Annotated in this window: 54 protein-coding genes and 1 tRNA gene (1 of these 55 only partly in view); 33 read left to right on the top strand and 22 right to left on the bottom strand. The window is 71.7% G+C overall.

Features of this window, described 5'->3' with window-relative positions:
- On the top strand, positions 1–3,057 hold the 3' portion of the coding sequence (gene hrpA, locus ACFVYI_RS12520; protein WP_387884065.1) for an ATP-dependent RNA helicase HrpA. It extends 936 nt beyond the left edge of the window; only the last 3,057 of its 3,993 coding nucleotides appear in the window; the start codon falls outside the window, past its left edge; its stop codon occupies positions 3,055–3,057.
- A gap of 105 nt (positions 3,058–3,162) precedes the next feature.
- Positions 3,163–3,236 (top strand) — tRNA-Asp (locus ACFVYI_RS12515).
- Positions 3,237–3,592: 356 nt separating this feature from the next.
- On the opposite strand, the gene bldC is transcribed toward ACFVYI_RS12515, so the two are convergent.
- Both bldC and ACFVYI_RS12505 read right to left on the bottom strand, forming a co-directional pair.
- Positions 3,593–3,799: a developmental transcriptional regulator BldC gene (gene bldC, locus ACFVYI_RS12510; protein ID WP_014137253.1), complete on the bottom strand. Its 207-nt coding sequence runs from the start codon at positions 3,797–3,799 to the stop codon at positions 3,593–3,595.
- A 576-nt stretch (positions 3,800–4,375) separates the two neighbouring features.
- Positions 4,376–5,338: a hypothetical protein gene (locus ACFVYI_RS12505; protein WP_387884062.1), complete on the bottom strand. Its 963-nt coding sequence runs from the start codon at positions 5,336–5,338 to the stop codon at positions 4,376–4,378.
- A gap of 207 nt (positions 5,339–5,545) precedes the next feature.
- Between ACFVYI_RS12505 and ACFVYI_RS12500 the strand changes: the two genes are divergently transcribed.
- A complete protein-coding gene (locus ACFVYI_RS12500) occupies positions 5,546–6,709 on the top strand; it encodes a Glu/Leu/Phe/Val dehydrogenase dimerization domain-containing protein (protein WP_387884059.1) in 1,164 nt (387 codons plus the stop codon).
- Between the two features lie 472 nt (positions 6,710–7,181).
- Positions 7,182–7,439 carry a DUF3073 domain-containing protein gene (locus ACFVYI_RS12495; protein WP_329489015.1) on the top strand — a complete coding sequence of 86 codons (258 nt, stop codon included), beginning with the start codon at positions 7,182–7,184 and terminating at the stop codon, positions 7,437–7,439.
- Between the two features lie 212 nt (positions 7,440–7,651).
- Here ACFVYI_RS12495 and purM read toward each other — a convergent pair whose 3' ends face one another.
- From purM to ACFVYI_RS12480, 3 genes are all read right to left on the bottom strand, one after another.
- Entirely contained in the window at positions 7,652–8,737 is a 1,086-nt protein-coding gene (gene purM, locus ACFVYI_RS12490; RefSeq protein WP_360633547.1) for a phosphoribosylformylglycinamidine cyclo-ligase, read from the bottom strand.
- A gap of 78 nt (positions 8,738–8,815) precedes the next feature.
- A complete protein-coding gene (gene purF, locus ACFVYI_RS12485; protein WP_360633550.1) occupies positions 8,816–10,399 on the bottom strand; it encodes an amidophosphoribosyltransferase in 1,584 nt (527 codons plus the stop codon).
- Between the two features lie 390 nt (positions 10,400–10,789).
- Positions 10,790–11,641: a diacylglycerol kinase gene (locus ACFVYI_RS12480; protein WP_387884056.1), complete on the bottom strand. Its 852-nt coding sequence runs from the start codon at positions 11,639–11,641 to the stop codon at positions 10,790–10,792.
- Positions 11,642–11,767: 126 nt separating this feature from the next.
- Here ACFVYI_RS12480 and ACFVYI_RS12475 point away from each other — a divergent pair, with 126 nt between their 5' ends.
- Both ACFVYI_RS12475 and ACFVYI_RS12470 read left to right on the top strand, forming a co-directional pair.
- The gene (locus ACFVYI_RS12475; protein WP_387884054.1) at positions 11,768–13,051 is read left to right on the top strand and encodes an adenylosuccinate synthase; all 1,284 of its coding nucleotides are present in this window, start codon (positions 11,768–11,770) and stop codon (positions 13,049–13,051) included.
- Between the two features lie 122 nt (positions 13,052–13,173).
- The gene (locus ACFVYI_RS12470) at positions 13,174–13,776 is read left to right on the top strand and encodes a GNAT family N-acetyltransferase (protein WP_387884052.1); all 603 of its coding nucleotides are present in this window, start codon (positions 13,174–13,176) and stop codon (positions 13,774–13,776) included.
- Between the two features lie 76 nt (positions 13,777–13,852).
- On the opposite strand, the gene ACFVYI_RS12465 is transcribed toward ACFVYI_RS12470, so the two are convergent.
- A complete protein-coding gene (locus ACFVYI_RS12465) occupies positions 13,853–14,269 on the bottom strand; it encodes an ATP-binding protein (RefSeq protein ID WP_387884049.1) in 417 nt (138 codons plus the stop codon).
- Positions 14,270–14,586: 317 nt separating this feature from the next.
- Between ACFVYI_RS12465 and ACFVYI_RS12460 the strand changes: the two genes are divergently transcribed.
- From ACFVYI_RS12460 to ACFVYI_RS12410, 11 genes are all read left to right on the top strand, one after another.
- On the top strand, positions 14,587–15,435 hold the full coding sequence (locus tag ACFVYI_RS12460) for a helix-turn-helix domain-containing protein (protein ID WP_387884046.1): 849 nt from the start codon (positions 14,587–14,589) through the stop codon (positions 15,433–15,435).
- Positions 15,436–15,441: 6 nt separating this feature from the next.
- Positions 15,442–15,630, top strand: coding sequence for a DUF397 domain-containing protein (locus ACFVYI_RS12455; protein ID WP_387884044.1), 189 nt, complete (start codon positions 15,442–15,444; stop codon positions 15,628–15,630).
- 72 nt (positions 15,631–15,702) lie between these two features.
- Positions 15,703–15,903, top strand: coding sequence for a DUF397 domain-containing protein (locus tag ACFVYI_RS12450; RefSeq protein WP_387884042.1), 201 nt, complete (start codon positions 15,703–15,705; stop codon positions 15,901–15,903).
- Between the two features lie 78 nt (positions 15,904–15,981).
- Positions 15,982–16,170, top strand: coding sequence for a DUF397 domain-containing protein (locus tag ACFVYI_RS12445; RefSeq protein ID WP_387884039.1), 189 nt, complete (start codon positions 15,982–15,984; stop codon positions 16,168–16,170).
- Between the two features lie 206 nt (positions 16,171–16,376).
- Entirely contained in the window at positions 16,377–16,616 is a 240-nt protein-coding gene (locus tag ACFVYI_RS12440) for a hypothetical protein (protein WP_387884036.1), read from the top strand.
- Entirely contained in the window at positions 16,591–17,109 is a 519-nt protein-coding gene (locus ACFVYI_RS12435) for a DUF6879 family protein (RefSeq protein WP_387884033.1), read from the top strand. The genes ACFVYI_RS12440 and ACFVYI_RS12435 overlap by 26 nt, the downstream gene beginning before the upstream one ends.
- Before the next feature lie 42 nt (positions 17,110–17,151).
- Complete coding sequence (locus ACFVYI_RS12430) at positions 17,152–18,000, top strand: helix-turn-helix domain-containing protein (RefSeq protein ID WP_387884030.1); 849 nt, start codon at positions 17,152–17,154, stop codon at positions 17,998–18,000.
- A gap of 134 nt (positions 18,001–18,134) precedes the next feature.
- Positions 18,135–18,557, top strand: a complete 423-nt coding sequence (locus tag ACFVYI_RS12425; RefSeq protein WP_387884027.1) for a hypothetical protein — start codon at positions 18,135–18,137, stop codon at positions 18,555–18,557.
- An 89-nt stretch (positions 18,558–18,646) separates the two neighbouring features.
- Positions 18,647–19,210: a hypothetical protein gene (locus tag ACFVYI_RS12420; protein WP_387884024.1), complete on the top strand. Its 564-nt coding sequence runs from the start codon at positions 18,647–18,649 to the stop codon at positions 19,208–19,210.
- Positions 19,174–20,019: a hypothetical protein gene (locus ACFVYI_RS12415; RefSeq protein WP_387884021.1), complete on the top strand. Its 846-nt coding sequence runs from the start codon at positions 19,174–19,176 to the stop codon at positions 20,017–20,019. The genes ACFVYI_RS12420 and ACFVYI_RS12415 overlap by 37 nt, the downstream gene beginning before the upstream one ends.
- Positions 20,016–20,480, top strand: a complete 465-nt coding sequence (locus tag ACFVYI_RS12410; RefSeq protein WP_387884018.1) for a GNAT family N-acetyltransferase — start codon at positions 20,016–20,018, stop codon at positions 20,478–20,480. The genes ACFVYI_RS12415 and ACFVYI_RS12410 overlap by 4 nt, the downstream gene beginning before the upstream one ends.
- Positions 20,481–20,727: 247 nt before the next feature.
- Here the strand turns inward: ACFVYI_RS12410 and argS are convergent, their stop codons facing one another.
- Positions 20,728–22,494 carry an arginine--tRNA ligase gene (argS, locus tag ACFVYI_RS12405; protein WP_387884015.1) on the bottom strand — a complete coding sequence of 589 codons (1,767 nt, stop codon included), beginning with the start codon at positions 22,492–22,494 and terminating at the stop codon, positions 20,728–20,730.
- 226 nt (positions 22,495–22,720) lie between these two features.
- On the opposite strand from argS, the gene ACFVYI_RS12400 reads away from it, so the two are divergent.
- The 3 genes from ACFVYI_RS12400 to metG all read left to right on the top strand — a co-directional run bounded on the left by ACFVYI_RS12400 (position 22,721) and on the right by metG (position 26,811).
- Entirely contained in the window at positions 22,721–23,671 is a 951-nt protein-coding gene (locus ACFVYI_RS12400) for a hypothetical protein (RefSeq protein ID WP_387884013.1), read from the top strand.
- A gap of 24 nt (positions 23,672–23,695) precedes the next feature.
- Positions 23,696–24,871 carry a damage-control phosphatase ARMT1 family protein gene (locus tag ACFVYI_RS12395; protein WP_387884010.1) on the top strand — a complete coding sequence of 392 codons (1,176 nt, stop codon included), beginning with the start codon at positions 23,696–23,698 and terminating at the stop codon, positions 24,869–24,871.
- A 209-nt stretch (positions 24,872–25,080) separates the two neighbouring features.
- Positions 25,081–26,811, top strand: a complete 1,731-nt coding sequence (metG, locus tag ACFVYI_RS12390) for a methionine--tRNA ligase (RefSeq protein WP_387884007.1) — start codon at positions 25,081–25,083, stop codon at positions 26,809–26,811.
- A 125-nt stretch (positions 26,812–26,936) separates the two neighbouring features.
- On the opposite strand, the gene cutA is transcribed toward metG, so the two are convergent.
- Together cutA and ACFVYI_RS12380 are read right to left on the bottom strand one after the other, a co-directional pair.
- Complete coding sequence (gene cutA, locus ACFVYI_RS12385) at positions 26,937–27,284, bottom strand: divalent-cation tolerance protein CutA (RefSeq protein WP_387884004.1); 348 nt, start codon at positions 27,282–27,284, stop codon at positions 26,937–26,939.
- Between the two features lie 114 nt (positions 27,285–27,398).
- On the bottom strand, positions 27,399–27,851 hold the full coding sequence (locus tag ACFVYI_RS12380; protein ID WP_387884001.1) for a MarR family winged helix-turn-helix transcriptional regulator: 453 nt from the start codon (positions 27,849–27,851) through the stop codon (positions 27,399–27,401).
- A gap of 116 nt (positions 27,852–27,967) precedes the next feature.
- Here ACFVYI_RS12380 and ACFVYI_RS12375 point away from each other — a divergent pair, with 116 nt between their 5' ends.
- From ACFVYI_RS12375 to ACFVYI_RS12365, 3 genes are all read left to right on the top strand, one after another.
- Positions 27,968–28,312, top strand: coding sequence for a multidrug efflux SMR transporter (locus ACFVYI_RS12375; protein ID WP_360633589.1), 345 nt, complete (start codon positions 27,968–27,970; stop codon positions 28,310–28,312).
- Positions 28,313–28,397: 85 nt separating this feature from the next.
- On the top strand, positions 28,398–28,718 hold the full coding sequence (locus ACFVYI_RS12370; protein ID WP_387884000.1) for a DMT family transporter: 321 nt from the start codon (positions 28,398–28,400) through the stop codon (positions 28,716–28,718).
- Between the two features lie 101 nt (positions 28,719–28,819).
- Positions 28,820–29,206, top strand: a complete 387-nt coding sequence (locus ACFVYI_RS12365; protein ID WP_387883997.1) for a DUF6087 family protein — start codon at positions 28,820–28,822, stop codon at positions 29,204–29,206.
- A 73-nt stretch (positions 29,207–29,279) separates the two neighbouring features.
- Here ACFVYI_RS12365 and ACFVYI_RS12360 read toward each other — a convergent pair whose 3' ends face one another.
- Together ACFVYI_RS12360 and ACFVYI_RS12355 are read right to left on the bottom strand one after the other, a co-directional pair.
- Positions 29,280–30,314, bottom strand: a complete 1,035-nt coding sequence (locus ACFVYI_RS12360; RefSeq protein WP_387883995.1) for a class I SAM-dependent methyltransferase — start codon at positions 30,312–30,314, stop codon at positions 29,280–29,282.
- Between the two features lie 244 nt (positions 30,315–30,558).
- A complete protein-coding gene (locus tag ACFVYI_RS12355; RefSeq protein WP_387883993.1) occupies positions 30,559–31,602 on the bottom strand; it encodes a hypothetical protein in 1,044 nt (347 codons plus the stop codon).
- A gap of 166 nt (positions 31,603–31,768) precedes the next feature.
- Here ACFVYI_RS12355 and ACFVYI_RS12350 point away from each other — a divergent pair, with 166 nt between their 5' ends.
- Positions 31,769–32,842: an aldo/keto reductase gene (locus ACFVYI_RS12350; RefSeq protein ID WP_387883992.1), complete on the top strand. Its 1,074-nt coding sequence runs from the start codon at positions 31,769–31,771 to the stop codon at positions 32,840–32,842.
- A 216-nt stretch (positions 32,843–33,058) separates the two neighbouring features.
- Here ACFVYI_RS12350 and ACFVYI_RS12345 read toward each other — a convergent pair whose 3' ends face one another.
- Positions 33,059–33,949, bottom strand: a complete 891-nt coding sequence (locus tag ACFVYI_RS12345; protein ID WP_387883989.1) for an NAD(P)-dependent oxidoreductase — start codon at positions 33,947–33,949, stop codon at positions 33,059–33,061.
- Between the two features lie 98 nt (positions 33,950–34,047).
- On the opposite strand from ACFVYI_RS12345, the gene ACFVYI_RS12340 reads away from it, so the two are divergent.
- A complete protein-coding gene (locus ACFVYI_RS12340) occupies positions 34,048–34,407 on the top strand; it encodes a winged helix-turn-helix transcriptional regulator (protein ID WP_387883987.1) in 360 nt (119 codons plus the stop codon).
- A 50-nt stretch (positions 34,408–34,457) separates the two neighbouring features.
- Here the strand turns inward: ACFVYI_RS12340 and ACFVYI_RS12335 are convergent, their stop codons facing one another.
- Complete coding sequence (locus ACFVYI_RS12335; protein WP_360633610.1) at positions 34,458–34,880, bottom strand: DUF350 domain-containing protein; 423 nt, start codon at positions 34,878–34,880, stop codon at positions 34,458–34,460.
- A 161-nt stretch (positions 34,881–35,041) separates the two neighbouring features.
- Between ACFVYI_RS12335 and ACFVYI_RS12330 the strand changes: the two genes are divergently transcribed.
- Positions 35,042–35,395: a hypothetical protein gene (locus ACFVYI_RS12330; RefSeq protein WP_387883984.1), complete on the top strand. Its 354-nt coding sequence runs from the start codon at positions 35,042–35,044 to the stop codon at positions 35,393–35,395.
- 5 nt (positions 35,396–35,400) lie between these two features.
- A complete protein-coding gene (locus ACFVYI_RS12325) occupies positions 35,401–36,630 on the top strand; it encodes a glutathionylspermidine synthase family protein (protein WP_387883981.1) in 1,230 nt (409 codons plus the stop codon).
- Between the two features lie 48 nt (positions 36,631–36,678).
- Here the strand turns inward: ACFVYI_RS12325 and ACFVYI_RS12320 are convergent, their stop codons facing one another.
- Positions 36,679–37,164 carry an LURP-one-related/scramblase family protein gene (locus tag ACFVYI_RS12320; protein WP_387883978.1) on the bottom strand — a complete coding sequence of 162 codons (486 nt, stop codon included), beginning with the start codon at positions 37,162–37,164 and terminating at the stop codon, positions 36,679–36,681.
- Between the two features lie 89 nt (positions 37,165–37,253).
- Between ACFVYI_RS12320 and ACFVYI_RS12315 the strand changes: the two genes are divergently transcribed.
- The 3 genes from ACFVYI_RS12315 to ACFVYI_RS12305 all read left to right on the top strand — a co-directional run bounded on the left by ACFVYI_RS12315 (position 37,254) and on the right by ACFVYI_RS12305 (position 40,975).
- A complete protein-coding gene (locus ACFVYI_RS12315) occupies positions 37,254–37,778 on the top strand; it encodes a GNAT family N-acetyltransferase (protein WP_387883976.1) in 525 nt (174 codons plus the stop codon).
- Positions 37,779–37,933: 155 nt separating this feature from the next.
- Positions 37,934–39,100, top strand: coding sequence for an acyltransferase family protein (locus ACFVYI_RS12310; RefSeq protein ID WP_387883974.1), 1,167 nt, complete (start codon positions 37,934–37,936; stop codon positions 39,098–39,100).
- A 60-nt stretch (positions 39,101–39,160) separates the two neighbouring features.
- Positions 39,161–40,975 (top strand): NHL domain-containing thioredoxin family protein, encoded by a 1,815-nt coding sequence (locus ACFVYI_RS12305; protein ID WP_387883971.1) that lies wholly within the window; start codon positions 39,161–39,163, stop codon positions 40,973–40,975.
- 63 nt (positions 40,976–41,038) lie between these two features.
- Here ACFVYI_RS12305 and ACFVYI_RS12300 read toward each other — a convergent pair whose 3' ends face one another.
- Together ACFVYI_RS12300 and ACFVYI_RS12295 are read right to left on the bottom strand one after the other, a co-directional pair.
- Positions 41,039–42,334, bottom strand: coding sequence for a M18 family aminopeptidase (locus tag ACFVYI_RS12300; RefSeq protein ID WP_387883968.1), 1,296 nt, complete (start codon positions 42,332–42,334; stop codon positions 41,039–41,041).
- 331 nt (positions 42,335–42,665) lie between these two features.
- The gene (locus ACFVYI_RS12295; protein WP_387883966.1) at positions 42,666–44,495 is read right to left on the bottom strand and encodes an acyl-CoA dehydrogenase; all 1,830 of its coding nucleotides are present in this window, start codon (positions 44,493–44,495) and stop codon (positions 42,666–42,668) included.
- Between the two features lie 215 nt (positions 44,496–44,710).
- Here ACFVYI_RS12295 and ACFVYI_RS12290 point away from each other — a divergent pair, with 215 nt between their 5' ends.
- Together ACFVYI_RS12290 and ACFVYI_RS12285 are read left to right on the top strand one after the other, a co-directional pair.
- On the top strand, positions 44,711–45,217 hold the full coding sequence (locus ACFVYI_RS12290) for an SseB family protein (RefSeq protein WP_380327897.1): 507 nt from the start codon (positions 44,711–44,713) through the stop codon (positions 45,215–45,217).
- A 165-nt stretch (positions 45,218–45,382) separates the two neighbouring features.
- On the top strand, positions 45,383–46,339 hold the full coding sequence (locus ACFVYI_RS12285; protein ID WP_387883964.1) for a pirin family protein: 957 nt from the start codon (positions 45,383–45,385) through the stop codon (positions 46,337–46,339).
- 139 nt (positions 46,340–46,478) lie between these two features.
- Here the strand turns inward: ACFVYI_RS12285 and ACFVYI_RS12280 are convergent, their stop codons facing one another.
- The 4 genes from ACFVYI_RS12280 to ACFVYI_RS12265 form a co-directional block, all read right to left on the bottom strand.
- A complete protein-coding gene (locus ACFVYI_RS12280) occupies positions 46,479–46,622 on the bottom strand; it encodes a hypothetical protein (protein WP_387883962.1) in 144 nt (47 codons plus the stop codon).
- A 219-nt stretch (positions 46,623–46,841) separates the two neighbouring features.
- Positions 46,842–47,159, bottom strand: coding sequence for a hypothetical protein (locus ACFVYI_RS12275; RefSeq protein ID WP_387883960.1), 318 nt, complete (start codon positions 47,157–47,159; stop codon positions 46,842–46,844).
- Positions 47,160–47,228: 69 nt separating this feature from the next.
- Positions 47,229–48,215 (bottom strand): TauD/TfdA family dioxygenase, encoded by a 987-nt coding sequence (locus tag ACFVYI_RS12270; RefSeq protein ID WP_387883959.1) that lies wholly within the window; start codon positions 48,213–48,215, stop codon positions 47,229–47,231.
- A gap of 44 nt (positions 48,216–48,259) precedes the next feature.
- On the bottom strand, positions 48,260–49,153 hold the full coding sequence (locus ACFVYI_RS12265) for a TauD/TfdA family dioxygenase (RefSeq protein ID WP_387883958.1): 894 nt from the start codon (positions 49,151–49,153) through the stop codon (positions 48,260–48,262).
- A 253-nt stretch (positions 49,154–49,406) separates the two neighbouring features.
- Here ACFVYI_RS12265 and ACFVYI_RS12260 point away from each other — a divergent pair, with 253 nt between their 5' ends.
- Positions 49,407–50,831: an MFS transporter gene (locus ACFVYI_RS12260; RefSeq protein WP_387883955.1), complete on the top strand. Its 1,425-nt coding sequence runs from the start codon at positions 49,407–49,409 to the stop codon at positions 50,829–50,831.
- 56 nt (positions 50,832–50,887) lie between these two features.
- On the opposite strand, the gene ACFVYI_RS12255 is transcribed toward ACFVYI_RS12260, so the two are convergent.
- On the bottom strand, positions 50,888–52,744 hold the full coding sequence (locus ACFVYI_RS12255) for a BTAD domain-containing putative transcriptional regulator (protein ID WP_387883952.1): 1,857 nt from the start codon (positions 52,742–52,744) through the stop codon (positions 50,888–50,890).
- 354 nt (positions 52,745–53,098) lie between these two features.
- On the bottom strand, positions 53,099–56,274 hold a 3,176-nt coding region (locus tag ACFVYI_RS12250), incomplete at its 5' end, for a serine hydrolase (protein ID WP_387883950.1).

Here is a 56,274-nt window from a genome sequence, read left to right as displayed (position 1 = left end):
GGCGACATCCTGGTCTTCCTCTCCGGCGAGCGCGAGATCCGCGACACCGCCGACGCCCTCGACAAGCTGAAGCTGAAGTTCACCGAAGTCCTCCCGCTCTACGCCCGGCTGAGCTCGGCCGAGCAGCACAAGGTCTTCCAGCGCTCCGGCTCCCGCCGGATCGTCCTGGCGACCAACGTCGCCGAGACCAGCCTCACCGTCCCGGGCATCAAGTACGTGATCGACCCGGGCACCGCCCGCATCTCCCGCTACAGCCACCGCACCAAGGTGCAGCGGCTGCCGATCGAGGCGATCAGCCAGGCCAGCGCCAACCAGCGCAAGGGCCGCTGCGGCCGCACCTCGGACGGCATCTGCATCCGGCTGTACTCGGAGGAGGACTTCCTCTCCCGCCCCGAGTTCACCGACGCCGAGATCCTGCGCACCAACCTGGCCTCGGTCATCCTCCAGATGACCGCCGCCGGCCTCGGCGACATCGCCGCCTTCCCGTTCCTGGACCCGCCGGACTCCCGCAACATCAAGGACGGCGTCAACCTCCTCCACGAACTCGGCGCACTGGACCCCGAGGAGAAGGACGTCCGCAAGCGCCTCACCCCGCTCGGCCGCCAGCTGGCCCAGCTCCCGGTGGACCCGCGGATGGCCCGGATGGTCCTGGAGGCCGACAAGAACGGCTGCGTCCGCGACGTCATGGTGATCGCCGCCGCGCTCTCCATCCAGGACCCGCGCGAGCGCCCCACCGAGAAGCGCCAGGCCGCCGACGACCGGCACCGCCGCTTCCAGTCCGAGACCTCCGACTTCCTCTCCTACCTCGCCATGTGGCGCTACGTCCGGGAGCAGCAGAAGGAGCTCTCCTCCTCGGCCTTCCGCCGGATGTGCAAGGCCGAGTTCCTCAACTACCTGCGGATACGGGAGTGGCAGGACATCTACACCCAGCTCCGTACGGTCGCCAAGCAGCTCGGTGTCACCATCGAGGAGCCGCACCCCGACGCCGAGCCGGACGCCGACCGGATCCACCAGTCGCTGCTGGCGGGCCTGCTCTCGCACATCGGCCTCTTCGACGTCGAGAAGCGCGAGTACGGCGGCGCCCGCGGTGCCCGGTTCGCGGTCTTCCCCGGTTCCGGCCTGTTCAAGAAGCCGCCGCGCTGGGTGATGTCCGCCGAGCTGGTCGAGACCTCCCGGCTCTGGGCGCGGATCAACGCGAAGATCGAGCCCGAGTGGGTGGAGCCGCTGGCCGGCCACCTGATCAAGCGCAGCTACAGCGAGCCGCACTGGGAGAAGAAGGCCGGCGCGGTGCTGGCGTACGAGAAGGTGACCCTCTACGGGATGCCGGTCGTCGCCCAGCGCAAGGTCAACTACGGCCGGATCGACGCGGAGCTCTGCCGCGAGCTGTTCATCCGCAACGCGCTGGTCGAGGGCGACTGGGAGACCCACCACCGGTTCTTCGCCGAGAACCGCAAGCTGCTCAGCGAGGTCGAGGAGCTGGAGAACCGGGCCCGTCGCCGGGACATCATGGTCGACGACCAGACCCTGTTCGACTTCTACGACAGCCGGCTGCCGGACGACATCGTCTCCACCCGGCACTTCGACTCCTGGTGGAAGAAGACCCGGCACGACCAGCCGGACCTGCTCAACTTCGAGAAGTCGATGCTGATCAACGACTCGGCGGACGGCGTCACCGAAGCGGACTACCCGGACTACTGGCAGCAGGGCAAGCTCCGCTTCAAGCTGACCTACCAGTTCGAACCGGGCAGCGACGCGGACGGCGTGACCGTCCACATCCCGCTCCCGGTGCTCAACCAGGTCACCGCCGAGGGCTTCGACTGGCAGATCCCCGGCCTGCGCGAGGAGCTGGTCACCGCCTACATCCGGGCGCTGCCCAAGGCGATCCGCCGCAACTTCGTCCCGGCCCCGGACTTCGCCAAGGCCGCCCTGCGCCAGGTGAAGGACCGCCAGGAGCCCCTGCTGCCCACCCTGGAGCACATCCTCAAGCGGATGACGGCGATCACCGTCCCGCCGGAGGCCTGGGACGACGAGCGGGTACCGGACCACCTCCGGGTGACCTTCCGGGTGGTCGACGGGCGCAAGAAGCTCGCCGAGTCCAAGGACCTGGAGGACCTGCGGCTGCAGCTGAAGCCCAAGCTCAAGGAGACGCTCTCCTCCGCCGCCTCGGGCCAGGGCATCGAGCAGTCCGGACTGACCGCCTGGCCGGCCTCGCTGCCGGTGCTCCAGCGCACCTTCGAGCAGCGCTCGCGCGGCCACTCGCTGCGCGCCTACCCGGCGCTGGTGGACGAGCGGGACGCGGTCGGGATCAAGCTCTTCGACACCCCGCAGGCGCAGACCCAGGCGATGTGGGAGGGCACCCGGCGGCTGCTGATGCTGACCACCACCTCGCCCGCCAAGTCGATCCAGGGCCGGCTGGGCAACCAGGCGAAGCTCGCGCTCTCGTACAACCCGCACGGCTCGGTCCCGGCCCTGTTCGAGGACGTGGTGGCCTGCGCCACCGATCGGCTGATGGCCTCGGCCGGCGGGCCGGCCTGGGACGAGGCGGCCTTCGACAAGCTGCACGACAAGGTCCGGGCCGACCTCTACGACCTCTCGGCGGACACCACCCTGAAGACGGCCACCGCGCTGATCGCCTTCCACAAGGCGTCGACCCGGCTGAAGGCGGTGAGCAGCCCGGTGCTGCTGACGGCGGTGAACGACATCCGGCTGCACCTGGCGTCGCTGGTGTACCCGGGCTTCGTGACCGAGACCGGCTGGCGGCGGCTGCCGGACCTCAAGCGCTACCTGCTGGCGGTGGACCGCCGGCTGGAGGCGCTGCCCAACCACCCGCAGCGGGACGCCCAGCAGCTGCTGAAGGTGCAGCAGGTGCAGCAGGAGTACGGGGAGCTGCTGGCGGCCGTGCCGGCCGGGCAGCAGCCCTCCCCGGAGGTGCTGGCGATCCGCTGGATGATCGAGGAGCTGCGGGTCAGCTTCTTCGCCCAGTCACTGGGTACGCCGACCCCCGTCTCCGAGAAGCGGATCACGAAGGCGATGGAGGCCGCCAGGGCCACGCTCTGAGCTGGGCGGGGCCCTCAGGAGCCAGTTCGACCTGGGGGCCCACCATGGGTTAGAGTCTGTCTTGTTCGCAGCGCAGCAAGCGGGTGAACAAGATAGGAACACTCTGGTCCTGTGGAGCAGTTGGTTAGCTCGCCACCCTGTCAAGGTGGAGGTCGCGGGTTCAAGTCCCGTCAGGATCGCCGTAGCCGAGAGGCCCGGAACCGTCTGGTTCCGGGCCTCTCGCTTTTGTCGGGCCACCCGCTACCCCTGGCTAGGTCTAGACCACAAGTCACGATCCGTGTGATCGTCGTCACTTATCTTTTCCCGAGATCGGGCATGGGGCACCCCTCCCCAGGGGGCGCTAATTTAATATGTAAAATTGCACAGCTATGAACTGTATATCCCCCCCGCCCCAGGAGTCTCGAATCGTTATCCGGAGTTCAACATTCCGGACGCCCGGCATGATCTCCGGGAGTGCGTGCGGGCATGCAAAGGGGCCGCTTACCGGACCCGGCGGAGTCCGGTAAGCGGCCCCTTTGAAAGAGCCTTCGGCCTATCAGGCCTCGGTTCGCTGGGCGGGAATACCGGCCAGCAGGGCGCGCACCTCCGCCTCGCGGTAACGACGGTGCCCGCCAAGCGTGCGAATGGACGTCAGCTTGCCTGCCTTGGCCCAGCGGGTAACCGTCTTCGGGTCCACGCGGAACATGGTGGCGACCTCTGCCGGCGTCAGCAGGGGTTCAGCATCAGGGGTACGAGCGGTCATGAGCGGCCTCCTCGGGAGAACCGAACCAGGGCGGTTCTATCCTTCAAATTCTGCACCTTGGCCCGCGATGCCCGAAATGGCATAGACGGGCCGAGTCGGTTATAGGACGAACGGCTTGTCCTGGTGTCTACAACTACACCATCCGTCCAGCCCTATCGACCAAACCGCCAAAATTGACCCCTCACGGGTTCAAGGCCGACGGATGGCGATGGACTACCCCATAACGGGCAGTCACCTTATAGTGACATCCGGTTACGGAGGGACCAGACCCTCCGTTTTCCCGCAAAGCACGCATCGACTCCAGAACCACCCAAAAGTGGGCACGCTCACGTGAAGTTGGGCTGGTTGTCCCATTTTTGCACATAGGGGTAAGTTCGCGTCAACGGTGAGTAGTGTCACGTTCGACAGCTATTGACCCGAACCAGGACCTTGGTCATACGGCTCGGGCCGTAGGACTCTTACAGTCTTACAAGTACCACCGACACCCCGCCCGGCCAGCGCTGACGCCCCATCGGCCGGCCCGCGACAGCCCCTCCGGGCACCTCCCCGCGGGCCGGACCGACCCCTCCCGCGGGCTCAGTTCGCGTACCGCAGCGCCAGCACCCGCCGCCAGCGCACCGTCAGCTCCTCGTACGCCCGCAGCGCCTCCGCCGCCTCGCCGGCCCGCAGCGCGCGCAGACCGTCCTCCAGCTCCCCCGCCGAACGGTCCGCCAGCAGCTCCGCCGGCCCCAGCAGGTGCACCAGCCCCCCGTAGTCCAACTCCACCAGCGAACGCGGGTGGAACTCCTCCAGCCACCGCCCCACCAGTTCCGCCCCGCGCGCCAGGTCCCCCTCCGGCACGGCCTCGCGCAGCGCCCGGTAGGCCCGGGCCACCCGGCGGCGCGCCTGCGCCATCGGCGTCAGGTAGAACAGCGCCGCCTGCTCCCCCTTCCCCTCCTTGCCGAGCCCCCCGGCCGCGGCACCGACGGCATCGGCCGCACCCGCGTCCGCGTCCGGGACCGCCGCGTCGCCGGCCTCCCCCGCCGGCACGAAGCAGCGGTCCTCCTCCCCGAACGGCAGGAACCAGCGCACCGGCACCTCCCACCGGCTGGTCACGATCCACGGCCGGGCGTCCGGGTGCTCGGCCCGCCAGCGCTCCCGGTCCGCCTCCGCGGCCGCCCGGGTGGCCGGCGGCAGCGCGGTGTCCAGCAGCGCCACCGGCGCCGCCGCCCGCAGTTCGTCCAGCGCCTGCCAGGTGCGCAGCCTGGTCGCCCACGGACAGACGTACAGCACCCCGTCCACCGACCGGACGAAGGCCCGCTCGCTCTCCCGTTCCGGCAGCGCCCGGGGCGTGCGGCCGACCAGCTCCGCCAGCGCCGCCCGCTGCTCCTCCAGCGCCGCCGCGGCCACCGGTCGGCCCGCCTCCGCGGCGTCCGGCCCGTGCGCCGCGGCATAGGCCTGCCAGCGCGCCCGCTCGGGCTCCGGGAAGGCGGCCAGCGGCTCGTAGACCCGCAGGTGGGCGGCGTAGGGCGGCAGTACGGAGGTGCGCACGACGGTCACGTTCTGCATCGTCGCACGCACCGGCCCCCGCTCGGGAGGGCTTCGGCCAGGAGCCGTTCGGGAACGCACCGCGGCCGCCCCCGTCTCACCACGCGGACAAGCTGCGCAAGCTCGTACAAGAGGGCAGATCGAGGACGCCCGCGCGACTACGCTTCGCCTTAGGCGCCCGCACCACAGCAGCGGGCCTCGGATACTGGAGTCACCACAGTGACCGACGTACAGACCGCATCCGCCGCGTACCCCGCACCCGGAGTGCTCAGCAGGATCTTCCGTACCGAACAGGACGGCGCCGCCCCCGGCGACGGCCACGAGCAGGTCGTCCTCTGCCACGACCGCAGCTCCGGCCTCAAGGCGATCATCGCCATCCACTCCACCGCACTGGGCCCGGCCCTCGGTGGCACCCGCTTCTTCCCGTACGCCTCCGAGGAGGCGGCCCTGGAGGACGCGCTGAACCTGTCCCGCGGGATGTCGTACAAGAACGCGCTGGCCGGGCTCGACCTCGGCGGCGGCAAGGCCGTCATCATCGGCGACCCGAACAAGGATAAGAACGAGGCGATGCTGCGGGCCTACGGCCGCTTCGTCGAGTCCCTGCGCGGGCGCTACATCACCGCCTGCGACGTCGGCACCTACGTTCAGGACATGGACGTCATCGCCCGCGAGACCGAGTTCGTGACCGGCCGCTCGCCCGAGAACGGCGGCGCCGGCGACTCCTCCATCCTGACCGCCTTCGGCGTCTTCCAGGGCATGCGCGCCAGCGCCCAGGCCCGCTGGGGCCAGCCGACCCTGCGCGGCAAGCGGGTCGGCGTGGCCGGCGTCGGCAAGGTCGGCCACTACCTGGTCGGCCACCTGGTCGCGGACGGCGCCACCGTCGTCATCACCGACGTCTCCGAGGCCGCCGTGAACCGCGTGCGCGCCGCCCACCCGGAGGTCGAGGTGGTGGCCGACAGCGCCGCCCTGCTGCAGAGCAAGCTGGACGTCTACGCCCCCTGTGCCCTCGGCGGCGCCCTCACCGACGCCACCGTGGGCACGCTCGGCGAGTTCGGCACCTCCGTCGTCTGCGGCGCGGCCAACAACCAGCTCGCCCACCCCGGTGTCGAGAAGGACCTCGCCGACCGCGGCATCCTCTACGCACCGGACTACCTGGTGAACTCCGGCGGCGTGATCCAGGTCGCCGACGAGATCGAGGGCTTCAACTTCGAGCGGGCCAAGAACAAGGCCACCCGGATCTTCGACACCACCCTGGAGATCTTCACCCGGGCGGCCGCCGACGGCGTCCCGCCGGCCGTCGCCGCCGACCGGCTCGCCGAGAAGCGGATGCGCGAGATCAGCGCGCTCCGCTCGGTGCTGCTGCCGGGCGCCCGCCGGGGCTGACCCCCGCGCGGCCGGGGCCGCCCGCCGGTGCGTCACGGGATCCGTGGGGACCGGGGGGCGGCCCCCTCCTTTCCGGCCCCGCCGGCGGGGCCGGGGCACACCTCCCGGCCCGCCGGCGGGGGCGGGGGCGGCTCGTCCCCCGCGCATCACAATGTGGAACCGGATTCTCACTTCTGCACCCGATCGGGTGATCCAACATCCCCCTTGGGGGGATAATCGATCCCGGAACAACGGACCTCAGCTACCTCCGGACAGCGTGCAAACTGCCGCAAAACCTCCCGTGACCTGGGAAGACCTGGTCTTGGGTGCGGCCGGTGCGCGCCACGTCACACCGACGACGTACCGTCCAGCGGCAGAAACAGGTACCGTTAATGCTCCAAGGGACGGTTCTCCCCATTCGGGCAGGCCGCTCTTGATCATGAACACGTGTCAGACTCGGGGCCGTGAGCCCCATCGTTGAGGGGGTCGACCCATGGGGCGCGGCCGGGCCAAGGCCAAGCAGACGAAGGTCGCCCGCGAGCTGAAGTACAACAGCGGCGGGTTCGACGCCAATCGTCTGTCCAACGAGCTGGGCGTATCGCCCTCTACCGCCTCGATCGAGCCTGAGCCGATCGAGGAAGAAGAGGACGACGACCCCTACGCGGAATACGCGGCTCGTTACGCCGACGACGACGAGGACGATGACAGCACGTCGGGTACCGGGCCCTCGCAGGCCCGCCGCCGCGCGTAGTCACAGTCTGGCCTGACCGGCCCGAGCGCCCAGAGCGCCGGGCCGGTTTTCGGCGTTCCCGCGGCGGGGTGCCACGTCTTCGACCGTCCGTACGCTCCCGGCTGCCCCGGCGCGCGTCGGCCGGTACCGCGAAGGGCCCCTCCGGCGATCGCCGGAGGGGCCCTTCCCAGGTGTCCGTGCGGCCTCGCGGCCGTGCGGGCGTGCGGCCGTGCTCAGCCGGCCGTGAAGCCCTCGTACGCGTTGTAGAGCGCCGCGCCGCCCTCGTGCTCGCCGGAGCGGTCCACGATGTCGCCGAGCAGCCAGGCCTCGACGCCGCGGTCCTCCAGGATCGACAGCACGACGTCCACCGAGTGCGGCGGGACGACCGCGACCATGCCGACACCCATGTTCAGGGTCTTCTCGATCTCCAGGGTGGACACCTTGCCGACCTCGGCGACGGTCTGGAAGACCGGCAGCGGGGTCCAGGTGCCGCGGTCCAGGCGGGCGTGCAGGCCCTCCGGGATCACCCGCGCGAGGTTGGCCGCCAGGCCGCCGCCGGTGACGTGCGAGAAGGCGTGGACCTCGGTGGCCCGGGTGAGCGCCAGGCAGTCCAGCGAGTAGATCCGGGTCGGCTCCAGCAGCTCCTCGCCGAGCGTGCGGCCGAACTCCTCGACCTTGCGGTCCAGCTTCCAGCCGGCCTCGTTCAGCAGCACGTGGCGGACCAGCGAGTAGCCGTTGGAGTGCAGGCCGGAGGCGGCCATCGCGATCACCACGTCGCCCGCGCGGACGCGCTCGGCGCCCAGCAGGGCGTCCGCCTCGACCACGCCGGTGCCGGCGCCCGCGACGTCGTACTCGTCCGGGCCGAGCAGGCCCGGGTGCTCGGCGGTCTCGCCGCCGACCAGGGCGCAGCCGGCCAGCGCGCAGCCCTCCGCGATGCCCTTGACGATCGCGGCGACCCGCTCCGGGACGACCTTGCCGACGCAGATGTAGTCGGTCATGAACAGCGGCTCGGCGCCGCACACCACCAGGTCGTCCACGACCATGCCGACCAGGTCGTGGCCGATGGTGTCGTGCTTGTCCATGGCGGCGGCGATGGCGACCTTGGTGCCCACGCCGTCGGTGGCCGAGGCCAGCAGCGGCCGCTCGTAGCGCTTGAAGGCGGACGCGTCGAAGAGCCCGGCGAAGCCGCCGATGCCGCCGACCACCTCGGGGCGGCTCGCCTTCTTCACCCACTGCTTCATGAGCTCGACGGCGCGGTCGCCCGCCTCGATGTCGACGCCGGCGGCGGCGTAGGTGGCGCCGTTCTGGTTCGTGGTCACTGCGGTGCGGCCCTTTCGGGTCAGTGGGGGTTGGAACAGCGGTGGGGCCCCGGGTTCCGGGACCCCACCGTCAGGTCGTTACGGGCGTCGCAGGGCGTCGGCCGCGCCCGCTCCGCCGAGCAGGGACTGGACGCCGTCCAGGTCACTGCCGCTGGTCGGCTTGCCGCGGACCGCGGGCGGCTGCTGGCCGCCCTTGATCTCGGCCTCCAGCAGGAGCTTGCCGAGCAGCGCCGGGTCGGGCAGCTCCATCGGGTACTCACCGTCGAAGCAGGCCCGGCAGAGCCGGTCCTTCGGCTGCTTGGTGGCCTCGATCATGCCGTCGATCGAGATGTAGGAGAGCGAGTCCGCACCGAGCGTGCGGCCGATCTCCTCGATGGTCATGCCGTTGGCGATCAGCTCCGCGCGGGTGGCGAAGTCGATGCCGAAGAAGCACGGCCACTTGACCGGCGGCGAGGAGATCCGGATGTGGACCTCGGCCGCGCCGGCCTCCCGGAGCATCTTCACCAGGGCGCGCTGGGTGTTGCCACGGACGATCGAGTCGTCCACGACCACCAGGCGCTTGCCCTGGATGACCTCGCGCAGCGGGTTGAGCTTCAACCGGATGCCGAGCTGACGGATGGTCTGGCTGGGCTGGATGAAGGTGCGGCCCACGTAGGCGTTCTTCACCAGGCCCGAGCCGTACGGGATGCCACTGGCCTCGGCGTAGCCGATCGCGGCGGGCGTGCCGGACTCCGGGGTCGCTATCACCAGGTCCGCGTCGACGGGCGCCTCGGCGGCCAGCTTGCGACCCATCTCCACGCGGGAGAGGTGCACGTTGCGACCGGCGATGGAGGTGTCGGGGCGGGCCAGGTAGACGTACTCGAAGACGCAGCCCTTGGGCTTGGCCTCGGCGAAGCGGGAGGTCCGCATGCCGTTCTCGTCGATGGCGATGAGTTCGCCGGGTTCGACCTCGCGGATGAAGGAGGCGCCGCAGATGTCCAGCGCCGCCGTCTCGGAGGCGACCACCCAGCCGCGCTCCAGCCGGCCGAGCACCAGCGGGCGGATGCCCTGCGGGTCGCGGGCGGCGTAGAGCGTGTGCTCGTCCATGAAGACCAGCGAGAACGCGCCCTTGACCTTGGGCAGGACGAGCTTGGCCGTCTCCTCGATGGAGAGGTCCGGGTGCCCGGCGAGCAGGGCCGTCACCAGATCGGTGTCGTTGGTCGCGGCCGAGCGGCCCGAGCGGGAGACGTGCTCCTCTCCGGGCAGTTCGGCGACCATGGCCGCCAGTTCGGCGGTGTTCACCAGGTTTCCGTTGTGCCCGAGGGCCAGCGAACCGTGAACGGTCGCGCGGAAGGTCGGCTGGGCGTTCTCCCAGACCGAGGAACCGGTGGTCGAGTAGCGGGCGTGTCCGACGGCGATATGCCCGTGCAACGACCCCAGGGAGGCCTCGTCGAAGACCTGGGAGACGAGTCCCATGTCCTTGAAGACGAGAATCTGGGAGCCGTTGCTCACTGCGATGCCCGCGGATTCCTGACCGCGGTGCTGCAGGGCGTAAAGGCCGAAGAACGTGAGCTTGGCGACCTCCTCGCCGGGAGCCCAGACACCGAAGACGCCGCAAGCGTCCTGGGGGCCTTTCTCACCGGGAAGAAGATCGTGGTTGAGTCTTCCGTCACCACGTGGCACGCCTTCGAGTCTAGGGCAGTTGGCACAGGCTTCCGGAACCGGGGAGGCGGGGATTGTTGGGCGATCGGTCGGCAACGCGCGTAGACAAAACCCCTTACCAGGGGCGGATTTCGGGGTGGTGGAATTCGACGAAGGGGCGCTTGGCCTTGCGGTTCGCGCCCGTTGAGGCATTCCGTGTGCGGACGACCCGCAGGTGAACGGCGGGCAACGTGAGCCTGCTCACCCGAGGGGCCGACGGGGCGGAACGGCGGTGTGACGGGGGGCCGGGCGGGGGTCGGGCGGGGTCGGGCGGGGTCGGGCGGGGTCGGGTGGGGCTCCGGCGGGGGCTCACTGGGGGCTCGGTGGGGGTTCAGGACGTGCCCGTCCGCCCTCCGGCGGGCGTGCCCCTCCTCAGCCGGCCGGGAGCAGGAGCCCCCAGGCGCCCGGGTGCACCGTCCAGGTCCGGACCCGGACCGGGCCGACCGGGTGACCGTCCGCCTCGTAGCCGAACCCGCGCCCCGTCACCGAGACGGTCGCCGCCCGGGCGCGCACGAGTGCGCCGGGCGTGCGGACCACGACCTCCATCACGCCGGCGCCGGTCGCCTCCCCGCCCGGCAGGCTCACCTCGACCACCCTGACCGGCCGGTGGACGTCCGCGAGCAGCCGGCCGTCCGCCTCGACCCGGAGCCGGGCGCCGTGCTCGCCCTTGCCGGGCTCGATCGTGAGTGAGGTCCCCTGCTCGGCCGCAGCCAGTTTCGCCCATAGCGAACGCCAGCCACTCGTACGGCTCACCGTCCGGCGCGCCCCGCCGCCCGAGATCCGCACCCCGCCGAGCGCCACTCCACCGCCGTCGTCCACCAGCAGGTCCAGCTTGCGCGGCACCCCCGCGAGCACCGCCCGCGCGGCCGGCACCGGCTCGCCCGGCACACCGAGCGCACGGGCCGCCACCAGCTCGTCCGAGCGCCCCACCGGAACCATGCCCACCGGGTCCGCACCCAGCTCACGCTGGCGGTAGAGGGCCTGGAGCACCCGCTGCATCGCCAGGTCGGAGCCGATCACCACCGGTCGGCGCCGACCCCGGTGCGAAAGCACCCGGTCCAGTTCGGAAGGGCTCTCCGGATAGGCCACCTTGGCGTCCGCCCCTCCGCACAGGACGTCCCTCGCGATCCGCACGGACTCGCCGTCGGTCTGCCGGGCCGCCGGGTCGAGGAGCAGGAGGAGCGGTTCGGGGCCGCCGCTCGCGGGCGTGGACAGGGACGACACGACCGGTCCTTCCTCAGGTAATCTCTCGGTGCAAGAGCCCCTTGCGCTATTGCGCCAGGGGCTTCGTCTATCTCGGGGCAGACTGCGGCTTTCGCAGGATGCCCCAACCGGAAGGGGTGTACGCCTGTGCCGGCACTCGTGCTCGTTGGCGCTCAGTGGGGGGACGAGGGCAAGGGGAAGGCGACCGACCTCCTCGGCGGCTCCGTCGACTACGTCGTTCGCTACCAGGGCGGCAACAACGCCGGTCACACGGTGGTCATCGGCGACCAGAAGTATGCCCTGCACCTGCTGCCTTCCGGCATCCTCAGCCCGAATGTGACTCCGGTGATCGGCAACGGCGTCGTCATCGACCCGGGCGTGCTGCTCTCCGAGCTCAGCGGGCTGAACGAGCGCGGCATCGACACCTCCAAGCTGCTGATCTCGGGCAACGCCCACCTGATCACGCCGTACCACCGCACCCTGGACAAGGTCACCGAGCGCTTCCTGGGCAAGCGCCGGATCGGCACCACCGGCCGCGGCATCGGCCCGACCTACGCGGACAAGATCAACCGTGTCGGCATCCGGGTCCAGGACCTCTTCGACGAGTCGATCCTGCAGCAGAAGATCGAAGCGGCGCTGCACGACAAGAACCAGCTGCTGGTCAAGCTGTACAACCGCCGTGCCATCCCCGCCGAGCTGGTGCTGGAGGAGTACCTCGGCTACGCGGAGAAGATCAAGCCGTTCCTGGCCGACACCACCCTGGTGCTCGACGAGGCGCTCAAGGCGAACAAGGTCGTCCTCCTGGAGGGCGGCCAGGGCACCCTGCTGGACGTCGACCACGGCACGTACCCCTTCGTGACCTCGTCGAACCCGACCGCCGGTGGCGCCTGCACCGGTGCCGGCATCGGCCCGACCAAGATCGACCGGGTCATCGGCATCCTGAAGGCGTACACCACCCGCGTCGGCTCGGGCCCGTTCCCGACCGAGCTGCTGGACGCCGACGGCGAGGCGCTGCGCCGCATCGGCGGCGAGCGCGGTGTGACCACCGGCCGTGACCGCCGCTGCGGCTGGTTCGACGCCGTGATCGCGCGCTACGCGACCCGGGTCAACGGCCTGACCGACTTCTTCCTCACCAAGCTGGACGTGCTGACCGGCTGGGAGCAGATCCCGGTCTGCGTCGCGTACGAGATCGACGGCAAGCGCGTCGAGGAGCTCCCGTACAACCAGTCCGACTTCCACCACGCCAAGCCGATCTACGAGACGCTGCCGGGCTGGACCGAGGACCTCAGCAAGGCCCAGACCTTCGCCGACCTGCCGAAGAACGCGCAGGCCTACGTGAAGGCGCTGGAGGAGATGTCGGGCGCCCCGATCTCCGCCATCGGCGTCGGCCCGGGCCGGTACGAGACGATCCAGATCAACTCGTTCGTCTGAGCCTGAGTGTGCGAGGCCCTGCGGGACACTGCGTCCCGCAGGGCCTTCTTCTTGGCATTTTGGTTCTGCACTAGTTCAATAATCCCTTGCATCTAGTGCAGAGTTTGGCTACTTTCTGGATCATGACTGCGAAGCTGCCTGCCCCCGTGACCCTGACCGGCCGCCACGTCCGCCTGGAGCCGCTGAGCCGGGACCACCTCGGCGACCTGTGGGCCACCGTCGGCCCCGACCCGGACGTCTGGCGCTGGATCCCGTTCCACCCGCCGACGACGGAGGAGGCGCTGGGCGAGATCCTCGACGTCCGCCTGGCCGAGGTGACGGCCGGCACCGCCGTGAAGTTCGCCGTGATCGACCTCGCGAGCGGGCGGGCCGTCGGCATCACCGGGTACTACGACTTCAGCGCCCAGGACGAGCTGGTCGAGATCGGCGGCACCTGGTACGCCCGGTCGGCCTGGCGGACGGCGATCAACACGGAGGCCAAGCTGCTGCTGCTCGTCCACGCCTTCGAGGACCTGGGCATGGGCCGGGTGTTCTGGAAGACGGACGCGCTCAACGACCGCTCCCGCAACGCGATCCTGCGACTGGGGGCCCAGTACGAGGGCATCCACCGTCGGGAGAAGCTGCGGGCCAACGGGGTCTGGCGCGACAGCGCCTACTTCTCGATGCTGGCGGACGAGTGGCCGGCGGCCAAGTCCCGCCTGGTGGAGCGCCTTTCACGCGGCTGACGGCTCGCGATGAGCTGCGCGACGATGCCGACGAAGAGCACCGACACCAGCAGCCCGGCCAGCAGGAAGACACCCATCAGCCGCCGACCGCCACCACGGCCCACACCGCTTTGCCGTACGACCCGATGAGTTTCACACCCCACTCATCGGCAAGCGCAGCCACGAGGTCAAGCCCCCGTCCGCTTGTACGGGAGTCGTTCGGATCCGGGCGGACGACGGGGGCGGCGGAGGCGTCCGAGACGGCGATGTAGAGCCTGCCGCACCGGAGTTCGAGCACGACGGTCGGCGGTCCGTCGCCGTGGACCAGGGCATTGGTGACCAGCTCGGAGAGGACGAGGCAGGGGGCGTCGGGGTCGAGGTCGATGCTGCGGAGGGTGTCGCGCAGAAGGCGGCGGAGCGCCCCGACGATCTCCGGCAGGGCCGGCGGGAAGAGGTCGAGCCTGAACTCGACAGCCGGGTCGGAGTCGACCGGGCGAAGGAGCGGGAGCAACATCGACTGTCTCCAGTCCAGTTGAGGTGAGGGCATTGATGACGGGCCCATCCACTCGTGGCCTACCCCCGCCGACGATGGAACGAGGACAGGCGTCGGCAGCCTGTGCTCGTTCCATCCAGGGTGCACTTCGAGATGTCTGGCGATACGTCAGCAAGCTTTGTGGGAACGACGCTAGAGTCGCGGTAGAAGATTTGCTACTGCGTCGGTACATATTCACCCCATCGAGGGACCCGCCCCTGGCAGGCGTCCGTTCGGGTGGACCCTCTGGCACGGGAGCGGCAGACTTCACCGGAAGCTCCGACCGAGGGGAAATCGGCATGCCACCACGCTTGTCACCAACCGTGCGCCAGCAACGCCTCGGCATCGAGCTGCGAAAGATGCGCGAGCACGCGGGCATGACCCCCAAGGCCATGGCGGCAGCTCTTGGCACCGATGTGCCCAAAATTTCACAGATGGAGAACGGCAAGTCGGGCATCAGCGCCGACCGTCTGCACTCCTGGGCGATCGCCAGCAAGTGCATGAACTCCGATCTGGTCGCCGCACTCGTCGCCATGACCAATGATCGCCGCAAATACTGGTGGGACAGCTTCCAAGGAAGAGTTCCCAGTGGGATCATCGACATTGCCGAGATGGAGCATCACGCCGAATCGCTCACCATCCTGCACACGACCTTCATCCCAGGCCTTCTCCAGACCAGTCGCTACGCGTCGGCGGTTTTCGCCCGCCTCCGTCCACCGCTGCCCCGGCACGAGGTCAACACCCGCACGGCATTTCGCGTCGAGCGCCAGCAGGTCCTCACGCTCAAGCCCTACACCGCCTTCATCCACGAGGCTGCCCTGCGCATGCAGTTCGGCGGCCCAGATGTCCTGCGCGACCAGCTCGGGAGCCTGCTGGAGGACTCCGAGCGCCCCGGGGTCGAGATCCGCGCAATTCCATTCGACGTGGACACGTTCCCAGGATCCGGCGAGAGCCTCTATTTCGCCACGGGAGCCGTTCCGGAGCTGGATATCGTCCAGATCGACCTCAGTCAAGGCCCACATTTCGTCCACTCCACAGCGGATCTAGAGACCTACCGGGGCATCAATTCGGAGACGGCCGAAAAGGCGCTCACACCCGAGGAATCCCGCGCGTTCATTCATCAGATAATGACGAATCTGAAAGGCTAGCAAGGCATGGTCGACTGGCAGAAGTCATCACTGAGCGGGGAGGCCAACGAGTGCATCGAAGTACGCGCCGTCGACGGCATGGTCGAGATACGAGAATCTGACGCCCCCGACGTCATCATCCGCACCACCCCACGCAGGTGGGCGGTCTTCCTGCACGACATCCGGGCCGGCGAGTTCGATCACCACGGCGCCTAGACGAATCGTTCCGGCTGCCCCTCGCAGGGTGCGCGGGGGCAGCCGGACCAAGTCCACCGATCTGAAAGGCTGATGAGCGTGAACGACTGGCAGAAGTCGACCAGCAGCAGTCAGGACGGCGGCAACTCCGTCGAGGTCTCCACCAACAGTGCCGGCCTGATCGAGATCCGCGAGTCCGACGCCCCCGACTCGATCGTCGTCACCACGCCCAAGAAGTTCGCCCTCTGGCTTGAAGGCGTCAAGCGCGGCGAGTTCGACCACTTCACCGCCTAACCGAATCGTTCCGGCGGCCCCTTGCTCGTTCGCAAGGGGCCGCCGGACCACGTACACCGATCTGAAGGGCTGGCAAGCATGAACGACTGGCAGAAGGCCTCACTCAGCGGCGATGCCAACGAGTCCCTCGAAGTCCGCACCGCCGACGACATGGTCGAGATCCGCGATCCCGACACCGGCGACATCATCGTCCGCACCACCCCTCGCAAGTGGGCCGCCTTCCTCCTCGGTGTGAAGGCCGGCGAGTTCGACCACTTCGTCGCCTGACGCCCACCCGGTGGCCCCTTGCGAGGCGCAAGGGGCCACCGGACAGACGAACGCCCGCACGGACAAGGACCACCCGTTCGGTCAACGTCGTTGTCGTTGCTCCTCACGGGTCAAGTTGCTCGAACCCCGGACAGCCCGGCTCTCGCAGGGCCACCATGGGTGGGAACTGCGCAAGATCTCGCAACCCACGATCCTCGGAGGGCACCGTGTCGCTACGGTTCATCGCGAAGGACCCCAACTCCCCGGACGGCGATTCTCCGACCGTGTGGGTCGATGAGGACACCTTTGACCTCGTCATCCAGGGCTGGAAGATCGACGCAGACACCGAAGCCGAGTGCCTGACGGTGGGTAACATTCCCGACCACGAGACCGTGGTCCGGGTGCCCGTGCGGCTGGCACGGGCCTTGAGGGAGGCACTGGATGTCGCTGAGCGCGGCGAAGATTGACGAGCTGCTGAGAAAGACTCAGCGCTCGGCCGTCCACCTGGAGATGCGCGACGGCTACATGCAGGACGACCCCGCCTTCATCGCCTGGAAGGCGGGGCACCGGCTCGATCCCAGCGACCGCGACTCATGGTGGCGGCCATGGCTGGACGTGATCGCCGAGGCGACGGGCCGGGGTGTGGCGATTCGCCGGGCTCGCATCGTGTCTGAGCCGGTGAGCGACTACATCCGCTACGAGTACGACGTCACGTTCCCCAACGTGGCAGCGGGCGAAGAGGTCCGGTGGCTGCCCCGGCGCAACGCCTCGGACCTCGCCTTGCCCGGCAACGACTTCTGGCTGTTCGACGGCCGGCTCGTCCGCTGGGGTCACTTCTCGGGTGACGGCGACTCCTTGGGAGGCGAGCTGAGTGAGGACCCGGCCGCGGTGCAGTTGTGTGCCGAGGCGTTCGAGGCGGTATGGGCCAGCGCGACGCCACACGAGAAGTACAACGTCTGAACCTCACTCCGTCGCTACTGCACCCCCGACAGCCAGCCCACCATGTCGTATTCGCCGTCATCAAGCGTTGTCGCTGCCCGGAAGGCACTCGCGGAACGTCTCGAAGACGTGCTCAAGGCTTCGGGAATCACCGGCCGAGAGCTGTCTGCCCGGTGTGGCTGGCACCCGTCCAAAACCTCCAGACTGCTGAGCGGGCAGGCGGCCCCGACCGACGCTGACATTCGGGCCTGGTGCCGCGCCTGCGGAGCCGACGACCAGGCCGAGGCCCTGATCACGGCGTCCCGCGCCATCGAGTCCATGTACGTCGAATGGCGACGCATGGAGCGTGCGGGACTCCGCCCGGCCCAGGAAGCGGTCTACTCGCTCTACGAGCGGACTCGGATGTTCCGTGTCTACGCCAGCAGGGTCATTCCAGGGATGCTCCAGACGCGGGCCTACACCACTGCTGTACTCCAGGCCGTTCAGCGCGCTCGCGTGACCGTGGACGGTGTCGAAGCCGCTGTCGATGCCCGCATGGAGCGCCAGCGCATGCTGTTCTCCGGAACTCGGACGTTCGCGCTTGTCGTTGAGGAGTCGGTCCTTCGAGGCAGCGTCTGCGACACCGACGCGATGGCGGGGCAGCTCGGGCACCTGATCACGATCAGCACGCTCGGGAACGTGAGCTTCGGCGTGATCCCGTTGCAGCACGGCCGCAGCCGGTCGCCGGCCGAGGACTTCTACATGTTCGATGACGCCCAGACCTCCGTCGAGCTGGTCTCCGGCCACCTGCGGCTGACGCAACCCCACGAAGTGGCGATGTACGCCCAGACCTTCACCGAGCTGTCCCGGATGGCCGTCTACGGAGCGAACGCTCGTGCGGTGATCACGGCCGCCATTGACGCCCTCGGGTGACCGACTCGCAACTAGTCGCAACTTCGTAGAGGGCCGCTGGTCGTTCTCCCTAGCGTCGAAGACATCACCGAGCGTCTAGGCCGATACCGGCTGTCCGGCCGGATGCGGCACCACCAACCTGTTGGAGGAAGTGTATGAGCACCACTATCGAGTCCAGCCCCGAGCTGGTCGAGTTGGGCAGGTTCTTCAGGATCGCCGGCCAGCGGTTCGACGCTGGGCAGACCGCGCCCGAGATGTTCTCCCTGGCGATCGACGCCACGTGGCACGTGCTCGCCCAGAACACCCAGGCACACCGCGAGTTCACCATCGCGCACGCCGGGCAGGAGCTGTCCCACATTGCGTGGGCCGGCCACGGCCACATCGCCTGGGTGAAGGCGTACGAGGAGGCGTACGGGCCGCTCCCCGAGATCTGGTTCACGAACGCCGACGGCACTCTCAACACCGAAGCCCTGGCGCAGTACCGGGAGACCGGCACCGTGGTGGCCGAGTGGGACTGCGGCCCCAAGCCCGGCCCCGGTGACGGCGATGACGTGGTGCCGGAGAAGACCACCCGGTGATCACCGCCCCAACGGGCGGAGCGCCCCGGCCTACCGCCGGGGCGCTCCGCCTCATCGAGGCCAGGTCAGAGAATCCGCGTAGCGTCAACGTGACCGACTACGTCAACGCGCTGGCCGAGCACTGCCCGTTCCTCGAACCCTCCCGGGCTCGTGGCATGACCGGCTGGACCGTATACGGGATCGCTCCCGGCGCCCACCAGTACGCCGTCGAGGCCGAGTTGTTTTACGCCGGGGTTCAAGCTGCGGAGTGGGTCCGACCCCTGGCGCGCAGAACAAACGGTGTCCTCACCTGCGAGAACATCGTCATCCTCGGCCAAACCACTGACGCCGACCACCGCGAGCTGATGACCTGGCCACACTGGGCGCTCAAGAACCTGTACGGGCCAGTTGGCGTGATGTTCGGCAAGTTCGCCAGGGGCGTCCAGGAGCGGGACCGCTTCGGCCAGAGCATTTCGCCGGCCCCGTTCTCGTTCCTGCCAGTGCGGGCATCCGTCCGCCCACGAGACCCGAAGTTCCTGAAGGACACGCCCGATCTCGCTGCGGCACTGGCCGCTGCCGAAGACGATGGGCTCGACGTGTTCGAGCACACCCCCTGTGAGTGGAAGGCAGTACGAGCATGGGCGAGTTCGCTTCCTGTCCCCCGGAAGCCGTGAAGGCCGCGGAAGCTGTCTGCGGGCCGGTCGAGCTGAAGGAGATCACCGACCGACGCGGCTCTGCCGTCTGGAAAGCCACCGGCCCCATGGCCGCTGTCGCCATCAAGCTCGGGACAGGGGGGGCCGCCGAGGTGACAGCGCGAGAGGCATCGGTTCTGGATCAGCTTCCCGGCTACACGGTCACGGCAGGCCGAGCTGGTGAGGCCGTTTGGTTCGTCACGCCGTGGCTGGCTGGGCGATCTACCTGGGAGGTCTTCCGAGCCGCCCGAGAAGGAACCGCAGGCCGTCCGATCGCGCTCGCCGGAGCAGTCGATCTATGTCGCGCGGTCGCCGGCCTCCACGCCGCCAGCTGGGTACACGGCGATTTGCAGCCGTCGCACGGCATCCACACCGAGAGCGAGGTGAAGCTGATCGACTTCGCCTGGTCATGGCAGGAGGGGACAACGCCCTGGACCTCCTTCCAGGGGGCCATGGTGCATCTGATGGCACCGGAGCTGGCCGCCTGGATCTCCGCCGGGCCGCAGCCGGTCAAGACGTCACCGGCTGCAGAGGTGTATGCCCTGTCGGGAGTGCTCTGGACCTGCGCGACCGGCGATTGGCCGCTCGATTACCAGGGGGCCGGAATCGACCGGAAGGAGGCCGGACCCGATGGGCTGCGCGACGCCATCGCCACGGGGAAACTGCCTCTTGCCCCGGCGACGCCATGGCCGGAGCTTCAGGACGTGCTCCGTCCCGTGCTGCTCTCCGGGCCGGCTGATCGGCCGACCGCCGCCGACCTCGGTGACACTTTGGCGGCGGTGAGCATGTGATCCGGCTGCGGGAACTGCGGGCCGGGGACGAGCAGGCTCTCCAGCGGATCTACAGTCCCGCGTCGGTCAGGTATCTGGCCCGGAGCCCAATGAGTGAGGATGAAGCCAGGATCTACGTCAGCCGGGCCGTGGTAGCGGCCGGACTGTCTCCTCGGACGCACTTCATCCTCGGCATTGAAGCCGCCAGCGACCTGGTGGGCATTGCCAAGCTGGGCATAGCCCATGGTGCCGGCACGCTGAGCTACCTCCTGCGACCGAACGCCTGGGGCCAGGGCTACGCCACCGAGGCGGCAACCCGTCTCCTGGCCCTGGCCTTCGGTGCATTGCGCCTTCCGGTCGTGCGGGCCAAACACCACCCGGACAACTCGGCCTCTGGCCTCGTGCTGGCCAAGGTCGGGTTCTCCCACACAGGGGCGGAGGGCGGATTTGAGCGTTACGAAGTTCGATTGCTTCGTCCGTGAGTCACGACATGGCCGAACCCTCTGAGGTGCAGGTGCCCAAGGTCGACTTCCCGGGAGGGAGTTCGCCGGCGCGGCACTCACGATCGTCAAGGGCACCTGGTCGGCGACCGGCTTTGGCCGCCGACCACGTCGTTCGCGGAGGCCGTCGGGCACTTCCCTCGCCCGTCGCGGCGCTGCGCACGCTCAATGAGGACCCTGCGCGAGACCCCAATGGGCGCATAGTCCCGCCCGCCGGGGAAGCGACCCGTTACATCCGGGCCGGGGCCTGGAGGCCGAGCAGGTCCAGGCCACGGGCCAGCGTGCGCGCGGTCAGACGGCACAGGGCCACCCGGTTCGCCCGCATCGCGGCCGTCTCCGCCTTGAGGACCGGGCAGGCGCCGTAGAAGTCCGTGAGGGCCTTCGCCAGGGAGAACAGGTACCCGCAGAGCCGGTGCGGCTCCAGCTCCCGGGCGACCTCGCGGACGGTGGCGTCGAAGCCGTCCAGCAGGAGGATCAGCGCACGCTCCGCGGGGTGCAGCGGCAGCGTGGTGTCGACCGGCTGCTCCAGGGCCTCCACCGGAGCCTTGCTCAGGATGGTCCGGACCCGGGCGTGGGCGTACTGCAGGTAGACGCCGGTGTCGCCCTGGAGCGCGACCATCTGGGCGATGTCGAAGACGTAGTTCTTCGCCCGGGAGGTCGACAGGTCGGCGTACTTGACCGCGCCGATCCCGGCCGCCCGGATCACGTCCTCCAGCGCGTCGCCGGTCAGGTCGTGCGGCTTCTCGGCGATCGCCTCCCGGGCGCCCTCGACCGCCGCGTCCAGCAGCTCCGAGAGCCGCACCGTGCCGCCGGAACGGGTCTTGAAGGGGGTGCCGCCGGGGCCCATCACCGTCCCGAACGGCACATGGACGGCCTCGACGCCGTCGGGGAGCCAACCGGCCCGGCGGGCGGTGGCGAAGACCATCCGGAAGTGCAGGGACTGCCGGGCGTCGACGACGTACAGGATCCGGTCCGCTTCGAGCTTCCGGATCCGGTGGCGGAGGGTGGCCAGGTCGGTGGCCGCGTAGCCGTAGCCGCCGTCCTTCTTGCGGACGATCAGCGGCACCGGCTCGCCGTCCGGGCCGGTGACGTCGTCGAAGAACACGCACAGCGCGCCGTCGCTGTCGACCGCGATGCCGGCCTCGACCAGTTCCTCGACGACCTCGTCCAGGAACGGGTTGTACGTCGACTCGCCCGCGGAGTCCTGCTCGGTGAGCAGGACTCCGAGCCGGTCGTAGAGCTGCTGGAACGCCCGGGCGGACACCGAGACCAGCTCCCGCCACACGGCCAGCGTGGACTCGTCGCCACTTTGCAGGGCCACCACCCGCCGCCGGGCACGCTCGACGAACTCGGGGTCGGCGTCGAACTCCTGCCGTGCCGCCCGGTACAGACCGTCGAGCACGGAGACCTGCTCGCCGGCGTCGGCGCCCCGGGCACCGCCGCGCCACTGCGCCTCGGGGTGCTCGTCGATGTACTGGATCAGCATGCCGAACTGGGTCCCCCAGTCGCCCAGGTGGTTCTGCCGGACGACGTCGCCGCCGAGGAAGGTCAGCACCCGGACGAGCGAGTCACCGATCACGGTCGTCCGCAGGTGGCCGACGTGCATCTCCTTGGCGATGTTCGGCGCCGAGTAGTCGATGACGGTGCGCGTGCCGGCCAGCGGCAGGCCGACGCCCGACCGGTGGTCCGCGAGCCGGGCCACGACCTGTTCCCAGAGCCGCGAGTCCGCCACCGTCAGGTTGAGGAACCCGGGGCCGGACAGGCTCGACGAGATGGCCCCACCACCGGCCAGTTCGCCCTGGAGCGTCCGCGCCAGGTCCCGCGGCGGGCGCCCGGTCCGCGCGGCCAGCGACAGGGCGACGTTCGACTGGAAGTCGGCGTGCTCGGAGGGTCGGACGAGTGGGTCTCGCTCGGACAGCTCGGGCGGCAGGACGCGGGCCATGGCGGCCGACACGGCGTGCTCGACAAGGCTGATCACTGCGATGACCTCAGGCACTGGGATTCCCTCTCCGGGGCGAGCGGACACGTCGCCGCCAATGCGCTGAATGGTAGGTCTGCCGACTGATGACCGCCGCCCGATTTAAGGGCGCCGGACCGGGGGCCGAGCCCGCCGCCGGGATGCCCTCGCCTTCACGGGCGGCGCTCGACGGGAAGTCGCTGGATCCGCCGCCGCGCCCCGGACTACGCTCGGGCGACCGAATCACCCGGGGCCGGGAGGCGCTGTGACCTCGAACGACCTCTTCTCACGCACCTCCGTGCGGCCCTCCTGGAGCGAACTCCCGGCCGCCGTCCGGGACTCGGTGGAGTCCGTGCTCGGCTCGCCGGTGGTCGCGGCGGCGACGCAGGCGGCCGGGTTCAGCCCGGGGCTCGCGGTGCGGGCCGCGCTCGCGGACGGTCGGGCGGTGTTCCTCAAGGGCGTCGCCACCGACCACCCCGTCCACCCGACGTATGCCGTCGAGGCGACCGTCAACCGCAGCTTCGGCCCGCACGTCCCCGCGCCGCGGATGATCGACTCCTGGGAGGGCGGGGGCTGGCTGCTGATGGCCTTCGAGGACGTGGCCGGCGGCCACCCCGGCCTCGGCCCCGACTCACCCGACCTCCCGGCGGTGCTGGAGCTCCTCGACCTGCTCCCCGCAGCCGTCCGCCCGTCCCCGGTGCCCGACGGGCCGACCGTCGCCGCCGTCCTCGGGGGCCGCTTCCACGGCTGGCGCGCCCTCGCCGAGGAGCGGGCCGTCCTCGACCCGTGGTCGGCCCGCCACATCGAGCGGCTGGCGGCCGTCGAGCGCGACTGGCTCGACCACTCCGGCGGCGACTGCCTGCTCCACGTGGACCTGCGCGCCGACAACCTGCTGATGCGCGACGGGGCGGCCCTCGCCATCGACTGGACCTACCTCCACCAGGGCGCCGCCTGGATCGACCCGGCCTTCCTCTTGCCGCAGCTGATCCGGGCCGGCCACTCCCCCGGCCGGGCGCAGGAGCTGATCGGGCGCGCCGCCTCCTGGCGCGACGCCCCGCCGCGGGCGGTCACCTCGTTCGCGGTCGCCCAGGCCGGATACTGGGAGCGCAACTCCCGCCTCCCGGCCCCGCCCGGCGTGCCGTACCTGCGCGACTACCAGGCCCGCATGGCGGCGGTCGGACGGACCTGGATCGCCCACCGGACCGGGTGGCGCTGACCGACCGACAGAGACGAGCCGTACGTGCCGACCGCGCCCGTGATCCGCAGTGACGCCCCCGGCTCCTTCCCCTGGAGCGTGTTCCACGAGCGCCACCCGGAGCTCGTCCGGCAGGTCCTCGACGCGCTGCCGTACGGGCCCGCCCAGCGGGCGGCGGTGGAGCGGCTGCTGGTGGAGAGCACCACGGGTGTCCTGGAGCCGCCGGGCGAGAGCGTCCACGACCGGGAGCGGTGGCTGGCGTGGGGCGGGGACCTCTGGGGCCGGCCCTGGGGCGAGGCGCCGTTCCTGTGGGCGGAGAACTGGTTCTACCACCGGCTGCTCGACGCCACCGGCTGGTTCCGGCCCGGCGCGTGGCGCGGCATCGACCCCTTCGGCCCGTTCAAGGCGGCCGAGTTGGCAGGCCCGGCGGTGGACGACGAGCTGGCGGCGCTGGAGCCACTGGGCGACCGCCCCCGACGGCAGCGCGAGGAGGCCCTGTTGGCGTCCGCGCTGTGGGGCAACCGCGCGGACCTCAGCTTCAAGATGACGGCGACGGGCGACGACGGAGCCGCCTCCGACCTGGTCGTCGACGACGGCGCGCTGTTCTGGACCGAGCTGGAGCGGGCCCGGGGCGGGCGGGTCTGCGTCGTCGCGGACAACGCCGGCCGGGAGCTGCTGCCCGACCTGGTGCTGATCGACCACCTGCTCACCGAGGGCCTGGCGGCCGAGGTGGTGCTGTACGTGAAGCCCCGGCCGTACTTCGTATCGGACGCGACCACGGCCGACCTGCTCGCCACGGTCGAGCGTTTGCGGGCGGCCCCCTCGCCCCGGGCGGCGGCGGTCGGCCGGCGGTTGTGGCGGGCGCTCGGCACGGGCGGACTCGCCGTCCGCACCCATGCGTTCTTCTGTGCGCCACTGACCTTCCACGAGCTGCCCGCCGAGCTCCGGGCGGAGTTCGCCGGTGCGGCGCTGACGGTGTTCAAGGGGGACCTCAACTACCGGCGCCTGGTGGGCGATCGGCTCTGGCCGCCGACCACCCCGTTCGCGGACGTGGTGGAGCACTTCCCGTCGTCCGTCGCGGTGCTGCGGACGCTCAAGTCGGAGGTGGTCGTGGGCGTCGAACCGGCCGTCCTCGCCCGGCTCGACGGCACGGGGGCCGGGTGGCGCACCGGTGGCCGGTACGCGGTCGTCCAGGTCCACCGGCGGCCGGCCGGGCGGTGAGCCGTCCGACGAGGCCGTCCGACCGGTGAAAAGGGCGAGGAGGGGCCGCCCCGGCTTCGATAGACTGCGCACGCCCACAGTGGAACGTCGCTCTGTGGCAGCCCGGAGTCCGGCCGCCCATGCCGGAACTCCGTTGCGGCCCCCAGACCCTGCGCCTGTCACGGCACTCCGGGCTGGGGTGCGTGCGGGAGAAATCGGAGCATCCGAGGATGGCTCGGCACCTGATCACCAGCGCCCTTCCGTACATCAACGGGATCAAGCACCTGGGCAACATGGTCGGGTCGATGCTCCCGGCGGACGTCTACTCCCGGTACCTGCGCCAGCGCGGCCACGAAGTGCTGTACATCTGTGCCACCGACGAGCACGGGACGCCGGCCGAGCTGGCCGCGCAGGAGGCCGGGCTGCCGGTCGCGGAGTTCTGCGCGCAGGCGCACGACCAGCAGAAGGCCGTCTACGACGGGTTCCGGCTGTCGTTCGACCACTTCGGGCGCAGCTCCTCGCAGCAGAACCGGGAGATCACCCAGGAGATCGCCCGCGAGCTGCACGCCAACGGGTTCATCGAGGAGCGGGCGATCCGCCAGGTGTACTCGGTCACCGACGGGCGGTTCCTGCCGGACCGGTACATCGTCGGCACCTGCCCGCACTGCGGCTACGACAGGGCGCGCGGCGACCAGTGCGAGAACTGCACCCGGGTGCTCGACCCGACGGACCTGCTGGAGCCGCGCTCGGCGATCAGCGGCAGCTCCGACCTGGAGGTGCGGGAGACGAAGCACCTCTTCCTGCTCCAGTCGAAGCTGACCGAGCAGGTCGAGGAGTGGGTCGACGCCCACGGCGACCAGTGGCCCGTCCTCGCCTCCTCGATCGCCCGCAAGTGGCTGACCGAGGGCCTGCAGGACCGCGCCATCACCCGCGACCTGGAGTGGGGCGTCCCGGTGCCGGCCGATGTGTGGCCGGAGCTGGCGGCCGCGGGCAAGGTCTTCTACGTCTGGTTCGACGCCCCGATCGAGTACATCGGCGCCACCAAGGAGTGGGCGGACTCGGCGGCGGACGGCGAGGTCCGGGACTGGAAGTCCTGGTGGTACGAGGCCGACGAGACCGTCCGGTACACGGAGTTCATGGCCAAGGACAACGTCCCGTTCCACACGGTGATGTTCCCGGCCACCCTCCTCGGATCGCGCAAGCCCTGGAAGAAGGTCGACTACGTCAAGGCCTTCAACTGGCTGACGTACTACGGCGGCAAGTTCTCCACCAGCCAGAAGCGGGGCATCTTCACCGACGTCGCGCTGGAGCTGCTGCCGGCCGACTACTGGCGCTACTTCCTGATGGCGCACGCCCCCGAGTCGGACGACTCCAGCTTCTCCTGGGACCTCTTCTCCTCGGTCGTCAACAAGGACCTCGCCGACACCCTCGGCAACTTCGTGAACCGCGTGCTCTCCTTCAGCCGCAAGCGGTTCGGCGACGACGTCCCCGCCGGGCACGCGGCCGGCGAGGCGGAGGAGCGGCTGGGCGCGCAGATCGCCGAGCTGCTGGCCGAGTACGAGGCCCAGTTGGAGGCGCTGAACTTCCGCAAGGCCGCGCAGAGCCTGCGCACGCTGTGGAGCGCCGGAAACGCCTACCTGGACGAGAAGGCGCCCTGGCTCCAGGTGAAGACCGACCCCGAGGCCGCCGCGCTGACCCTGCGGACGGCGATGAACCTGATCCACCTCTACGCGGTGGTCTCCGAGCCGTTCATCCCGGCCGCGGCACAGGCCATGCGCGAGGCGTTCGCGCTCGCCGACGACGCCCCGGCCCGTACCCGGGCCTGGGTGAGCCCCGAGGAGGCGCGCGCGCTGGACTTCGTACCGGCCGGCACCGCGTTCACCGTCCCGCCGGTACTCTTCGCCAAGATCACCGACGAGGACCTCACCGCCTGGACCGCCCGCTTCGGCAGCGGCGAGTAGGCCCGGCGCGGGCCGGCGCGGCCCCCGTTGCCATCGACCGGCAGCGGGGGCCGCGCCGTCCCGGCGTGCGGCGTCGGCGGGCGGGTGGCGTCGGCGGGTCCGGTTGTCAGGTCAGGGTGGCCCGGTCAGGGGGAGCCCGGTGCCGTCCCGATGGTCTCGGCGGCGACCCAGGCCAGGTAGTCGGCGCTCCCGGCGACCACCGGGACGGCGATGATCTCGGGTGTCTCGTAGTCGTGGTGCTCGGCGAGGTGGGCGCCGAGGCGGGTGACGAGGTCGGCGCGGGTCTTGAGGTCGACGCGCCACTCGGGGCTCTCCCGCACCTCGCCGTCCCACCGGTAGACCGACCGGACGGGGTGGATCTGCGCGCACGCGGCCAGGCGTTCGCGCACGGCGGCGGCGGCCAGGGCGCGCGCCTTGTCCTCGGTGTCGTGGGTCGTGGTCACCACGACGACGTCAGGGGTGGAAGCTGCCATGGCGCGACCGTACCGCCGACGCGCCGGTGCGCGGAGCGGGACGTCGGACCGGCCGACTTCCCGTGCACGGGCTGATGGCGGGCCGAGCCGCGACCGTGGGCGCGGCCGCGGCGCTCAGGCGAGGGCCCCACGGGCCGCGGTGAGGACGGCGGCGATGTCAGCGGTGTCGGCGGCGGCCTCGTCGAGGCTCGCGGTGAGCGTCTCCCGGTAGGTGGTCCGGGCCTCCTCGTGGCGGGCGCGGCCGGTGGCGGTGATGACGGTGTAGACGCCGCGCTTGTCGTCCGGGCAGGAGTCCCGGTAGGTGAAGTCGGCGGCGTGCAGGCGGGCGACCAGGCGGGTGACGGAGCTCTGGTTGAGGCCGAGCCCGGCGGCGAGGTCCTGCATCCGCAGCTCCCCCTTGGGCGCTTCGGCGAGGAGGCCGAGGGCCCGGTACTCGGAGAGCCCGAGGCCGTGCCGGCGCTGGAGGGCGGTGGCCAGGCGGCTCTCGACGTGCGCGTGCAGAGCGGTCAGCCGGCTCCACATCCGGGCGTCCGCATCGCCGCCGGTGGGGCTGGGTTGAGAGGTCATGGGCTGCTCCCTGGCCGAGCGGGGTGGGTTGACACAGATTACTTGTACATGCATGCTCTTGCCCAGTCGACATCAATTTGCACATACATGCAACCACAATGAACCCGGGGGTTCCCATGGCCTGGATCTACCTGCTCGTCGCCTCGGTCTTCGAGGTCGTCTTCGCCCTCGCCACCAACGCGACCCACGGCTTCACCGTGCTGGGGCCGTCGCTGCTCAGCGCCGCGGCCGCCGCCGGCGGGATCTTCTTCCTCAGCCTGGCCCTGAAGACCCTCGACGTCGGCGTCGGCTACACCGTGTGGACCGGGATCGGCTCGGTCGGCACCGTCCTCCTCGGGTCGGTGATCTTCCACGAGTCGATGAACGCCGGCAAGGCGGTCGCCTTCGTGCTGATCATCGGCGGGGTGCTCGGCCTCAAGCTCGCCGACCGGCTCGGCGCCCAGCCGCCCGCCTCGGCCTGAGCCGGCCCCGCTCCCGGCACCGCCCCGCTCCTCACCGCACCGCAGTCCGGCAACCGATCCCTCTCACCCACAGGAGCAGTCCGTCATGGCCTGGGTCTACCTCGCGATCGCCGTCGTCTTCGAAATCGCCTTCGCCCTCGGCACCAACGCCACCCGGGGCTTCACCAAGCTCTGGCCGTCCGTCTTCACCCTGGTCGCCGCCGCGGCCGGCGTCTTCACCCTGAGCCAGGCGCTCAAGACCCTCGACGTCAGCGTCGGGTACACGATCTGGACCGGGCTCGGCTCGATCGGCACCGTGGTCTTCGGCGCCCTGATCTACAAGGAGCGGATCACCCTCCCCAAGCTGCTCTCCTTCGCCTCGATCATCGCCGGGGCGATCACCCTGAAGCTCGCCGCCGGGATCTGAACCGGCGCCGCCCCCACCGGGTTTCACCCGTTCGTGGCATCGCCCCGCCCTCGCGCCATCGGCAAGACTGTCGCTTCCCCACCGACCCGAGGGAGGCGGCGATGGACGCCGAGGACGAGCCGCTGGAGGCGTGGTACGCCAGGCGGGAAGGGCGCCGACGGGCACCCGGGACGCGTGACGCGATCACCCTGGCGCCCGGACCGCGCCGCGGGGCGCACGTCCTCCGGGACGCTCCGCGCCTGGTCGTCGAGTGGGACGGCTTCGACTGGCAGCCGGTCGCCGTGACGGAGAGCTACGCGGAGGCGTACCCGCTGATCGTCCGCTCCGGCGCGCGCGACGGGGCGCCCGCGCCGGCGGAAGGCGACGCGGTGGCGACAGCCGAGTCCGTCGAGCCGGCCGGGCCCCCGGGGGCGACGTTCCCGCAGGCGGACACCCCGGTGGCGCTGCTCCGGAAGGGCACCGGGCGGCACCGCAAGCCGGACCGGTGAGCGCCGGCCGCTCACGACCGGCCCGGCCCGCCGACGCACGGGGCGCCGGCGACCGGCCGGGAACCGACCAACCTCACTCCGTACCCGCCGCCCGGGCCGTGTGGACGGTCGTGGCGGTGAGGTAGAAGGCGTCCGGCCGGGCGAGGATGCCGGTGGGAGCACCGGGGTCGAGCAGTGCGTCCAGGGTCGCGCGGTCGGTGGCGTCGAGGCCCTCGCCGAGCCGCCCGCGCTGGCGGGCCAGGTGCGTGTGCAGGTACTCGCGGGCCGTGCGGTCGAGCGGCGCCGGCAGGTCGGTGAGGAAGGTCCGCGTGCCGCTGGGGGCGAGACCGGCCGCGGCCAGCAGCGCGGGCCAGTCCTCCACCGTGTCGACGGCGTCCGGGACTTCGGCGCGCATCTCGGCGAAAGTGTCCTCCAGGGCGGCGTCCAGACGGGCCTGCAGGCCGGGGCGGCCGAGGCCGATGTCCCGGGGGAGGAAGCGCAGCGGCAGTCCGCGCTCGGCGACGGCCAGCAGACCGCCCGGGCGCAGCGAGCCGGCCAGCGCGGTGAGCGCCGCCTGCTGGTCGCCGAGGTGGTGGATCGCGTTGGCGGACCAGATCAGGTCGGCGGCGCCGAGCGCGGCGAAGTCGCCCGGCAGGTCGGCCTGCTGAGTGGTGAGGCGGCCGGCCGAGCGGACCCGGGCCCGCTCCAGCAGGGCCGGGGACTGGTCCACGGCGACCACCTCGGCGTCCGGGAAGACCTCGGCCAGCAGCCCCGCGATCACGCCCGGCCCGCTGCCGACGTCCAGGACGCGCCGAACGCCGCCGCTCGGGCGGCCGCCCCCGCTCGTGCCACTGCCGTTGCCCGCTGCCCTGCCGTTGCCCGCTGCCCTGCCCTTGCTCGCGGCACTGCCGCTCAGCAACTCCCGCAGCCAGTGGGCCGCCTCGGTGATGGCGGGGGCGCGCAGTTCGGCCTCGCGCTCCAGGAGGGTGGCGAGCGCGTCCCAGTCGACGTCGCCGGGGGCCTCGTGGTCGTGCCCGTGGTGGTGCGCGTGCCCACGGTCCTGACCGTGGGCGTGGACGTGACCGGGGCCGGGTGCGACGCCGGGTGCGGGGCGGTGCGAGCGGTTCATGACGTTCTCCGTTCCAGTGGACGGGGGTTCACAGCGGTTCGGTCTCCGGACCTTCGCGGCCGTGCGGGCCTGTTCGGTCTCCTCACCCACCAGGCCGTGCGCGATCGACGGCGAACGCCGCCGACGTGCCGTCCCCGTTGCCGTGCTGCCCGTCGACCATGGCGATCACCTCCGCCGCCAGGCTGCGACAGGGCCCGCCCCACCGGCAAGCCGTGTTGCCGGTTCCGCAAAAGGACGGGGTGCGTCACCGTGTGCGGTGCCAGTACGAGCGGGCGGCGGCGGCCAGGGCGACGCCGTAGACGGCGAAGGCCCCGAGGCCGATCCAGCCGACCAGGAGCACGTCCGCCTCGGTGGGGAAGTCCCCGCGCGACACGGTCACCGCGCCCGTGCCGGCGAGGGCCAGGTAGCCGATGCCGAAGACGCCGTACGGCGCGAGCGTCGCCGCGCCGAGCAGCGCGGGGGTGAGCGGCAGCCAGCGGGGGACGCGACGACCGCGCAGCAGCCAGGTCCACCGGGGGAACACCTGGCCCCACGGGCGGACCAGACCCCAGAGCAGGAACACCCCGAGCGCCGCCAGCAGCGCCGTCGCGTCCACGCCCCAGGACTCCAGGGTGAGCCAGAGCCCGGACGCGCCGTTGCGCACGGCGACGGCCCGCATCTGCGCCCCGCTCAGGCCGGCGAACGTACCGCCGAGGGCCCAGGTCAGCTTCATCGCGACGTACGGCGCGAACGCCAGCGTCCCCGCGAGAGCGGCCAGTCGGACCGCACCCGAGGCCGCCGACGGGGCCGGGGGCGCACCCGTGCCGGCCTCCCGGACGGTCGGACCGCCGGTGCGGGCGCAGGCCGCCAGCAGGACGGCGCCGAGCGCGGCGAGCGCGTGCTGGACCGCGGCCGGCCAACTGTCCACGTCCTGGTTGAAGACCAGCGTGATGACGTCCATGAGCAGGCCGAACGCCGCCGCTCCGGTCAGGGCGCAGAGCGTCCACAGCACCGGCCGCAGCACCCGCGGCCGTGCGCCGCGGCGCCGTCCTCCCCGCGCCGCGGCCGCCCCGGCCACCGCCGCGACGGCGCCCACCGCGGCGACCGCCCAACCCGGCCGGACCGCGCCGAACAGCGCCGCCCCCGTCACCGCGCAGCCGAGCCCGAAGCCCGCGTACGCGACGCCCCAGACGGCCACCCCCCGACCGTCCGCCCCCCACCCCACCGGGCCGCGCTCCACCGCGCCCTGCCCCGCCCGGCCCCCGTCGTCCGCCGCCCGCACCGCCGCCCCGCCCGCCGCTGTCGTCATGGCCCCACGGTCACACCGGCCGCCCGGGCCGGGCCTCCCCCTCGCGGGGGAACCCGCTCCCCCGCGAGGGTGGGCCCGTCGGCCCCGGCCACCCCTTGCCCTGGAGTGCACTCCAACCCTTACTGTCTGACGCCTCGGCACGGATCCTGAGCAGGGAGACTGAACCATGCGCTACCGCGTCCTCGGCGGCACCGGCATCGAGGTGAGCGCCTACTGCCTCGGCACCATGATGTTCGGCGCGGTCGGCAACCCCGACCACGACGACTGTGCCCGCATCATCCACACCGCCCTCGACCAGGGCATCAACTTCGTCGACACCGCGGACATGTACTCGGCGGGCGAGTCCGAGGAGATCGTCGGCAAAGCACTGGAGAGCCGCGGCAGCCGCGACGACGTCGTCCTCGCGACCAAGGTGCACTTCCCGATGGGTGAGGGCCGCAACCGGCGCGGCAACTCGCGGCGCTGGATCGTCCGCGAGGTGGAGGAGAGCCTGCGCCGGCTGCGCACCGACTGGATCGACCTCTACCAGGTCCACCGGCCCGACCACACCACCGACATCGAGGAGACCCTCTCCGCGCTCGGTGACCTCGTCACGGCCGGCAAGATCCGCGCCTTCGGCTGCTCGACCTTCCCCGCCGAGGAGATCGTCGAGGCGTACCACGTCGCCGAGCGCCGCGGCCTGCCCCGCTTCCGGACCGAGCAGCCGCCGTACTCGCTGCTCGCCCGGGGCATCGAGCGGGAGGTGCTGCCGACCGTCCGGCGGCTCGGCATGGGCGCACTGACCTGGAGCCCGCTCGCCTCCGGCTTCCTCACCGGCCGCTACCGCAAGGGCCGCCCGATCGACCTCGGCACCGGCCGGGCCGCCCTCACCCCGGCCCGCTTCGACCCGGCGCTGCCGGTCAACGCGGCCAAGCTGGACGCCGTCGAGGAGCTGACCGCGCTCGCCGACGACCTCGGCCGCACCCTGCCCGAACTGGCCCTCGCCTTCCCCCTGGCGCACCCGGCCGTCACCTCGGTGATCATCGGCCCGCGCACCGGGGAGCAGCTGGCGGCGGCCCTCAAGGGCGCCGACCTCACCCTGGACGACGCCGCCCTCGACCGGATCGACGCCATCGTCCCGCCCGGTACGAACGTCTACCACCCGGACGGCGTCTGGCAGCCGCCCGCCCTCACCGACCCGGCGCTGCGCCGCCGCCCCGCCACCGACCGGGCGGCGCGGGAGCTGCTACCCCGGCAGTGACCGGGGACCAGGCGGAGCACGTGGCTGCCGGCGATCAGGTGGTCGAACCCGAGCCGCTCCGCCTCCCGCGCGGTGCCCAGCACGGCGTCGAGGTCCCCGACGTCCCTCGGCCAGAGGCGGTGCGGCACGACTCCGAGCTCCATGCCGTCCCACTTCCCCGCGTCGGCAGTGTCGTCCGGTCAACCTCCCTGCCGGACACGGGGTTCCCACTGCGGCCTAGCGTCGCAGCAGGTCGACCACTCCGGTCAGGTCCTCCGTTCCGGACCCCTCCGCGAGCCGACGTGCCATCAGCGCGAAGTACGGAGCGAGCAGCTCGGGGCTGACGCCCTGCTCCTCGGCGGTGCGCAGGAAGGTGGGGGTGCCGGCGACCTGCATGGCGAGGTTGGAGACCACCCCCAGGGTGTAGTCGCCGGCCTCCAGCTGCGCGGCGGTCTGCGCCACCGAGCCGGCCATCGCCCGGAGCCAGGAGGTCAGCAGCGGGGCGAGGTCGCTCGGGGCCACGGACTCCTCGCCGATCAGCGCGAAGGCGTGCGCCACCCCGGCGAACATGCCGTACATGGCGCTCAGCAGCGCCACGTCGTACAGGGCGGCGAAGCCGGCGTCCTCGCCGACGAACCGGGTGCCGGCCGGGACGGCCAGGGTGTCGCGGTGCTCCTCGAACAGCTCCTGCGAGCCGCTGTAGAAGACGTACGGACCGGCCGCCGAGACGCCGATCATCGGCGGGACGGCCATGATCCCGCCGTCCAGGTAGCGGGCACCGCGCCCGCGGACCCAGGCGGCGCGGGTACGGGCCAGGCCGGGGGTGCTGGTGACGAGGTTGACGACGTCCCGGCCGGCCAGGTCGACACCGTCCAGCGCCTCCTCGACCGAGGCGTCGTCGAGCAGGCAGACGACCACCAGCCGGTTGGCCGCGACCGCCTCGGCGGCGGTGGCGGCGACGGTGGCGCCCCGGGCGGCGAGCGGTTCGGCCCGGGCGGCGGTGCGGTTCCAGACGGTCAGCGGATGCCCGGCGGCGAGCCAGGTCCGCGCCAGCGCGGTGCCCATCGCGCCGAGTCCGAGCAGGGTGAGGGAGGTCTTCGACAGGGGGTCAACGTTGTTCTGTGCCATGCCGATCAGGCTCGTCGCCGGGGCGGCCGGCGGACAAGTACGCACCTCGAAGTGGGTGGTTACCCTGAGGTGAGCGATGAGGTCGGAAGGGGTGGGGCATGGCGACGGTGCCGAGGCCGGGTGGGTACGTCTGCGGGATCGACGCGGCGATGGACGTGATCGGCGGCAAGTGGAAGGTGCTGATCCTCTGGGCGCTGGACGAGCGGCCGCACTGCCGCTTCGGCGAGCTGCGCCGCCAGGTGCCGGGGATCACCGAGAAGGTGCTCGCCGCCCATCTGCGCGAGCTGGAGGCCGACGGCATCGTGCACCGCGAGTCGTACGACGAGGTGCCGCCGCGCGTCGAGTACTCGCTGACGGCGGTCGGGGCGCGGCTCAACGCGGCGCTGGCACCGCTGGGGGCCTGGGGCCGCGAGCACGTCCTCGGCGGGGCCGCGCACCCCGACCGGGGGGCCGCGTGACGCGACGGGGCCCGGGGGCGCCGGCGCCGGGCCGGCCCCGCGCCGGCGGGTCAGGCGATCGCGGCCGCCACGATCGCCGCCACCGCGACGTTGCAGCTGGCGGTGACCCAGACCGCCGGGTGCGGCTCGGGGTCGACCAGGATGGCGCCGAGCTTGCCGGGCGTCAGGATGTCCACCGCCCAGAAGGCGACGGCCATCAGCACCAGACCGAGCAGGCCGAAGCAGGCCGTGGAGACGAGGCCCTTGCCGAAGTCCTCGTAGGTGTACATGATCGCGGTGAAGACGATGCCGCCGATGCCGAGCAGCGCGGAGCTGAGCACCACGGCGGCGTTGCGGTTGCGCTCGACCCAGATCTGGTGGCCGAGCCTGCCCGGCGTCAGCACGTCGACCAGGCCGACGCCGAGGAGCAGCAGCACCACGCCGACGGCGCCGAAGGCGGCCGCCGCACCGAGGCCGTGCAGGATGTCGTTCATGGGTGTCCGTCCCCCGTGTCCGCTCACTGAATCCCGCCGGGTCCGGCTCCGCCCGGTCCGACGGTCAAGGATCGGCAAAACATATCCCATCGGCCCCGTGGCAGGACAGGAATGCGGGGCCCCTCCCGTACCATCGCGGCCCACGCGTACCATCGAGCGCCATGACGCCGTCCCAGTCACCCCCCACAGCCATCGGAACCGGCAGCCCGGGACCGGACGCCCGGCGCCGCTCGGGCTTCGTCACCCTCGGCATGGTCGGCACCCTCGCCCTGGCGCTCTCCGGCTGCTCCTCCGGCAGCGGCGGCAACCCGCCGAGCCGCTGCGTCGACCCGTCGACGCTCAAGGTGCTCGACAGCCACGCGTGCACGGGCGGCACCACCACCGCCGCCGCCGGCCGCTGGTACTACTGCGGCTCGGGCGGCACCACCGCGCTCGGCGGCACCTTCGACAAGGCCGCCACCAAGCGCGGCGGCTTCGGCTGCCCGTCCGGCTCCAGCGGCTCGGGCGGGGGCTGACCGCGATGCGCCGCCGCACCATCGCCCCGCGTCCCGACTGGCTGGCCACCGTCGAGGGCCAGGGCCTGATCTACGCGATGTGCTCCGATCCCTGCAACCAGGGCGGCCCGCACGCCTATTGGGACGAGAGCGGGTACTACGAGTTCTCGCTGCCCGAGGTGGAGGCGCTGGAGGAGGTGGTCGAGGAACTGCACGAGATGTGCCTGGCCGCCGCCGACCACGTGGTCCGCACCGGCCGGTTCGCCGACTACGGGATCACCGACCCCCGGCTCGCCGCGACCGTCGCCGAGTCCTGGCGGCGGCGCGACGAACAGCCGGCCGTCTACGGGCGGTTCGACCTCGCGTACGACGGCACCGGCCCGGCCAAGCTGTTCGAGTACAACGCCGACACGCCGACCTCGCTGATCGAGGCGGCCGGCCCGCAGTGGTTCTGGATGGAGGAGCGCTTCCCCGCCGCCGACCAGTGGAACTCGCTGCACGAGCGGCTGGTCGCCTCCTGGGCCCGCCAGAAGCACCTGCTGCCGCCCGGCCCGGTGCACTTCGCCCACTCGCGCGGCGACACCGAGGGCGAGGACTGGATGACCACCCTCTACCTCCAGGAGTGCGCCGAGCAGGCCGGCATCGAAACGGTCGGCATCGCCATGGAGGACATCGGCTGGGACGGCCTCTCCGGCCGCTTCGTCGACCTCGAACACCGCTTCATCCGCTCGGCGTTCAAGCTCTACCCGTGGGAGTGGCTGGCCGAGGACGAGTTCGGCGAGCAGCTGCTGGACGTCATCGACCACGGCGGCGGCACCGGTTCCACCCTCTGGATCGAGCCGGCCTGGAAGATGCTGCTCTCCAACAAGGCGCTGCTGGCGGTGCTCTGGGAGCTCTACCCGGGCCACCCCAACCTGCTGCCCGCCTACCTGGACGGCCCGCGCGAACTCGCCGACCCGGACGGCCCCGGGTACGCGGCCAAGCCGCTGCTCGGCCGGGAGGGCGCCGGCATCCGGATCGTCGAGCCGGACGGCGGCGAGACCCGGCTCGCCGCCTGGGCCGGCGACCCGGACCGCTACGGCGCCGAGGGCCACTGCTACCAGCAGTACCACCCGCTGCCCGACTTCGACGGCAACCGCCCGGTGCTCGGCACCTGGGTGATCGACGGCGAGGCGGCGGGCCTCGGCATCCGCGAGACGGACGACAGCCCGATCACCCACCAGGGCGCCCGCTTCCTGCCGCACATCATCGTCTGAGGCTCCCGTCCGGCCCGGGCCGGACGGGAGCACCCGGCCCGACCGGGGTCAGTCCTCCTCGGTCAAGTGGTCCACGCAGGCCGCGACGGCCAGCAGCAGCCCCGCGTCGGCGCCGTCGGCCACCTCCACGCCGTAGGTGTCACGGACCCGGAACCACTTGCGGGAGATCCGGGCGAGGTCGTCGCCGTGGTCGTTCTCGATCCGGTAGTCCTTGTCGATCAGGTTCCCGTGGATCTTCAGCTCGCCGCCACCGGCCAGCTCCACGAGGTACTTGTCGCGAAACGGCGTGAACAGCTTCTCCCGGACGGTCGCGACCACGTCGCCGTCGGCGTTCTCGATCTTCATCGCGTCCCGGACGGTGAACGCCTTCTCCTTCACCACGGCCACCACCCGGCCGCCGGCGTCCTTCAACTCGAAGGTGTCGCGCAGCCGCAGCACCTTGCCGTCCACCAGGAACGCCTTGTGCCCCCGGTCGTCCTCGATCCAGTAGTCGTCACCGATCGCGAACAGCTTCTCCCTGACCAGGTACCGCATACCGCCTCCTCCGCGTGGACGTACCGTCCATTCGACCCGATCGGCATCCCGCTGCGAAGCACCGCCACACGACGGAGTTGGATGGCCCCGTGAACCCCGCCGACGCGTCCGCCACCACCGTCCCCCTGCACACCGAGCGCCTCGACCTCCTCCCGATCGGGCCCGAGCACGCCGAGGAGCTGGCCGCCGCCCTCGCCGACCCGGCCCTGCACGCCTTCACCGGCGGCGAACCGGCGACCGCCGACGCCCTGCGGGCCCGCTACGCCCGACTCGCCGCCGGCTCCCCCGACCCCGCCGCGGCCTGGGGCAACTGGGCCCTGCGGCTGCGCGCCGACGGCCGGCTGACCGGCTACGTCCAGGCCACCGTCGGCGCGGGCGCCGCCGAGATCGCCTGGGTCCTCGGCACCCCCTGGCAGGGCCGCGGCCTCGCCGGCGAGGCCGCCCGCGCCCTGGTCGCCCACCTCCGGGCGTCCGGCGTCACCGAGGTGTTCGCCCACATCCACCCCGACCACCACGCCTCCGCCGCCGTCGCCCGTGCCGCCGACCTGGCCCCCACCGGCGAGCAGCAGGACGGCGAGGTCCGCTGGTCCTCGGGCCCGGCGGAGCGGGGCTGAGCCGTTCGCAAGAACTGCACGGAACCGCACGGAACCGCCACGGGCCACCACCGGATGGTCAAGAACGGCCACGGTCGGCCATGATGTCGCTGCCCCGACCGAGGGTGCCCGCACGGGTGCCCCGGCAACGACGCCCCGTCCGCCGGAGACTCCCCATGCGCCGACTCACCCACGCCGAATTCCTCGCGATGCGGCGGTTCGACGCGCTGGACGGGCTGCGCGCGCTCGCCGCCGTGATCGTGGTCTTCTTCCACTACGGCGGCCCGGAGTCCCGGTTCCTCTCCGGCTGGATCGGGGTCCACGCCTTCTTCGTCCTCTCCGGCTTCCTCATCACCACCCTGATGCTCCGGGAACGGGACCGCACCGGGCGCATATCACTGCGGAACTTCTACATCCGGCGGGTCTTCCGGATCGTGCCGCTGTACTACCTGGGGCTGGCGATCACCATGGTCGCCGTCTACCGCTCCGGCCACGGCTGGACGGTGCTCATGGACCACCTGCCGAACTACCTCGGCTTCATGAACGAGTACCACCTCGCCGGTGACACCCCGTACCTGCACACCTGGACCATCGGCATCGAGCAGAAGTTCTACCTGGTCTGGCCGCTCGCGCTGATCCTGGTGGGCCTGATCTCCGACAGGCTCCGCATCCCGCTCGCGGTGGCCGCGATCGCCCTCGTCCTGGTGCCGTACAACGAGACCTGGAAGGGCATGGGCCTGCACTACTCGGTGCTGCTGATCGGCGCCCTGCTCGCCGTCGTCCTGCACAGCAGCCGCGGGTTCGCCCTGCTCAGTCCGCTCACCCACCCGGTCGTCGGCGCGGTGGCCGGTGCCGGCTTCCTCGTCCTGCACGCGAACCTGCCGAACCTGACCGCCCACTTCGGCGGCGAGCAGATCACGATCTTCCTCTTCGGCACCGGGGTCGCGCTGCTGCTGCCCACCCTGCTCGGCCCCGGCCCGGGCCGCCTGGTCCTCTCGCTGCGCCCGCTGGTCTTCGTCGGCGAACGCTCCTACGGCCTCTACCTGCTCCAGGCCTCGGCCGTGAGCGTCACCGCCGCCCTGGCCCCGTGGCTGCCCGGCGGCACCCCGCTGTTCGCGGCCGCCGTCTGCCTGGTCGCCCTGGCCGCCGCCGACCTGCTGCACCGCCGGCTGGAGACGCCGATGATCGAGGTCGGCCGCCGCCTGATCACCTGGTGCGACACCGTCTCCCATCGGATCCGCCGCACCCTGCCCGCCCCGGCCGGCGCACCCGACACCACCGTCCACCCGCCGACCGCGGCCCGACCCGCCCCGGCCCTCACCGGCCCCTCCCGCCCGGAGTGACCCGGTCCTCCTCCCGCGACCGCCGGAATGAGCAGCACCCCCGTGCGGTTTGATGGGGGTATGGCATCTCGTGCACGTGTACGCGCCCCCGAGCTGGTCGGGGCAGGCGGTTGGCTGAACACCGGCGGCAAGGAGCTCACGCTCGCCGACTTCCGGGGCAAGATCACCGTTCTGGACTTCTGGACCTTCTGCTGCATCAACTGTCTGCACGTCCTGGACGAACTCCGTGAGTTGGAGGAGAAGCACCGCGACACCGTGGTGATCGTCGGCGTGCACTCCCCCAAGTTCGTGCACGAGGCCGACCACCAGGCCGTGGTGGACGCCGTCGCCCGGTACGAGGTGCACCACCCGGTGCTGGACGACCCGGCGCTCGCCACCTGGAAGCAGTACGCGGTGCGGGCCTGGCCGACGCTGGTGGTGATCGACCCCGAGGGGTACGTGGTCGCCCAGCACGCCGGCGAGGGACACGCGCACGCCATCGCCCGGCTGGTCGAGGAGCTGGAGGCCGAGCACGCGGCCAAGGGCACCCTGCGCCGCGGCGACGGCCCGTACGTGGCGCCCGAGCCCACCGCAGGGGACCTCAAGTTCCCCGGCAAGGCCGTCCGGCTGCCGAACGGCCACTTCCTGGTCGCCGATTCCGGCCACCACTCGCTGGTCGAGCTGGCCGAGGACGGCGAGAGCGTCGTCCGCCGGATCGGCGACGGCGTGCGCGGGCTGGTCGACGGCACCAGCCCCCGGTTCAGCGAGCCGCAGGGCCTCGCCCTGCTCCCGGAGGGCTCGGCGTACGACGTGATCGTGGCCGACACCGTCAACCACGCGCTGCGCGGTGTCCGGCTGGCCGACGGCAGCGTCGAGACCCTGGCCGGTACCGGCCGGCAGTGGTGGCAGGGCTCCGCGACCGAGGGCCCGGCCCGCGAGGTGGACCTCTCCTCGCCGTGGGACGTCGCCTGGTTCGACGGCCGGGTCTGGATCGCCATGGCCGGCGTCCACCAGCTCTGGGCGTACGACCCGGCCGACGGCACCGTCGGTGTCGCGGCCGGCACCACCAACGAGGGCCTGGTCGACGGCCCCGTCGACGAGGCCTGGTTCGCCCAGCCGTCCGGTCTGGCCGTCTCGGCCGACGGCGAGCTGCTCTGGGTGGCCGACTCGGAGACTTCGTCGCTGCGTTCGGTTTCACGTGAAACGAAGACGGTCCGAACCGCCGTCGGCACCGGCCTGTTCGACTTCGGCCACCGCGACGGCGCGGCCGAGCAGGCACTGCTCCAGCACCCGCTGGGCGTCACCGTGCTGCCCGACGGCTCGGTGGCCGTCAGCGACACCTACAACCACGCGCTGCGCCGATTCGACCCGGCGAGCGGCGAGGTCACCACGCTCGCCACCGACCTGCGCGAGCCCTCCGGCGCGGTGCTGGTCGACGGCGACATCGTGGTGGTCGAGTCCGCCCGGCACCGGCTCACCAGGCTGCGGCTGCCCGAGGAGGCCGTCCGGGTGGAGTCGGTCGCGCACCGCACCCAGCGGGCCGCCACCGAGGTCGCCCCCGGCACCTTCCGGCTGGACGTGGTCTTCTCGGCGCCCACCGGCCAGAAGCTGGACGAGCGCTACGGTCCGTCCACCCGGCTGCTGGTCAGCTCCACCCCGCCCGAGCTGCTGGTCTCCGGTGCGGGGGCGGACACCGCGCTCTCCCGCGAGCTGGTGCTCTCCGACCGGGTGGCCGAGGGCGTGCTGCACGTCTCGGCGATGGCCGCCTCCTGCGACGACGACCCGGAGATCGAGTTCCCGTCCTGCCACGTCCACCAGCAGGACTGGGGCGTGCCGGTGAAGCTGGCTGCGGACGGCGCGAGCCGGCTGCCGCTGGTGCTCGCCGGGATGGAGTAGCCGCGACCGGCACCGGCAGCACGAAGGGCCCGGCACCCGCCGGGCCCTTCGTCATGGGCGGGCTCAGCCCTCCAGGAAGGCCTTGACCGCGCTCGCCAGCAGGTACGGGTCGTCGGCGCCGCACAGCTCGCGCGCCGAGTGCATGGAGAGCGCCGCGATGCCGCAGTCCACCGTGCTGATCCCGAGCCGCGCCGCGGTGATCGGGCCGATCGTCGTACCGCAGGGCATGGCGTTGTTGGAGACGAAGGTCTGCCACGGCACGCCGGCCTTCTCGCAGGCCGCCGCGAAGACGGCCCGGCCGACGCCGTCGGTCGCGTACCGGTTGTTGACGTTGACCTTCAGGATCGGCCCGCCGTTCGGCATCGGGTGGTGCCCCGGCTCGTGCCGCTCGCTGTAGTTCGGGTGGACGGCGTGGCCCATGTCGGAGGAGAGGCAGACGGTGCCGGCCAGCGCCCGGGCGCGGTCCTCGGGGCTGCCGCCGCGCGCGTAGACGCTGCGCTCCAGCACGTTGCCCAGCAGCGGGCTCTGCGCGCCGGTGTCCGACTCGCTGCCGGTCTCCTCGTGGTCGAAGGCGGCCAGCACCGGGATGTACGGCAGGTCCTCGCCGGCCACGGCGGCCAGCGCGGCGGTGGCGGCGTGCACCGAGAGCAGGTTGTCCAGGCGCGGCCCGGCCAGCAGCTCGCGGTCCCGGCCCAGGTAGGTGGCGGGCTGCACGTCGTGCGTCATGAGGTCCCAGCCGGCCACGTCGGCGGCGGCCACCCCGGCGCGCTGCGCGACGTACTCGATCAGCGAGCCCTCGTCGACCGGGCCGAGGCCCCAGATCGGGGTCAGGTGGCGCTGCTTGTCGAGCTTCATCCCCTCGTTGACCTGGCGGTCCAGGTGGATCGCCAGCTGCGGCACGCGCAGCAGCGGCTCGTCCAGCTGCACCAGCCGGGAGCTGCCGTCCCGCAGCGCGAGGCGGCCGGAGAGGCCGAGGTCGCGGTCGAGCCAGGTGTTCAGCGGCACGCCGCCGTAGATCTCCACCGCGACCTGCCGCCAGCCCGCCGAGCCGGTGTCCGGCACCGGCTTGACCCGCAGGTTCGGCGAGTCGGTGTGGGTGCCCACGACGCGGAACGGCGTCTGCGGACCGGCGCCCTGCGGCACGTACCAGGCGATCAGCGCGCCGCCCCGGATCACGTAGCGGCCCCCGGCCACCGCGTCCCAGGCGTCCGTCTCGGCGACCTGCCGGAAACCCGCCTTCTCCAGCCGCTCGGCGGCGCTGGCGACCGCGTGGTAGGGCGACGGTGAGGTACCGAGGAAGGCAATCAGATCATCGGTGTGCGTCCGGTCGAAGAAGGCCTGACGGGCGGCGGTCGACATGCTGCTCCTGAGTCGAGGGAAGGCCGAAGCCGGATGGGGGTCGGCTTCGCCCCTTGAGCATATGCCCGTACACGGACAGGACACTCGGAACCTCCCAACGGATGCAGAACGCAGACAGAAACGTGAACTGACGCCGCGCCGGATGCCGCACACCCAGCGGTTGCGGCCGGTCGCGGACGGTCATGCCGGCCCCGGCGACCGCGAAAGGGCAGCCGGGGGCCACGCCGGGGAGCCACGGCGGGCCGGGACGCCGGAACACCGAAGGGCCCGGTCGAGGAACCGGGCCCTTCGGCGTGAGGGTTGGGTCAGGCGGTCAGTGGGCGGACGGGCGTCAGAACGCCTCCTCCGCCAGCTCCATGATCTCGTTGTCGATGCCCTCGGCGATCAGGCGCTGCGAGCCGACGGTCGGCAGGATGTTCTTGGCGAAGAAGCGGGCCGCCGCGACCTTGCCCTGGTAGAAGGCGACGTCCTTCTCCGGGGCGCCGGCCTCCAGCTTCGCCAGGGCCACCGCGGCCTGGCGCAGCAGCAGCCAGCCGACCACGACGTCGCCGGAGACCATCAGCAGGCGGGTGGTGTTGAGGCCCACCTTGTACATGTTCTTGACGTCCTGCTCGACCGAGGAGAGGTCGGCCAGCAGCTTGCCGACGATGGCCTCCAGGTCGCCGGCGGCCTTGGCGAGCAGCTCGCGCTCGGCGGCCAGGGCGTCGCCGCCCGCGGCGGAGCCGAGGAACTTCTGGATCTGCTCGGACAGCGCGGTGAGCGCCTGGCCGCCGTCCTTGACGATCTTGCGGAAGAAGAAGTCCTGGCCCTGGATCGCGGTGGTGCCCTCGTAGAGGGTGTCGATCTTGGCGTCCCGGATGTACTGCTCGATCGGGTACTCCTGCAGGTAGCCGGAGCCACCGAAGGTCTGCAGGGACTGGGCGAGCTGCTCGTAGGACTTCTCCGAGCCGTAGCCCTTGACGATCGGCAGCAGCAGGTCGTTCAGGCGCTCGGCGGCCTCGTCGCTCTCGCCGCGCAGGCGGGCGGCCAGCACGTCGTCCTGGGTGGAGGCGGTGAGCAGGACCAGCGCGCGCATGCCCTCGGCGTACGCCTTCTGGGTCATCAGCGAGCGGCGCACGTCCGGGTGGTGGGTGATGGTCACGCGGGGCGCGGTCTTGTCCAGGAACTGCGAGATGTCGGCGCCCTGCACGCGCTCCTTGGCGTACTCCAGCGCGTTCAGGTAGCCGGTGGAGAGGGTGGCGATGGCCTTCGTGCCGACCATCATCCGGGCGAACTCGATGATCTTGAACATCTGGCGGATGCCGTCGACCTTCTCGCCCAGCAGCCAGCCCTTGGCCGGGTGCTTGGCACCGAAGGTCATCTCGCAGGTGTTCGAGGCCTTGAGGCCCATCTTGTGCTCGACGTTGGTCGCGTAGACGCCGTTGCGCTCGCCGAGCTCGCCGGTCTCCCAGTCGAAGTCGTACTTCGGCACGATGTAGAGGCCGAGGCCCTTGGTGCCCGGCTTGCCGCCCTCGGGGCGGGCCAGCACCATGTGGATGATGTTCTCGGACATGTCGTGCTCGCCCGAGGTGATGAAGCGCTTCACACCCTCGATGTGCCAGGAGCCGTCCTCCTGCTTGATCGCCTTGGTGCGGCCGGCGCCCACGTCCGAGCCGGCGTCCGGCTCGGTCAGCACCATGGTGGAGCCCCAGAGGCGGTCGGTCATCCGCTTGGCGACCTCCAGCTGCTCCTCGGTGCCCTCGTCGGCGATGACACCGGCGAAGGCCGGGCCGGAGGAGTACATCCAGATGGCCGGGTTCGAGCCGAGGATCTGCTCGGCGAAGCCCCAGATCAGCGAGGACGGGGTGACCTGGCCGCCGATGGACTCCGGGATGCCCAGGCGCCACCACTCGGCGTCCATGAAGGCCTGGTAGCTCTTCTTGAACGAGGCCGGGACCGGAGCGGTGTTGGTCTCCGGGTCGAAGACCGGCGGGTTGCGGTCGGCGTCGACGAAGGACGCGGCGAGGTCGTTCTCGGCCAGGCGCGCGATCTCGCTCAGGATGTTCTTCGCGGTCTCGACGTCCATGTCCGCGAACGGTCCGGTGCCGTAGACCTGCTCGCGGCCGAACACCTCGAAGAGGTTGAACTCCACGTCCCGCAGGTTGGACTTGTAGTGACCCATCGCCGTTTTCTCCGGTTCGTCGCTTCCGGGAGACCGCCGCGTTCGGGCGCCCCGTACCCACCAGTAAGCATCATGATGCTACCCAGCGGTAACTTGTTTCAAGCCCCTGGCGGTGAATCCGCTATGAACGTGGTCACGTCCCACAAGCCGGGACGGCCACTCCTTGTCAGGATCGACGCCCGCACAGGCGGCCGCGCTCCCGATAGCCTGTCCGTGTGTACGGCTATGACCAGAACGCATACCCGGGCGATCCCTACCAGCAGCAGGCGGGACCGCAGCCGGGCATGAACGGCATGCCCGGCCCCGGCCCGTACGGCGAGCAGCCGCAGGCGTCGCAGCAGCAGTCCCTGTACCCGGAGCCGTCCCCGCCGTCACTGGCGGACGCCGTCCGGGCCTTCACCACCGGCTCGATGGCGGTGGAGGACTTCCAGGCCATCTTCATCACCTCCAAGGTGCACTGCCCGCGCGGCGACCGCCCGGGCTTCCTGGCGCTGCACAACACGCCGACCCCGGTGATCCCGATGTTCAGCTCGCTGAAGGAGCTGCGCCGCTACGCCGGCAAGGACTCGAAGCACTTCACGGTCACCGGCGCCGAGGTGCTCGACCTGCTGCCGACCGGGTACGGCTTCGCCCTGGACATGGAGGGCGAGCACCGGATGGTGTTCGACGCCAAGGCGGTCGAGCAGATGGTCGACTTCACCATGCGCCGCATGTACGGCTGACGACGACAGGACCGCGCGGGCCGGCCCCGCGCGGTCGACGGACCCACCCGGAACGGACCCGCGGCCCCGCCGTCGCCACATAGTTCAAAGTTCAACTTGCTTCTTGTTGAGAATTGAACTAATCTCGGGGACGTAGGCCAGAGGAACCCCCCGAAGGAGGCCGACATGCCCGCCGTGACCGTCGAGAACCCGCTTGTCCTGCCGCGCATCGCGGCCCCCGCCGAAGACTCCCGGCCGCGCCCCGTGCTGGCCGTGTCGACCGCCCCCAGCGGCTTCGAGGGCGAGGGCTTCCCGGTCCGCCGCGCCTTCGCGAAGATCAACCAGAAGTACCTGGACCCGTTCATCATGATGGACCAGATGGGCGAGGTGGACTACGCGGCCGGCGAGCCCAAGGGGACCCCCTGGCACCCGCACCGCGGCTTCGAGACGGTCACGTACATCATCGACGGGACCTTCATCCACCAGGACTCGCACGGCGGCGGTGGCGTCATCACCGACGGCGACACCCAGTGGATGACGGCCGGCTCCGGCCTGCTGCACATCGAGACCCCGCCGGAGTCGCTGGTCATGTCCGGCGGCCTGTTCCACGGCCTCCAGCTCTGGGTGAACCTGCCCGCCGCGGACAAGATGATCGCGCCGAAGTACCAGGACATCCGGGGCGGCAGCGTGAAGCTGCTCGCCTCGGCGGACGGCGGCGCGCTGGTGCGGCTCATCGCCGGTGACATCGCGGGCCGCCAGGGCCCCGGCGCCACGCACACGCCCATCACGATGATCCACGTGTCCGTGAACCCCGGCGCCGAGGTCACGCTGCCCTGGCGGGCCGACTTCAACGGCCTGGCGTACGGCCTCGCCGGGAGCGGCTCGGCGGGTTCGGAGCGGCGCCCGTTCCACATGGGACAGGCCGTCGTCTTCGGCGAGGGCGACTCCCTCACCATCCGGGCGGACGACGCCCAGGACTCCCGGAGCGCCAACTTCGAGGTCGTCCTCCTCGGCGGGCAGCCGATCCGGGAGCCGGTCGCCCACTACGGCCCGTTCGTCATGAACAGCCACCGCGAGCTCCAGCAGGCCATGGAGGACTTCCAGGCCGGCCGGCTCGGGACCATCCCGAGCAGCGCGAGCTGACCCCGACGGCCGCCACCACGGCCGATGGAGAACCGCGACGGCCCTCCGAACCCCCGCACGGGGATTCGGAGGGCCGTCGCGGCGTCTGTTCCCGCTGTCGGTACAGCGATGTGAGCCCTCGTCGGATTCGGACGGAGCGTCAGTCCCAGCCGTTGTTCATGGCGACCGTGACGGTACCGCCCCGGGCATCGGCCACCGCGTCGACCAGCGAGACGGCCGGCGCGAGCAGCAGGGTGACGGACAGCACGACGGCGGCCGGAGCGAAACGGCGGACAATAGCCATGGCGTTCATTCGAATTCCCCCAATTACCCTGCCCGCGCAATGTCGCGAGCACGTGCGTGTGAAGTCGTGGGCGAGCCTGATCCGGCTCGACACTTTCGGCGGCTTCTCCTTGATTTCCGAGGAGCTCCCCCTGCCGACACCTCTACTCTCACACGGTCGAGATGACCTGACCATGGAATCGGTAGGCCAGGGTGCTGCCATGGCACGTTGCTGCCGCGGTCACCCTTCCGCCTCGTCCAGCTCCCCGGACAACAGGACCTCCCCGAACTCCGGGACGAGCGTCGCCCCGACCCGGACCAGGCTCCCGCCCCGCAGGCCCGAGCAGTAGGCCAGGCAGAGCTCCCGGGCGGCCTCCTCGGCCTCCCTCACCAGGGCCCGGGACAGGAAGAGCGCGGCGCGGACCGCCCCGTCCCGGGGTTCGACGTAGACGTGCTGCAGCCCGTGGCCGGGCTCGGCGCAGCGCAGCAGGCCGTCGCGGACCTCCTCGGCGGAGGGTCCGTCGGCCGGAATGGCCAGATCGGCCAGGACGATGTGCATGACTACCAGGGAGGTGTGGCAGGAAGCGGCCGCAGCCGGGGGGACCGCGACCGCTTCCCGCCGCGGCGGTTAGTAGAGGACCAGGCCGTTGCCGGCCCGGTGGCCGCGGCTGCGGCGGTGGTCGAGGTGCACGAAGGTGCGGTGCAGCCAGCGGTCGTGGCCGTCGTAGCGGGCCTCGAAGGACGTCCGCCCGTGCACCGACAGGCGGTTGTCCACGAAGGCCAGCTCGCCGGGCTGGAGCACCAGCATCGCCGAGACGTCGAGCAGGGCGCCGCGCAGGATCTCCAGGGCCGCCGTGGCGGTCTCGTCCAGACCGGTGGTGGCGCTGAAGTCGACCCGGATGTTCGGGTCGTCCGCCGCACCCTCCAGCACCGGGTGGTACTCGGTCTCGGCGCCGGCGTGGAAGGACGGCGGCGGCTGCGTGACGAAGCGCGGCTGCATCAGGACCTCGATCACGTTGTCCGGGATGATCAGCAGTGCCCGGCGGATCGACGACACCAGGGTGCCGGCGGTGCCGCTGTGGTCGTTGCGCAGGCAGAACAGCCCGACGTAGTCGGGGCGGTGCGGGTGGAAGGCGTTCTCCACGTGCAGTTCGAGCAGCGTGCCGGAGCCGGCGTTGCTCTGCGACTCCTCGCGCCCCGGCACCGGGACGACGTTCTGCACCAGGGCGCCGGACTTCTCCTCGCGGTACGCGACGACCTCGCCCAGGGCCAGGCTGACCAGCGCCGAGATCGCGGCCGGAACGGTGGCCTCGCGCTCCACCGACTCCGGCACCGTCGGGGTCACCGGCAATGAGCCCACGTCGTTCGGCAGGTTGCGCAGGATCAGCAGGCCGTCCGGGCCCGGGTCGTGCCGGTAGCGGCGGACCTCCTCCCGGACGCGCAGCGGCAGCCGCGCGGAGAGCTTGCGGGCGGCTTCCATCCACGCGATCTCGTCGACCATGCCGCGCTCGACCCCGACGAGCTGCACGGCCAGGGCGTACACCTCGTCGCGCTCGGCGTCGGTCAGGGTGACGGCGGGGGTGGTGCGGATTGACGGCGACAACACCGTGGTCATCGAATGACCCCTTTCAGGCTTCTTCGCTGGTTCTCAACCGGATGTCAGTCGGACATGGCCACGAGGACCCGGCGTGCCCCCGTGAACGGCCGGCGGCCGTGGCCGACCAGCAGGTTGTCGATCAGCAGGACGTCGCCCTGGCGCCAGTCCACGTCCACGGCCGCCGCCAGACCGCGGTCGCGGACCTGCAGGACGTACTCCGCCGGGATCGGCGACCCGTCGGCGAAGGCCACCGACTGCGGCAGCTCCTCCTGCGGCATGACCTTGGCCAGGGCGGCCGCGGTCTCGTCACCGAGCGCGGCCGGGTGCCACTGGTCGGACTGGTTGAACCAGACCTCGGCGCCGGTCCTGGGGTGGTGGACGGTCGCCGGGCGGTTCTGGATGATCCGCAGGCTGCCGTCCCGCCGCCACTCGCTGACGGCGTGCGAGGCCGCCAGGAACGCGTTCACCTCGTCCCGGTCCCCGGTCTCGAAGGTCTCCTGCCAGCTCTTGCCGAGGCCCAGGCCACCGTGCAGGTTCTGGGTGTACCGGACGCCGTCGGCGAACCGCTCGCGCACCTCGTCGTCCAGCAGCTCCAGCCACAGCGCCGCGTCGACCACCGGGGTGGCGCCCCCGGTGGCGGCGGCCGTGACGCAGCAGAACAGCAGCCGTGCGGGCCACTGGTGCGCGTACGAGAGCTCGTTGTGCATCGAGATGGTGAACTCGGCCGGGTACTCCGTCGACGTGTAGACGTTGTCACCGACCTTGGTGCGCGGCGAGTTGCCGTGCACGTAGGCGAGACGGTTCGGCAGCAGCCGGTCCATGACCGGTGCGAGCCGCTCCTCGGTGGCGCCGAAGCCCCGGAACACGAGGGCCTTCTCCCGGTCCAGCAATGACTCGACATCAGGGGTGGAATCGAGCCATTCGAGCAGCCCGTCGAGGCCCGAGTCTTCGGACACGGACAGTGATTCCGGGCTGATCTCCAACGGCTTCCAGGCGGGACGTGCGCCCAATGCCGCGACCCCCTTCCAGGTCGACAGACGGCCACGCGGAAATTCGTGGCAGGAGGACGGTCCCGAAAGCCCCTATATTCCAGCGATATTCGCGCCCGCCGGGGCCGCACCGGGCCGGGGTATAGGGAATCGATAGGAGGCGACCCAAGGCTGGCGAGCCAGTGCCGGAAACGGTCCGACGGCAGCGAGAGGGCCCCTCATGACCATACCGACAGCAGCCGACGCGCGTGGGCGTTCCGACCGGACCGGGCCGACGGCCGGGACCGACGGACCGCGGGCCGACGCACCGCCGGCCGGGGACCCGCAGGCCGCGGGCGGCGGGGCGGCGGTCACTGCCGGGAAGCCGCGGGAGGCCACCGAGGAGCCGCAGGACGCGACGGACGACGCCGCGCTTGGTGCCGACGCACCGTCACCCACCGTGCCGCTGCGGCGGAACACGGACTTCCTGCGGCTCTGGGTCGGCGCCGGACTGTCGAAGTTCGGCTCCACCGTCTCGATGGTCGCCTACCCGATGCTGGTGCTCTGGCAGACCGGGTCCGCCACCGCCTGCGGCTACGTCGCGTTCGCCGCGGCGCTGCCCAACCTGCTGGTCCAACTGCCCGCCGGGGCACTGGTCGACCGCTGGGACCGGCGCAAGGTGATGCTGGTCTGCGACGCCGTCCGGATGCTCGCCTTCGCCGCCGTCGCACTGACCGCCTACCACCACTGGGTCTGGGTGCCGCTCATCATGGCCGCCGCCTTCGTGGAGGGCACCCTCGGGATCTTCTACGCGACCGCCGAGCAGGTGACCGTCCGCAACGTCGTCCCGAGCGAGCAGCTGCCGGCCGCGCTCGCGCAGAACCAGGCCCGCGGTGCGGCCATCGGACTGCTCGGCCAGCCGCTCAGCGGGCTGCTCTTCACCGTGCTGCGCTGGCTGCCGTTCGCCGTCACCGCCGTGGCCGACCTGATCGCGCTGATCTGCCTGACCTTCATCCGCCGCGACCTGCGGGCGACCCCGAGCGGTCCCCCGCAGCGGCTGCACCACGAGATCAAGGACGGCGTGGTCTGGCTCTGGCGCCAGAAGTTCCTGCGGATCATGACCGCGGTGTTCGCCGGCAGCAACCTGCTCTTCCAGATGCTGGGCCTCACCGTCATGGTGGTGATCAAGGAGCACGGCGGCAGCCCCGCGGTGCTGGGTCTGGTCTCCGGCGTGGCCGGAACCGGCGGCCTGCTGGGCGCGTTGGCGGCCGGCTGGTGGTCGAAGCGGGTCGGCCTGTACGCCACCGCCGTGCTGGGCCACCTGGTCTGGCTGGCGCTGATGCCGCTGGTCGCCCTGCTGCACCAGCCGGTGGCGATCGGCGTGGTGGCCGCCGGGATCATGTTCGTCGCCGGGCTGTTCAACGTCTGCGGTGGGGTCTACATGGCCAGGAACACCCCGAACGAGCTGCAGGGCCGGGTGACGGCCACCTCGGCCTTCCTGACCTCCGGCGCCAACGCGCTCGGATCGCTGGCCGCCGGCTACCTGCTCGCCCGCGCCGGGACCACCTGGACCGCCATCACCATGGCCGCCGTCCTGCTGCTGCTGACCGCCGCCGTGACGCTCAGCCCGGCCGTCCGGGCGGCCGGCCGGGAGGCGGCGGCGTAGGACCGCGCGAGCCTCCCGACGGGGCGCGTCGGGAGGCTCGCGCGGTGCTGCCGCCGTCAGCCGGCCAGCAGCTGCGGGGCCCGGGTCCGCGACGCCCCGCGCTGGCTCGGCACGCCGCCCGCGCCCGGCCCGGACACCAGCAGCACCACCAGCTCGTGCAGCCGGTAGCCGCCCCGCTCGGAGCCGCCCGCGCCGGCCGCCTCCAGCAGCCGGATGTCCACCAGCTCCTCCAGCACCTGCTCCGCCGTCGCCTGCGGCAGCCCCAGCTCCCAGGCGGCCGCCTCCGCGGGGAAGACGCCCGTCCCGAAGGGCGCGAGCCTGGTCAGCACCTGCCGACCACGCAGGCTGACCTCGCGCAGCGAGCGCCGGATGGTCTCGCGCACCCGCAGCTCGCCGAAGCTCAGCTCGTCCAGCCGGGTGCTCTGGTCGGCCAGCCGGCCGGCCAGCCGGGACAGCGGCCAGTGCGGCCGGGCCGCCAGCCGCACCCCGGCGATCCGCACGGCCAGCGGCAGGCCCGCGCAGCTGGCCACGATCGCCCGCGCCGACAGCAGGTCCGCCGCGACCCGTTCCGGCCCGACCAGCGCGGCCAGCAGCTCCATCGACTCCCCGTCGTCGAACACCGGCAGCGCCAGGGTGTCCCGCCCCGAGGCGGCGAGCAGGTGGCGGCGGCTGGTGACGATCACCGCCGACTCGGGCCCGTTCGGCAGCAGCGGGGCGATCTGCGCGTTGCTCACCGCGTTGTCCAGCACCACCAGCAGGCGCGCTCCGGCGCAGTGCGTGCGGTACAGCCGGATCAGCTCCAGCACCCCCCGGTCGGGAGTGGCGGACTCGACGCCGAGGGCGTGCAGGAAGGAGGTCAGGACGGTCTCCGGGGAGCGGGAGGTGCCGTCCTGGTCGGTCAGGTCGGCGTAGAGCTGACCGTCCGGGAAGCGGTCCCGCAGGCGGTGCGCCCGGTGGACGGCGAGCGCCGACTTGCCGACCCCGGCCATCCCGGTGATCAGCGCGCGCCGGGGACCGGCACCGGCCCCGTCCGCTGCCACCAACCGCTCCAGCTGGGCCAGTTCCGCCCGGCGGCCGGTGAAGTCCGCGACGTCCGGCGGCAGCATGGCCGGCACCGGCCGGGCGGCGGCCGAGCCGAGCCGCACCGGGCCCGACGGCGCCGGGCCGGCGTCCGGCAGACCCAGGGTGCCCTCCAGGACCGCCTGATGGACACCGGTCAGGGTGGCCCCCGGGTCGATCCCCAGCTCCTCGGCCAGGATCCGGCGCCCGGCGTGGAAGACCGCGAGGGCGTCCGACTGCCGGTCGCACCGGTACAGCGCGGTCATCAGCTGGGCCCGCAGCCGCTCCCGGGTCGGGTGCTCGGTGGCCAGCGCGGTCAGCTCCGGCACCAGGCGCTGGTGCCGGCCGAGCGCGAGCTCCACCTCGACCAGGTCCTCCTGCGCGGCCAGCCGCAGCTCCTCCAGCCGGGGCCGCTCGGCGTCCGCCAGGAACTCGGTCACGTTGCCGAGCACCGTGCCGCGGTAGCGGGACACGCCCGCCCGCAGGTCGTCGGCGGCCTGCGCCAGGTTTCCCCGGGTCAGCGCGTCGCGGCCACGACGGGCCAGCCGCTCGAACGTCGTCAGGTCCAACTTGGCGTCGTGCGTGATCAGTTGGTAGCCGCGCGGCCGGCGGATCAGCTCGACGTCCGGCCCCAGGCGCTTACGCAGCCGGGAGACGTAGGTGTAGATCTGCGCGGTCATCGTGGTCGGCGGGTCCCAGGCCCACAGCATGTCGCTCAGGTGCGTGTCGGAGACGGTCTGGCCGTTCGCCAGCAGCAGGCTGGCGAGCACCGTCTGCGCCTTGACGCCCGGTAGCTCGATGTGGAGGCCCTGGTCGTCGAGGACCTCGACTGGGCCTAGGACGCGCAGTTCCATGATTCCCCCTGTGCTGTGCCGAATACGTGCGGACGGCGGCGTCCGCGACGACCCCGCGACCTGGCGCGCCGGCGCCGGGCAGCGGCCCCGCCTCTGGATTCTGGGCCGGTCAGCGGGCCGAGTCAGTGCTCCGGGGACGTCAGGACGCTGCACTGGCACGATGTGGTCACGCCCGGGGGCTACTCGGGGCGGCTCGGGGACTACTAGGAGCGACCGGGGGCTTCGGGAACCGGCTTCGGGCCGGAGTTCCGGACGGGGCCGCCGATAAGAAGGGCCGGCCCCCGCCCGCCCCGCCGTGCGGCGGGATGGACGGGGGCCGGCTGCCGGAGTGGGAGCACCCGCCCCTCGATCGGCTCAGCTCAGCCGCGACTCGGCCTCGGTGGCCTCGTCGATCGCCTGCTGCCAGAGGTGGGCCAGCCGGTTCTGGCCGGTCCACACCGTGGCGAGCAGGTGCTTGACCAGCTCCCGCCCGGCGACCGCGTTGGACAGCAGCACCACGCCGGTGCCGGAATGCACCCGCAGGCCGGTCATCGCCTGGAAGCCGACTGCCTGGCCCCCGTGCCCGAACTCCAGGTCGCCGCTGGTGTCGTCGACGATGGTGCTCCAGCCGTAGGAGCGGCCGGACTGCGGGGCGAGCATCCGCCGGACCAGCTCGGCGCCCACCAGGCCGCCGGGGTGCCCCAGGTGGCAGCGCCGCACCTCCACGGCCAGCCTGGCCAGATCGGCCGCGGTGGTCCACAGGCCGCCGGCCGCCAGCTCGGGGTTGAGCACGTACCCGCCGGACACCGGGGTGCCGTCGGCGTGGTGGCCACGGGCGTACGGCCGGCCCAGCTCGTCCGGGAAGGACACCCCGAAGCCGCTGCCGGTCATCCCCAGCGGCGCCAGCACCAGCCGGTGCACCAGGGCCGGGAACTCCTCGCCGGTGGCGTCCGCCATGGCCTGCTGGAGCACCGAGTAGTTCAGCGGGATCTGCCGGAAGGTGCCGCCGGGCTCGTCCAGCAGCCGGGCCGGCGGGGTGATCGCCGGCGGGCGCCCGTTCAGCACGTCGAGCACCGTGGGTACCGGGTCGTGGCGGTGGTAGTTCCCGTCGACGTCCGGATGCGGGGCGATGCCGGACAGGTTGGCGATCAGCAGCCGGGGCGTCACCGGGGTCGACACCCCGGGCAGCGCGGGGACCTGCCAGGAGGTGAGGTACTCGTTGACGTCGCGGTCCAGCTCGATCACGCCGGCCTCGACGAGACGCAGCAGGGCGAACGTGGTCACGTGCTTGGAGATCGACCCGGCCGGGAACAGCGTCTCGGCGGTCACCGGGACGGGCTCCTCCACGCCGAGCACTCCGAACTGCTCGACCGCCGCCAGCTCGCCGTTGCGGATCAGCGCCAGCGAGGCGCCCGGGATGCCGTGCCGCGCCATCACCTCGGCCACCCCGGCGGCACCCGCCGGGGCCGCCGCGGACCCGCCGCGCGAGGGGGCCGCCGGCTGGTCACCGGCCTGGCCCAGCAGCTCCTCCACGAAGCGAAGCTGCTCGGCGGCGAGGCGCTGGACGGTGGCCGGCTCGTGGACGGCGGTGTTGTACGTCCAGTGCAGGTACAGCCGGCCGTCGTAGACCTCGGCCGCGATGTCGAGCAGGTGGGTCGACGGCGTGTCCGGGGCCGCCCGCAGCTCGATCCGGCCCGGGACGAACACCAGCGGCGGCTCGCCGTCCCGCTCGGCACCGGTGGACGCCTGCGCGACGGCCGCCGGCACCGCCGGCGTGAAGCTGAACCGGACCTCGCCGGTGGGCAGGTCCGCCAGCTCCGCCGCCAGGTCGGCGTCCGGCGCCAGGTAACGGAGCAGGCCGTAGCCGTGCGCGGGCGCCGGCACCGACCGCAGCCGGCGCGCGACCGCGGTGCGGACGGCGGACAGCTCGCGCCCCTTGGGGATCCGCAGCACCACCGGGTGGAGGTCGGCCAGCGGGCCGACGGTGCTCGCCAACTCGGCGGCCAGCACCTGCTGGTGGCGCGGGTCGGTGAGGACGTCGAGCCCGATCCGGTCGCCGCCGGCCCACTGCGCCAGGGTCTGGCCGAGGGCGGTCAGCAGCGACTGCTCGGGGCGCGGATCAGCCAACAGCGCGGCGGTCCGCTCGGCGGGCAGGACGACCGTGACGGTCTCCTCGGTGGCCCGGCACGGCGCCTGGCCGAACCGGTCCACCGGCAGCGGCACGGCCTCGGCCCGGTCGAGCCAGTGCTCGGCCTGCTCGGCCACCCGCTCGGAGTGCGCCTGCTCGGCCAGCTCCTGCGCCCAGGCCCGCCACGGCACCTCGACCGGGGCCGGCAGCACCGGGACTCCCGCCGCCGACTGCGCGTAGGCGGCGTTCAGATCGGCGAGCACGATGGGCCAGGAGGAGGCGTCCGCCGCGAGCTGGTGGATCGTCAGCCACAGCTCGTGGCGCTTCTCGTCGTCGAAGCGGACCAGCGTGGCCCGGAGCATCGCACCCTCGGACGGGGCCAGCCCGGCCCGGTCCCGTGCGACCGCCCGGTCGATCTCGCCGGCGCGGTCGGCGGGCGCCACGGAGCCGAGGTCGAGCACCGAGAGCAGGGCCGTCCCGACGGGCGCCGCGGTCGGCTCGGCCGACCGGCCGTCGGCGGAGAGCCGCAGCCGGAGGGCCTCGTGGCGCTCCACGAGTGCGCCGAGCGCGGCGGCGAGCAGCGCCTCGTCGGGCAGTCGCCCGAGCGCCAGCCGGACCGTCCGGGCACCCCCGTCGGCCGAGGCCAGCAGCCGGTGCTGGCTGGGCGTCAGCGGCATCCCCGGCTGCCCGGCCGGGTCGGCCGGCTCGGCGTCGATCATGCCCGCCAGCTCGGCCAGGCTCTTGGCCTGGAGCATCATCCACAGCGCCAGCGGCACGCCGGCCTCCCGGCACTTGGCCAGGACCTGGACGGCGCGGATGGAGTCGCCGCCGAGGTCGAAGAAGCTGTCGTCGATGCCGACCTGGGGCAGGTCGAGGACGTCGGCCCAGATGGTGGCGAGGCGTTCTTCGAGGGGGGTGCGGGGGGCGGTGTGGGTGGTGGTGGGGGCGTTGAGGTCGGGGGTGGGGAGGGCGCGGGTGTCGACCTTGCCGTTGGCGGTGAGGGGGATCGCGTCGATCGTCAGGTAGGCGGTCGGGATCATGTATTCGGGCAGGGTGGTGGCGAGGTGGGTGCGTAGGGCGGTGGTGTCGATCTCGGTGTCGGTGACGAGGTAGGCGGTGAGGCGCTTGTTGCCGGGGCTGGGTTCGCGGACGGTGACGACGGTGTCGGTGATGTGGGGGTGTTCGCGCAGGCGGGCTTCGATTTCGCCGAGTTCGATGCGGTAGCCGCGGATCTTGACCTGGTTGTCGATGCGGCCGAGGGTTTCGAGGGTGCCGTCGGGGAGGAAGCGGGCGAGGTCGCCGGTGCGGTAGAGGCGGGTGCCAGGAGCGCCGTGGGGGTTGGGGAGGTACTTCTCGGCGGTGAGGTCGGGGCGGGCGTGGTAGCCGCGGGAGATGCCGGTGCCGTCGATGTAGACCTCGCCGG

Source organism: Kitasatospora sp. NPDC058218 (genome assembly GCF_042882445.1).
GTDB lineage: Bacteria > Actinomycetota > Actinomycetes > Streptomycetales > Streptomycetaceae > Kitasatospora.
This window is presented reverse-complemented; position numbering and strand designations above follow the sequence as displayed.

Coding starts and splice junctions, on each gene's coding strand:
- ACFVYI_RS12340 (WP_387883987.1), top strand. CDS start 34,048: ATGGCGACGGTGCCGAGGCCGGGTGGGTACGTCTGCGGGATCGACGCG.
- ACFVYI_RS12460 (WP_387884046.1), top strand. CDS start 14,587: ATGCCACCACGCTTGTCACCAACCGTGCGCCAGCAACGCCTCGGCATC.
- ACFVYI_RS12330 (WP_387883984.1), top strand. CDS start 35,042: ATGACGCCGTCCCAGTCACCCCCCACAGCCATCGGAACCGGCAGCCCG.
- ACFVYI_RS12350 (WP_387883992.1), top strand. CDS start 31,769: ATGCGCTACCGCGTCCTCGGCGGCACCGGCATCGAGGTGAGCGCCTAC.
- ACFVYI_RS12275 (WP_387883960.1), bottom strand. CDS start 47,159: ATGCACATCGTCCTGGCCGATCTGGCCATTCCGGCCGACGGACCCTCC.
- ACFVYI_RS12285 (WP_387883964.1), top strand. CDS start 45,383: ATGCCCGCCGTGACCGTCGAGAACCCGCTTGTCCTGCCGCGCATCGCG.
- bldC (WP_014137253.1), bottom strand. CDS start 3,799: ATGACCGCTCGTACCCCTGATGCTGAACCCCTGCTGACGCCGGCAGAG.
- ACFVYI_RS12280 (WP_387883962.1), bottom strand. CDS start 46,622: ATGGCTATTGTCCGCCGTTTCGCTCCGGCCGCCGTCGTGCTGTCCGTC.
- ACFVYI_RS12325 (WP_387883981.1), top strand. CDS start 35,401: ATGCGCCGCCGCACCATCGCCCCGCGTCCCGACTGGCTGGCCACCGTC.
- ACFVYI_RS12355 (WP_387883993.1), bottom strand. CDS start 31,602: ATGACGACAGCGGCGGGCGGGGCGGCGGTGCGGGCGGCGGACGACGGG.
- ACFVYI_RS12425 (WP_387884027.1), top strand. CDS start 18,135: ATGAGCACCACTATCGAGTCCAGCCCCGAGCTGGTCGAGTTGGGCAGG.
- ACFVYI_RS12260 (WP_387883955.1), top strand. CDS start 49,407: ATGACCATACCGACAGCAGCCGACGCGCGTGGGCGTTCCGACCGGACC.
- cutA (WP_387884004.1), bottom strand. CDS start 27,284: ATGGCAGCTTCCACCCCTGACGTCGTCGTGGTGACCACGACCCACGAC.
- ACFVYI_RS12270 (WP_387883959.1), bottom strand. CDS start 48,215: ATGACCACGGTGTTGTCGCCGTCAATCCGCACCACCCCCGCCGTCACC.
- ACFVYI_RS12345 (WP_387883989.1), bottom strand. CDS start 33,949: ATGGCACAGAACAACGTTGACCCCCTGTCGAAGACCTCCCTCACCCTG.
- ACFVYI_RS12380 (WP_387884001.1), bottom strand. CDS start 27,851: ATGACCTCTCAACCCAGCCCCACCGGCGGCGATGCGGACGCCCGGATG.
- ACFVYI_RS12255 (WP_387883952.1), bottom strand. CDS start 52,744: ATGGAACTGCGCGTCCTAGGCCCAGTCGAGGTCCTCGACGACCAGGGC.
- ACFVYI_RS12450 (WP_387884042.1), top strand. CDS start 15,703: ATGAGCGTGAACGACTGGCAGAAGTCGACCAGCAGCAGTCAGGACGGC.
- ACFVYI_RS12370 (WP_387884000.1), top strand. CDS start 28,398: ATGGCCTGGGTCTACCTCGCGATCGCCGTCGTCTTCGAAATCGCCTTC.
- ACFVYI_RS12470 (WP_387884052.1), top strand. CDS start 13,174: ATGACTGCGAAGCTGCCTGCCCCCGTGACCCTGACCGGCCGCCACGTC.
- ACFVYI_RS12365 (WP_387883997.1), top strand. CDS start 28,820: ATGGACGCCGAGGACGAGCCGCTGGAGGCGTGGTACGCCAGGCGGGAA.
- metG (WP_387884007.1), top strand. CDS start 25,081: ATGGCTCGGCACCTGATCACCAGCGCCCTTCCGTACATCAACGGGATC.
- ACFVYI_RS12320 (WP_387883978.1), bottom strand. CDS start 37,164: ATGCGGTACCTGGTCAGGGAGAAGCTGTTCGCGATCGGTGACGACTAC.
- ACFVYI_RS12415 (WP_387884021.1), top strand. CDS start 19,174: ATGGGCGAGTTCGCTTCCTGTCCCCCGGAAGCCGTGAAGGCCGCGGAA.
- ACFVYI_RS12305 (WP_387883971.1), top strand. CDS start 39,161: ATGGCATCTCGTGCACGTGTACGCGCCCCCGAGCTGGTCGGGGCAGGC.
- ACFVYI_RS12335 (WP_360633610.1), bottom strand. CDS start 34,880: ATGAACGACATCCTGCACGGCCTCGGTGCGGCGGCCGCCTTCGGCGCC.
- ACFVYI_RS12430 (WP_387884030.1), top strand. CDS start 17,152: ATGTCGTATTCGCCGTCATCAAGCGTTGTCGCTGCCCGGAAGGCACTC.
- ACFVYI_RS12295 (WP_387883966.1), bottom strand. CDS start 44,495: ATGGGTCACTACAAGTCCAACCTGCGGGACGTGGAGTTCAACCTCTTC.
- ACFVYI_RS12445 (WP_387884039.1), top strand. CDS start 15,982: ATGAACGACTGGCAGAAGGCCTCACTCAGCGGCGATGCCAACGAGTCC.
- ACFVYI_RS12495 (WP_329489015.1), top strand. CDS start 7,182: ATGGGGCGCGGCCGGGCCAAGGCCAAGCAGACGAAGGTCGCCCGCGAG.
- ACFVYI_RS12435 (WP_387884033.1), top strand. CDS start 16,591: ATGTCGCTGAGCGCGGCGAAGATTGACGAGCTGCTGAGAAAGACTCAG.
- ACFVYI_RS12465 (WP_387884049.1), bottom strand. CDS start 14,269: ATGTTGCTCCCGCTCCTTCGCCCGGTCGACTCCGACCCGGCTGTCGAG.
- ACFVYI_RS12455 (WP_387884044.1), top strand. CDS start 15,442: ATGGTCGACTGGCAGAAGTCATCACTGAGCGGGGAGGCCAACGAGTGC.
- ACFVYI_RS12300 (WP_387883968.1), bottom strand. CDS start 42,334: ATGTCGACCGCCGCCCGTCAGGCCTTCTTCGACCGGACGCACACCGAT.
- ACFVYI_RS12375 (WP_360633589.1), top strand. CDS start 27,968: ATGGCCTGGATCTACCTGCTCGTCGCCTCGGTCTTCGAGGTCGTCTTC.
- ACFVYI_RS12310 (WP_387883974.1), top strand. CDS start 37,934: ATGCGCCGACTCACCCACGCCGAATTCCTCGCGATGCGGCGGTTCGAC.
- ACFVYI_RS12360 (WP_387883995.1), bottom strand. CDS start 30,314: ATGAACCGCTCGCACCGCCCCGCACCCGGCGTCGCACCCGGCCCCGGT.